This is a genomic window from Micromonospora sp. GCM10011541 (genome assembly GCF_042650725.1).
Classification (GTDB): domain Bacteria; phylum Actinomycetota; class Actinomycetes; order Mycobacteriales; family Micromonosporaceae; genus Micromonospora; species Micromonospora sicca.
In genome coordinates this window covers 348,383-404,356 of record NZ_JBHSBP010000010.1, presented here as the reverse complement: position 1 = coordinate 404,356, position 55,974 = coordinate 348,383, and the positions used below count along the sequence as shown (strand labels likewise).

Here is a 55,974-nt window from a genome sequence, read left to right as displayed (position 1 = left end):
GACGAGCCACGCCGGCTCGGGCCGGCCGTTCGGGTGTTTCAGCACGATCTCGAAGCCGACGGCGGCGGCGACGATGCCCATCACCATGACGACGTGGGCAGTGCCGGTGGCGCGGCCGGCGGCTTCCCTGTCCCCCGCCGCAGCGACGGCTTCGGCGAGGACGTGGCCGGAGCGGTAGAAGTAGATGCGCCACAGCAGCACCGTCGACAGGAACGCCACCACGAGCCCCGCGGCGGTCGCCGCGGTTGCCGGCTGGTAGGTCAGCGTGGCGCCGACGGCGAGCACGGTTTCCCCGAGGGCGATCATCAGGAACTGCTGGTAGCGCTCGGGCAGGTGGTGACCGCTGTCCATGGCCCACGCACTGACCGGCCGCCGGGCCATCCCCGGTACCGGCCAGCGCAGCTGCGCGGCGACGATGTCAACGGTCACGGCGGCCCCCCACAGGGCGGCCCGGGCGCCGCCACTGACGGCCGCGCCGACGGACCAGATCACCGCCGAGGCCGCGCACCACAGCACCGACCGGCGGTAAAGCTGCCGCAGGGGGTGTCCGCGCAGCGCAGGCATCAGGATGAGCGGCCGGCCGCACAGCAGGATCACGTACGGCAGCACGAACGCCCACCCGCGGCCGACGAACGCGTACGGCAGCGACGTCGACATGACCAGCAGCCCGAAGGCACTGGCCAGTACGATCCACTGGATCTTGCGGCGGCGGGGGTCGAACCAGCTGGTGATGTGCGCGGTCGTGATCCACAACCAGATCAGCGGCAGCGCCAGCACCAGCAGGTAGGTCATCGCCCGCCACCGGACGACAAGGTCTTCGCTGACGATGTCCCGCGCGACCCGGCTGACCACCCCGGCCAGGGCGAACACCAACGCCAGGTCGATGAACAGTTCCAGGAAGTTGGCCTGCCGCACGTCCTCGCGACGTTGCAACAGGTCCTGAACCTGTCCACCGCCTTCCCGATGCCCCATACCGCTCATCCTCGCCCGCACAACCCCGGCTGACCGTGGGTTGGACGTCGTATACCCGGAGGGAAGGCACCCCACCGGTGACCGCCAACGGCAGCAGGCTGGGTTATCGCGTCGGGGTGTGCGGTAGAACTGCGGAGTGAGCCGAACTCGGCTGGAGGAATTCAGCGATGCGGTCTTCGCGGTCGCGATGACGCTACTCGCGCTGAACCTGGCGGTGGCCGGCCCGGGTCATGGCCCGCTCCTGCACCAAGTCGCGGACCACTGGCCTTCATTTGTCGCCTACCTGATCAGCTTCTTCACGATCGGGCTCATCTGGGTCAACCATCACGCCCTCATCGGGAACGTCGCCGTCGACCGGACCCTGGCCCTGCTCAACCTCGTCCTGCTGCTGTTCGTCGTCCTCATCCCGGTAGACTCGTCGTCCTCATCCCGGTAGACACGGCGACGGTGGCCAAGTACCTCGCGCTGGGCGGGCAGGCCGCCCGGGTGGCGGTGGTTCTGTATGCGGCTGCCTTCCTGGGGATGGACGTCAGCTTCGCCGGGATCTTCGAGTGGACCTTGCGTCCGGGGCGGCTCCCGCAGCCGGTGCCGAAGCGGGCCCGTTGGCAGGCGCGGCTGCGGTTCGGGGCAGCCTCGGTTCTGTATCTGGCCGCGGTCAGACGCTGCACGTCACCGAGGGCGTCGGCCTGATCCAGTCGCGTGGCGGCGAGGTCGTCGAGATCCGGCCCGGTACACCATCCACACCCCGCCCGGCGAGTGGCACTGGCACGGCGCCGGCCCCGACGACTTCATGACCCACCTGGCGATGTGGGTGTCCCCGGCGCCCGGCTCCGGGCCGGAGACGGAGTGGGGAGACCACGTCGCGGGTTAGCCTCACCCGCCCGAGGACGGTGCGGTGCCCGGGTCGGAAAGTCGGCGCCGGTACCGCACACCGGGACGTCCGTCGAGGACGATGTCCCCGACCGGGGTGAACCCGGTGCGTCCCAGCACCGCCATGGACGCCGGGTTGTCCCGGGTGGTGACCGCGGTGAGCGCGGAGAGCCCGTACGCCGTGGCGGCCAGCCGGCACACCTCCTCGACCGCCGCCGTCGCCACGCCGCGACCGGTGGCGCGCTCGCCGATCCGGTAGCCCAGCTCCGCCGTGCCGTCCTCGACGTCCACGAGGTTGACCCGGCCGATCAGGGCTCCCCGGTCGTCCAGGACGACGTGGAAGTGGATCGAGCCGGCGTCCTGCTCGGCCAGCAGGGCGCGGTGCCGGGCGGCGAACTCGGCGAAGTAGTCGTCCCCCCCGATCCGGCACCGACCGGGCGAACCACTCCCGGTTCGCCCGCTCGAAGGCCAGGAGAACCGGCGCGTGGTCGGCCCGCAGCCGCTCCAACCTGATCACGCGGACAGCGTACGTACCGACGACCACCGGGCCGGCGACGGAGCCGCCGGACACACTACCGTCGCCGGGATGACGCGACTGTTCGGCCAGCCCGGGTACGCGCGCTTCTGGGCGGCCGACACGGTCTCCACGTTCGGGACGTACCTGACCACGGTGGCCCTGCCGATCATCGCCATCGTCGCGCTCGACGCGACCGACGCCGAGGTGGGGCTCGTCAACGGCGCCCGCTGGACGCCGTACCTGCTGTTCGGGCTGCTGGCCGGGGTGGTGGCCGACCGGTACCGGCGCCGGCCGATCCTGGTGGCCGCCGACGTCGCCCGCGCGGTGCTGCTGACCCTGATCGCGACGCTCGCGCTGCTCGGGGCGTTGAGCGTGCCCGCGCTGATGGTCCTCGTCGCCGCGTTCGGCGCGCTGTCGCTGCTCTACGAGGCCGCCCACCAGTCCTACCTGCCCCGACTCGTGCCCACCGCGGCGCTCACCAGGGCGAACGCCCGGATGGAACAGAGCGCGTCGCTGGCGCAGACCACCGGCCCGTTGTTCGGCGGGTCGCTGGTGGCGGCGGTGGGCGCGCCCGTGGCCATACTGGTCGACGCGGTGTCGTACCTGCTCTCCGGCCTGCTGCTGGCGACGATCCGGGGGGATGAGCCGGCCCCGCACCCGGGTCGCCGCCACCTCGGCCACGAACTGCGCGAAGGGCTCGCCTGGGTGTACCGGCACCCGGTGCTGGCGCCGTACGCCCTCACCCTGCACGCGCGCTTCCTCTTCGCCAGCCTGGCGTCGACCGTCCTCACGCTCTTCGTCGTACGCGGCCTGGAGCCCGGACTGCCCGCGGACCGGGCGGCGTTCGGCCTCGGCGTGGTGCTGGCCGTCGGCGGCGTCGGGGCGGTGGCCGGCAACTCGCTGTCCGACCTCGCGGGCCGGTGGGGCGCCGGCCGCGCCATCATGCTGGAGCGGGTGGTCGAGCCGCTGGGCTGGAGTCTGGTGGCCCTCGCCGCGGCGGGGACCGCAGGCTGGGTGATGGTGGGCGCTGCCCAGTTCGTCATCTGGTTCGCCCTGGGGATCAGCGGGCCCAACGAGATGGGCTACCGGCAGGCGGTCACGCCCGACCGGTTGCAGGGCCGGATGAACGCCACCATCCGCTCGCTCAACTGGGGCATGCTGACCGTCGGCGCGCCGGTCGGCGGGCTGCTCGCCCAGCACCTCGGCTACCGGCCGGCGATCTGGGTCGGCGTGGCCGGCATGGCGGTCGCGGCCGCCGTCGCCGCGTTCTCCCCGCTGCGTACGGCCCGGCACCCCGGGCCGGCGCCGGAGCCGGCGCCGAGCCCGGTGGCCGTGGACTGACCACCCGCGTGCCCCACGGTCGGGCCCGCTTCCCGGGCGGTCCGGCGGGTCAGGGCGTGGTGGGTTCGCACTCCGCCGTGTACGTGTCGAAGGCGACGGTGATCGTGCCGTCGGCGTTGACGGTGGTGTGGTTCGTGATCCGGATCGACGCGTCGTTGCCCGGCCCGGGCCCCACGATCCGGAACACCAGTTGCTGGGTGGAGGTGATCGGCAGCGACCCAAATCCCTGGTCGTAGACGAAGAGGTTGACCCGGGTGCTGGCGTACCGGTCCCCGGTCGTCGCACCGATGCCGTGCACGTTCGACTGGGTCTCGACGATGTGCACGTGGAACCCGCCGGTCTCGTCGACGGTCACGTGGTACACCTCGGAGATCGTGCCGTCGAAGTCGACGACCTCGCCGAGGCCGCCGTTGGCGCAGGGCAGGACGACGGAGAGGTCCAGCGGGGCCCGGAGGATCCGGGTCGTCGTCTCCGCGGCGTACGCCGGCGCCGGCCCGGCCACGAGGACCAGCGACGGCGCGAGCAGCGCCACCGCCGAGGCGAGCCGGGCCCTACCGGTGGACCTGATCTTGTGCATGGCGATCGTCCTTCCCCGCGGACGCCCCGGTCACGACCGACCGGAATCACTCCGGAATCTGCTCGCGGTGGGTGAGGGTGTCAATGCCGTGCGCCTGTCGCGGCGGGCCGACGGGGGCCGGCGGGCCCACCCGCGGGCCGCTCCGGTCGACGGTGACCTTGCCCACCCCCGCCGCGAAGCACGCGTAGGGGCAGGTCATCCGGCGTTTACCCGGCGGTTAAGGTGGTGGGGCGAAGTCGCTCCCCCGACCGGGTGCGGCTTCGTAGTGCTTCACGGGATCCGTGGAGCCCAGCCGTTCCGACGTTCTCCGGGCCAACCGCTCCGGGACGGCTGCACCCCCACGCCTGACCGGCACGTCCGGCGGGCCAACCCGGAACGGAGTAAGCCACGCCATGAGCGTGACTACGCAGGATCTTGCTGTCCCGGCCGAGCCGGCGGAACCCGCCGAGCGCGGCCGTCTCGACCGCTTCTTCGAGATCACCCGGCGGGGCTCGACCGTCAAGCGCGAGGTGCTCGCCGGGCTGACCACCTTCGCGACGATGGCCTACATCGTCGTGCTCAACCCCCTCATCATCGGCACCGCGCCGGACGCCGACGGCAAGCTGCTCGGCATCGCGCCGGTCGCCGGGGTCACCGCCCTCGTCGCGGCGGTGATGACCATCCTGATGGGCGTCGTCGGCCGGGTGCCGTTCGCGGTGGCGACCGGCCTGGGCCTCAACGCCTTCGTCGCGTACGCCGTCGCCTCGCAGATGACCTGGGCCGAGGCGATGGGCCTGGTCGTCATCGAGGGTCTGATCATCACGGTGCTGGTGCTGACCGGCTTCCGGAAGGCCGTGTTCCGGGCCATCCCCGGCGAGCTGAAGGCGGCCATCGCCGCCGGCATCGGCCTGTTCATCGCGCTGATCGGCTTCGTCGACGGCGGTCTCGTCCGCCGGATGCCGGACGCCGCCGGCACGACGGTGCCGGTGCAGCTCGGCGGCGACGGCACGCTGCGCGGCTGGACCACCGTGGTCTTCCTGGTCGGCCTGCTGGTCACCGGCATCCTGGTCGCCCGCAAGGTGAAGGCCGGCATCCTGATCGGCATCGTGGCGACCACGGTCGTCGCCGTGATCGTCAACGCGCTCACCAAGCCGGGCCCGGCGTTCGTCGACGGCAAGCCGAACCCGACCGGATGGCAGCTCAACGTGCCGACCCTGCCCGACCCGCTGATCAAGGCGCCCGACCTGCACCTGCTCGGCAACGTGTCGTTCACGGCGTTCGCGCACGTCGGCGTGATGACCGCCGTGCTGCTGGTCTTCACCCTCGTCCTCGCCGACTTCTTCGACGTGATGGGCACGACGGTGGGCCTGGCGAAGCAGGCCGGCCTGGCCACCGCCGACGGCACCGACATGCCGCGGCTGGGCAAGGTGCTCTTCGTCGACGGTGTCGCCGCGGTCGCCGGCGGCGCGGGCAGCGCCTCCTCGGCCACCACGTACGTGGAGTCGTCCTCGGGCATCGCGGACGGCGGCCGTACCGGTCTGACCAGCGTGGTCACCGGTCTGCTGTTCCTCGGCGCGCTGCTGCTCACCCCGCTGGTGTCGCTGGTGCCCAGCGAGGCCGCCGGTCCGGCGCTGGTCGTCGTCGGCGCGCTGATGATCCGTCAGGTCAAGGACATCGACTTCACGGACGTCGGGGTGGCGGTCCCGGCATTCCTGACCATGACGCTGATGCCGTTCACCTACTCGATCACCAACGGCATCGGCGCCGGCTTCGTCAGCTGGGTGGCGATCCGGGTGGCGCAGGGCAAGGCCCGGCAGATCCACCCGCTGATGTGGGCGGTCGCGGTCGCGTTCGTGTTCTATTTCGGCATCAACCTGGTCAAGGCCGTCACCGGCGTCAGCTGACCGGCACCGACGCGCCCCCGCCGCCTCCGGCCCGAGGCAGCGGGGGCGCGCCGTGTCCGGCCCCCGGCGGAATGGTCCCAGGACGCGGCACACCGTTACGGCATCGTCCCCTCGCGCCGCTGCCGCGGCTACACCACCGAGGGCCCTGGTGGTCTTCGCCCTCGCCGCCCCGGACCTCGTCGTCGGAGAGGATGACATTCTGACCCTCCAGCGCCGATGAGTTCGCCGCGTCGTCGGCGTTACATCGGGTGCGCCCCGTCGACGGCGGTGGTCGCGCGACGGGTCGACGAACGACGGAGGAGTCAGGGTGAGTTACGCGGACGTCAACGGGGTGCGTCTCTGGTACGAGGTCCACGGCACCGGCCGCCCGCTGGTGCTGCTGCACGGCGGGTACGGCGCGGTGGAGATGTTCGCCCCGATCCTCCCCGCCCTCGCCGAGCGCCGGCAGGTCATCCTGGTCGACCTTCAGGGCCACGGGCGGACCGCCGACGTGGACCGGCCGCTGCGCTTCGAGTCGATGGCCGACGACATCGCGGCGCTGATCCGGCACCTCGACCTGCCCGAGACGGACCTGCTCGGCTACTCCCTCGGCGGCGGGGTGGCGCTGCGGACCGCGATCCAGCACCCCGGCCTCGTCCGCCGGCTGGCCCTGGTCTCGGTGCCCTGCAGGCGGCAGGGCTGGTATCCGGAGGTGCTGGCCGCGATGGCGGCGCAGGACGAGCGGGTCGCCGAGCAGATGCGCGGCACCCCGCCGCACGAGCTGTACTCCCGTGTCGCCCCGCGTCCGGAGGACTGGCCGAACCTCTGGGTCAAGACCGGTGACCTGCTCCGCCAGGACTACGACTGGTCGGCCGAGGTGGCGGCGCTCGCCATGCCGGTGCTGCTGGTCTTCGCCGACGCCGACTCGATCCCGGTCACCCACATGGCGGAGTTCTTCGGGCTGCTCGGCGGTGGTCACCGGGACGCCGGCTGGGATGGCTCGGACCGGCCCGCCGCCCGGCTGGCCGTGCTGCCCGGCCTGACCCACTACGACATCGTCACCGCACCGGCGCTGCCCGCCGCCGTGCTGCCCTTCCTCACCCACGAGGTCCGGGCGACGAGCTGACCCCCCGCCTGCCCGCGCCCGATGCCGCCACCCCCCGCCGGGGATCTCAGCCGAGGCGCGCCGCGAGCCAGGGCAGCAGCGCGTCGCCCTGCGCCCGCTGGAACGCCCGGACCGTCGGGATGCCGGGCGGCGGCGGCTGCCGGGCGCTGTCGAGGAAGAAGCCGGCGAGGCCGGCCAGCACCCCGGTCAGCGCGGCCGGATCCACCCCGACGGTGAGCGGCAGGTCGCGCAGCAGCGCCTCGGTGTCGTGGCCGCCGTACAGCCGGACGTTGACCAGCAGGAGCAGGGTGTCCAACCAGGACGGCCCCCGGCAGGCCCACGGCCAGTCCACCACGCTGACCGCGCCGTCCGGCCCGACCAGCAGGTTGTCGGCGCGGACGTCCAGATGGCACAGCGTGTCGCCGGCCAGCGCGGCGAGCCCCCGGTCCGCCGCCGCGCACAGCTCGGACAGGTGCGCGTGGGCCCACGGCGGCAGGTCGGCCGGCGGGTCCGCCGCGATCCGCCGCCAGCCGGCGAAGTCGTACCCGAGCTGCTCGGCCGCGGTGGGCACCGCCGTGACCGGCGTCGGGGTCAGCGCGGCGGCCATGGTCGCCAGCGTGGTGAGCACGGTCGCCAGTTCGGTGGCGAGCCAGGGCGTCGCCGGGTGCCGGCCCTCGACGTCGGTGAAGACCAGGGCCACCCACTCGCCGTCGTCGTGGCCGCCGAGCAGCCGGGGCGTCGGCGCGTACGGCGGGAGCGCGGCGGCGATCCGCGCCTCCGCGCGGTGCAGGTGCGGGCTGCGGTCGTTCTGCGCGGGGCTGACCGCCTTGACGAAGGCCCGCCGGCCGCCGGTGGTGCGGACCCGGTCGGCGGTGCCGGGGGAGTACCCGCCCGGCTGGGACACCGCCTCGACGACCCGGTCGCCGAGGATCTCCTCGACCGTGGCCCGGACGTCGGCCGGCAGGTCGGCCCAGCCGATCCGGGTCTTCGTCGCGCTCGTCATCCCTCCACGGTCGGTCCGACCGGGCCGCCGGGGCAAGCCCATTACCGGCTCGGCGCCCTCGGCGAGCGGATCTTCGACCGGCGAGGTCGCCCTGCTCCACTACGCCGTGGACGGGCTGCTGCTGGACCTGCTCACCACCTCGGTCGACGCCGGCTTCGACCCCGACCAGGTGGTTTCCGCCCTGGTGTCCCGCCTGGTCGGCGCGGCGGCGGGCTGACAACTCGCCCAGGTATGTCCACCGGCGCAACGGGAAACCGGCCCGAGACGCACCTGGGGAGGAGCGACGGATGACGGATGCCGCCGGACTGACGATCGGCTTGCTCGGCTCGTACGGTGGCCGCAACCTCGGCGACGAGGCGATCCTCAGCGGACTCCTGGCCGACCTGCGGCAGCAGGAGCCGGACGCCCGGATCATCGTCTTCTCCCGCGACCCGGCGCACACCGCCCTGGCCCACCCGCACGTGGAGGCGGTGCCCTGGGAGGGCGTCAGCCGCGCCGACTCGTCGGTGACCCTGTCCGAGCTGGACCTGCTCATCCTGGGCGGCGGCGGCATCCTCTACGACCGGGAGGCCCGGCGCTACCTGCGGGTGGTCCGGGTCGCCCAGGAGCGCGGCCTGCCCCTGCTCACGTACGCGGTGGGGGTGGGGCCGCTCAGCGACGGGGTCGACACCACCATGGTCCGGGAGACCCTGGCCGGGGCGACCGAGGTGACCGTGCGGGACCAGGAGTCCCGGATGGTGCTCGAGGAGGCCGGCCTGGTGAACCCGATCACCGTCACCGCCGACCCGGCGTTCCTGCTCGAACCGGAGGACTTCCCGGCGAGCTGGCTCCGCGACGAGGGGGTCCCGGCGGGCAAGCGGCTCGTCGGGTTGAGCGTCCGCGAGCCGGGCCGGGCCGCGGAACGCCTCGACGTGGACGGCTACCACCGGCTGCTCGCCCAGATCAGCGACTTCCTGGTGCACCGGATCGACGCGTACGTGCTGTTCGTGCCGATGGAACGCGACGACATCCGGCACTCGCACGGCGTGATGTCGCACATGGTGGCCGCCGAGCGGGGCCGAGTCCTGCACGGCGACTACTCGCCCCGGCAGGTGCTCGGGCTGATGCGGCACTTCGACCTCGCGGTCGGCATGCGGCTGCACTTCCTGATCTTCGCGGCCATGGTGGGTACGCCGTTCCTGCCGCTGCCGTACGCCGGAAAGGTCTTCGACCTGGCCCAGCGGCTCGGGGTGCCGGCGCTGCGCGGCGTCGAACGGGAGGTGGAGGGCCCGCTGCTGGCCGAGGTGGACCGGCTGTGGGACGAGCGGGAGATCCGGGCGGAGGAGACGGCGCGGCGGGTGGCCGAGGTGTGCGAGCAGGCCCGCGGCACCTCCCAGGTCACCCGTGGGGTGCTGGAGAGCATCCGCTCCCGGCGCCTGACCCGGGTCAAGGCGGCCTGAACCGGCCCGGTGCCCCACCGGCCGGTCAGACCGCCGGCCCCCGCCAGGTGTAGATCCACGGCCGGCCCGCCCGGTCGTCCGACTCCAGCTCGTAGATCTGCGCCTCGGCCAGCCCTTCCGGGCCGAGGTGGTGGTGGGTCAGCGGCGGGCGGCCGTTGTCGTCCAGCTCGACGGTGATGGTCTCGCCGTCGGCCGTGCCGCCCACCAGGGGGATCTGCACCGTGGATGCCATGGGCCCATCCTGCCCGGACCCCGGTGACCCGCAGCGGATAGCGGGGCAGCGGGCCGGCCGCCGCCGGGACTCGCCCGGCACGCCGGGCACGCCGACATCCTCCGCGAGCTGACCGACGGCGAGACCGGGGCGCTCTGAGCGGCTGCCGGCCTACTGGCAGGGCAGCAGGCCGGGCGGGTACTCCATCCCGTCGTGGGTGCAGGCGGCGGCGGCGACCCGGGCGGCATACCCGGCCGCGTCGGGCAGGGCGGCGCCGCGCAGCCGGGCGGCGATCAGGCCCGCGGCGAAGGCGTCGCCCGCGCCGTTGCTGTCGACCACCGGGCCGGGCGGAACCGTCGCGGGCACCGGTACCGGCGGACCGTCCGCCGGGTGCAGGGTCGCGCCGGCCTCCCCGCCGGTCACCAGCACGGCCCGGGGCGCCAGCTCGACCGCGAGCTTCCCGGCGCGGTCACCGAGGCGGACGCCGCTGACGAAGACCAGGTCCGCCGCGTCGGCGAAGGGGCGGTGGTACGGGTTGTCCCCGTCCCAGTCGTGCAGGTCGGTGGAGAGCCGTACGCCGTCGGCGAGCCCGGCGCGCAGGACCGGCAGCGCGTCGCGTGCCCAATCCATGATCGACACATGCACGTGGGCCGCGTCCCGGACCAGCGGGGTGAGCGCGTCCGGCGGGAACGGCGGCGGCCCCTGCCAGGGCCGCGGATCGTAGAGGGACATCCGCCGGCCGCCCGCGTCGACCAGGTTGACCGAGCGGCGGGTGCCGGCCGGGGCGTCGGCGAGCACGGCGTGCACCGAGGTGCGGGCCAGCGCCGCCCGGACCACGTCCCCGGCCGGGTCGGCACCCAGCACGTCCACCAGGGCCACCCGCAGGCCAAGCGCGTGCGCGGCGAGCGCCACCCCGGCGCCGGTGTTGCCGATCCGCAGCTCGATGGGGGGCACGGTCAGCGAGTCGGCGGCCGGCAGCGGGAGCGCGGGCACCCGGGCCCGCACATCGACCCCCAGACCGCCGATCACGAGCAGATCGAACATGGCGCCGACAGTAGCCGCCCGGGGCCGCCTATCCTTGCCCCGGGCGTCGACGAGGGGGAGTGCGTGCTGGTCATCCACGGGGTGTGGCTGTCCGGCGTCGGGCTCGCCGTCTGGGCCGAGGACACCACGCTGCCGGCGCGGGCGCCGCGCCGGCCCGGCCGGGCACCGCGCGAGCGGCCGCACCCGTTCGCCGCCGGCCACGCCACGCTGGCCGGGGTGCTCGGCGACCTCCCGGCCCGGGCCACCACCGTCCTGCTCACCCTGCCCACCCGGGCCGGCTCGCCGCTCGACTCGCCGGAGCTGGTCCGGACCGCCGTCGGGGAACCGGTCCGCGGGGCCGTCACCCTCGCCGGCTGGCGGGTCCCCACCCTGACGTACGCCCCGGACGCCGCGTTCGCCCTGCTGCGGGAACTGGACCTCGGCGCCGCCGTGCCGGGGGCGGACCTGCGCCACCTGGCCGAGCTGGCCGACTTCGCCGCCGACCTGGTCACCCGCGGCCGGGTGCTGCCCGACGTCGCGGCCTCGGCCACCGCGGACCCGCCGGCCCGGTCCGGTCCGGGAAACGACGCCGACGCGGTGACCGCCCGGGCCGTCTGGCGACCCCTGCTGACCGGCACGGATGCCGGCTGGGCCCGGTCGCTGGCCCTCGCGCTGCCCCCGGCCGCCCGCGCCGCCGCCGCGCCGCCCATCCCGGCCGAGCCGGGCGCACCGGTCGATCCGGGTCCACGTGCCGCGTCGCCCGCTCCGGCCGAGCCTTCTGTGCCGGTCGGGCCCGGTGGGCCGGTCGGGCCCGGTGGGCCGGCGGAGCCCGGGGCGCTCGTCGCCGACGCGCTGGACGCGCTGGCCGACGCCGCGGCCCGGGCCGCCCTCGCGGGAACCGTGCTCACCCGGGGCCTCCGGCCGGGCGGGCCGGTGCCGGCCTGGCTGGCGGCGCTCACCGGCGAGCGCCGCGAGTTCACCGTCGACCCGGCCGGGCTGGACACCCTCCGCGCCGAGCTGGACGCCTGGCAGCGCGACGCCGCCGGCGGCCCGGTCCGGGCCAGCTTCCGCCTGGTCGAGCCGGACCCCGACGAGGTCACCGAGCCGCTGCTGGTGGTGCCGGCCGACCCCGCTGCCGTGGTGGCCGAGGAGGGCCGGTGGCGGGTGCAGTTCGGTCTGCAACCGGCCGACGAGCCGGGGCTGCTGGTCGAGGCGGGCCACGTGTGGCGCTCGCCGGGCAACCTGCCGGCGCTCGGCGCCGTGGACGACCCGCAGGAGACCCTGCTCGCCGAGCTGGGTCGGGCCAGCCGGCTCTGGCCGGAGCTGGACGACGCGCTGCGGACCGCCACGCCGGAGGGGATGGAGCTGGACGCGGAGGGGGCGCACCGCTTCCTGCGGGAGGGTGCCCCGGTGCTGCACGCGGCCGGCTTCGGGGTGCTGCTGCCGTCCTGGTGGCGGCGGCCGTCGACGCGGCTGGGCGCCCGCCTGCGGGCCCGGAGCCGGACCGCCCCGGGCACGGTCGCCGCCGCCTCCGCCGGGCTGGGGCTGGACGCGCTGGTCGACTACCGGTGGGAGGTCGCCCTCGGCGACCAGCCGCTGACGGCCGAGGAGCTGGCCGCCCTGGCCGAGCTGAAGTCCCCACTGGTCCGGCTGCGCGGGCGCTGGGTGGAGCTGGACCCGAAGCGACTCGCCGCCGGCCTCAAGCTGCTCCGCTCGGCCGGCGAGCTGACCGTCGCCGACCTGCTCCGGCTGGGCCTCGCCGAGACCGACCGGCCGGACGAGCTGCCGGTGCTGGAGGTCAGCGCCGACGGCGCGCTCGGCGAGCTGCTCGCCGGGGCGGCGGAGCGGCGGCTCACCCCGGCCGACCCCCCGCCCGGCTTCCACGGCACGCTGCGGCCGTACCAGCGGCGGGGACTGGCCTGGCTGGCCTTCCTCCAGTCGCTCGGGCTGGGCGGGATCCTCGCCGACGACATGGGGCTGGGCAAGACGGTGCAGCTGCTCGCCCTGCTGGCCGGGGACCCGCCGGAGGCCGGGCCGACCCTGCTCGTCTGTCCGATGTCGCTGGTCGGCAACTGGCAGCGGGAGGCGGCCCGGTTCACTCCCGGGTTGCGCGTACACGTGCATCACGGGGCCGAGCGGGCGCGCGGGGCGGAGTTCCGGACGGCCGTGCACGACGCGGACCTGGTGCTCACCACCTACTCCGTGGCCGCGCGGGACGCGTTCGCGCTGGCCGGCATCGACTGGCACCGGGTGGTGGTGGACGAGGCGCAGGCGATCAAGAACGCCTCGACCCGGCAGGCCGAGGCCGTCCGGTCGCTGCCCGCGCGGCACCGGGTCGCGGTCACCGGTACGCCGGTGGAGAACCGGCTGGCCGACCTCTGGTCGATCATGCAGTTCGCGAACCCCGGACTGCTCGGCCCGGCCGCCACCTTCCGGAAGAAGTTCGCCGAGCCGATCGAGCGGCACGGCGACGACGAGGTGGCCGGGCGGCTGCGCCGGATCACCGGCCCGTTCGTGCTGCGCCGGCTCAAGACCGACTCGTCGATCATCTCCGACCTGCCGGAGAAGCTGGAGATGGAGGTGCTCTGCAACCTCACCGCCGAGCAGGCCGCGCTCTACCGCGCGGTGGTCGACGACATGATGGCGAAGATCGAGTCCAGCGACGGGATGGAGCGCCGGGGGCTGGTGTTGGCCACCATGACCCGGCTCAAGCAGGTCTGTAACCACCCGGCGCAGCTGCTGCGCGACGGCTCGCCGCTGCCCGGCCGCTCCGGCAAGCTGGAGCGGCTGGAGGAGATCGTCGACGAGGTCCTCGCGGCGGGGGAGAAGGCCCTGCTCTTCACCCAGTACGCCGAGTTCGGCGGCATGCTGCGCGGGCACCTGTCGGCCCGGGCCGGCCGGGAGGTGCTCTTCCTGCACGGCGGCGTCGGCAAGGCCGACCGGGACGCGATGGTCACCCGGTTCCAGTCGTCCGACGGACCGCCGCTGTTCGTCCTGTCGCTCAAGGCCGGCGGCACCGGGCTCACCCTCACCGCGGCGAACCACGTGGTGCACGTCGACCGCTGGTGGAACCCGGCCGTCGAGGACCAGGCCACCGACCGGGCGTTCCGGATCGGCCAGCGCCGCCGCGTACAGGTCCGCAAGTTCGTCTCGGCGGGCACCGTGGAGGAGAAGGTGGCCGCCATGATCGCCGACAAGCGGAGCCTGGCGGGACGGGTGGTGGGCAGCGGCGAGCAGTGGGTCACCGAGCTCTCCACCGGGGCGCTGCGCGAGCTTTTCGCCCTCGAGTCCGGGGCGGTGGTGGAGTGACCACTCCGGAGGGGAACGCGGGCGGGCGGTTCGCCGAGTTCGGGCCGCCGCGCCGGGTGGAGGGTGGGCTGCGGGCGCGCAGCACCCGGGGCGCGATCGGACAGTCCTGGTGGTCCCGGCGGTTCCTGGAGGTGCTGGAGTCGTTCGCCCTCGGCACCCGGCTCACCCGTGGGCGGGCGTACGCGCGCCGCGGTCAGGTGCTCCGGCTGGACATCGCCCCGGGGCTGGTCACCGCCGCCGTGCAGGGCTCCCGGCCCGACCCGTACCCGGTGCGGATCGAGCTGGCGGCCCACCCGGCCGAGGTGTGGGCCCGCATCGAGGCGGAACTGGCCGGGCAGGCGTTCTTCAGCGCCCGGCTGCTCGCCGGCGACCTCCCGGCCGAGCTGGAGGAGCTGTTCGCCGCGGCGGGCGCGCCACTCTTCCCGTCCACCGTGGACGAGCTGACCCAACGCTGCGGCTGCCCCGACTTCGCGGTGCCGTGCAAGCATCTCGCGGCCACCTTCTATCTGCTCGCCGAGGCGTTCGACGCCGACCCGTTCCAACTGCTGCACTGGCGGGGCCGCAGCCGCGAAGAGCTGCTCGACCGGCTGCGTACGCTGCGCGCCGCCGCCGGCGCGACCGCCACCTCGGAGCCGGTGGCCGGTGGGGCCGACGTGGCCATGGCGCGGTCCGGTCCGGCTCGCGGCGACGGGCCGGCGACGGGCGGGTCCACCCCGACGGCCGGCTCCGCGCCGACCCGGCGGCCGACGGCGGCCGGAGCGGCCCGGGTGCTCGGCGCCCTGCCCACGGCGTCGCCGGCCGATCCGGTCGACCGGTTCTGGGTGGCGCCGGTGCCGGTGCCCGACCGGCCACCGACCCTCGTGACCGCCCCCGACCTGCTGCTGCGCCAGCTCGGCCCGCCCGGGCCGGCCATCGGCGGCCCGGGGCTGGTCGAACGGCTGCGCCGGGCCTACCGGGATCTCGGCCGGCCCCGGTCGGACCGGGCCACCACCGCCGCCCCGGCGGCGGCGACGCCCGAGCGGTCGCGGTCGGCGCGGTCAAAGCCAACGCCGTCGGAACCGCCACATGAGGCCGGCGTTCGCCAACAGCACCACGGCGCAGATCGCGCCGGCCAGCCGCCCGGCCAGCACGGTCATCGCCGGCAGTGAGGCCCACAGCACGATCGTCAACAGCATGAGGTACCGGCCCCGGCGGGCGCGCGCCCGGTGGTCGAGCCGGGCGAAGAACTGCGGATCGCTCTCCCGCAGCTGGCGGGTGATCTGCTCGAACCTGCGCTGATCCTCTTTGCTGAGCATGGCGGTGCCTTCCCCTCACGGCTTCAGCGGTTCGGCGGCATACCCGCAACGGAGGCGGGTCACGCGCCGCTCCAGCTGCTACTTTCGGCCGCGGCGGGGAGGCGTCGACGGTGGCTCGGCGCGGGTGGGCAGCTTCCGCTCGGACCGCCTCAGCGTGGGCTTATCCGCGCCTTAAGTTTGTCTGTGCGGTTGAACGACGCGGACAGCGTCACCGCGGGCCAAAACGTTACGTCCCGCCGTTCCGGGGCGATGTCGGCCCTGCTGGGAAGCGCCCCGCCCGGACGGTGCCGGACCGACCGCCCGCGCGGGGCCATGAGCACCGTCTTAAGTGCCCTCCCGAGTGCCGTCCGGCCGCCTTGAGCGCCGGGGGGCGCGTGGCTACTTTCCCGTAGCAACTCCTCCGGCAGCAGTCGCCGCCCCTGATGTCCTCCCCGGTCACAGGCGTGCCGGCGCTCGAAGAAAACGGGATTGGTACATGGCCGACCAGAATGTGCCACCACGTCGACCCCGGGACGACCGCGGGTGGGACGGGCGACAGCACCCCTTGGACGGGTACCGCGACCTGGACCACGCGGGCAGGTACGGCCCGGCCGCCGGCTACGGCGGTCCCGCCGGGTACCCGGGGGCCGTCACGACCCTGCCCGCCCACGGCTCGCAGTGGGTCGGCCCGGACGGCTTCGGCCGTCAGGGTCACGCCCCGGCGCCCGGCGGGGGACTGCCCAACCTGGACGATGACGACGAGCCGGGTCGCCGCACCGGCCGGCGGCGCGCCCTCGCCGCGCTCGGCGGTGCGGCGGTGGTCGCCGGCGGGGCCGCCCTCGCCATGAACCCCCAGGTGCGCGGGCTCTTCCGCGACGACCCGGTGGCCGGCGACGCTACCGGCACCGTGGTCACCGACGGCACCGCCGCCCGGCCCAGCGGGCAGCAGCCGAGCACGGTGCGCACCTACACCGAGCAGAACGAGAGCTACATGGGTTCCCGGGCCGGGGCGGCGCTCAAGCGCAACTCCCCGACCGGCGGCCGGCTCTTCGACGGCCCGGCGGCCGCCGCCGCGGCGACCCCGGTGACCGTGAAGACGGTGCTCGCCACGGACCCGGTCCGGCACCTGGCCAGCCGGGCCACCTTCGGCGCCACCGGGAAGGTGCTGGCCGACATCAAACGGCTCGGCATCGACGGCTGGCTGCGCCGGCAGCTCGACCCGGAGAAGATCGCCCCGACGAAGGCCGAGCTGAAGCTCGCCGAGCTGCCCACCCTGAAGCTGACCCCGCAGCAGCTGCGCGACCAGCGGGACCAGCTCAACGAGCGGGGCGCCCAGCCCGAGCGGGAGATGATCGACGCCACCATCGCCCGGCAGATCTGGTCCGACCGGCAGCTCTACGAGGTGATGGTCGACTTCTGGAACGACTTCCTGCACGTCGCCGCCGAGTTCGACGGCGGGGAGGTCTACCGCAACTCGTTCGACCGGGACGTCGTCCGGGCGCACGCCCTGGGCAGCTACCCGGAGATGCTGATCGCCGCGAACCGGCACCCGGCGCTGCTGCTCTACCTGAACCAGGTCGACTCCCGCAAGGACGCGGTCAACGAGAACCTGGCCCGGGAGAACCTGGAGCTGTACTCGGTCGGGGTCGACGGCGGGTACACCGAGAAGGACGTCCGGCAGGCCGCGATGCTGCAGACCGGCCGGGGCGTCGCCGACGGGAAGTACGTCTTCCACCCGGAGCGGCACTACGTCGGCAAGGTGAAGATCCTCGGCTTCAGCCACCCGAACAGCTCCAACGACCCGAAGGTCGCCGACCGGGTGATCGACCAGTACCTCACCTACCTCGCGCTGCACCCGTCGACCGCCCGGTACGTGGCCCGCAGCCTGGCCACCCGGTTCGTCTCGGACACCCCGTCGAAGTCCCTGGTGGACCGCCTGGCCAAGACGTACGCGGCGAACAAGGGCCTGATCAAGCCGGTGCTGATGACGCTGTTCAGCTCGTCGGAGTTCTGGGCCGCGGTGGGTCAGAAGGTGCGCCGGCCGATGGAGTACCTGGTCGCCACCTACCGCACCCTCGGCGTCCGGCCGGAGGCGTCGCCGGGCTTCCAGGGCGACAACCGGCGCACCCCGTACGCGCAGGGCCTGCGGCAGATCCAGGACAAGATGCGCGAGCTGGGCCAGTACCCGATGGGCAAGCCCACCCCGGACGGCTACGCGGACGTCTACGTCGCCTGGACCTCGGCGGGCACCATGGTCGACGGCTGGAACGAGGCCGGCGAGCTGCTCGGCGGCCGGCGCAAGCAGTTCACGTACCCGGCGCCGGAGAAGCTGGTGGCCCGCCCGCCGGCCACCGCCGGGGCGTACGTGGACGAGCTGGCCGGGCGGCTGGTGCACCAGAAGCTGAGCGCCAAGGAGAAGGCGCTGGTCCTCGGCGTCGCCGGGGTCCCGGCGACGGCGAAGGTCGACGCCACGTTCAACCGGGCCGTCGCCGCCGTCGCGCGGACGATCCTCGCTTCCCCCCAGCACCACCTCCGGTGAGGCATTCGATGGAGAAGACTGTGTACTCGTACCCCCTGCACCCCGAATGCCCGGACCTGCGGCGGCTGGCCGACAATCCGGCCGAGGCGCTGCTGCGCGCGGAGGCCGACATCGTCGCGGCGGAGAACGCCGCCGAGGTGGACCGCTACCGGCGGCTGGAGGAGTTGGAGGAGGCCCAGCAGGACGGGCGCGGCGTCACCCGGCGCACCTTCGTCGCCGGCGCCGCCGCCACCGCCACCGCGCTGGCCACCGCCCAGTTCGTCACCACCTCGGCGTCCTTCGCGGCGACCCGGACCGGCACCCTGATCCACGTCTTCCTCTACGGCGGGCTGGACGGGCTGAGCCTGGCCGCCCCGGCCGACGACCCGATCCTCGGCAAGGCCCGGCCGGACCTGCTGCTCGGCAACGACTCGCTCGCCCTCGGCCGCGGGTTCAAGCTCACCAGCGCTTTCGCGCCGCTGGAGAAGTGGCTCAAGGCCGGCCAGCTCGGCTTCATCCCGGCGGTCTCCGACCCCCGGCTGTCCCGCAGCCACTTCCAGGCCGCCGACGCCTGCAACCTGGGCGGCCTGCCCGGCGAGACCGGCGGCCGGGGCTGGCTGGACAGCCTGGTCGACGCGCTCGGCAAGGGCACCGCGTTCCGCAGCGTGGGCATCGGCAGCACGCTGCCCCGGTCGCTGGTCGGCGTCAACGGCGCGCTCTCCCTGAACAGCGTCGGTGAGCTGCGGCTCAACGGCGACGAGAAGTACCGGGCGGCCACCGAGAAGGCGATCCGCGGGCTGTTCACCGGGATCAACCACCCCGTGGAGGAGGCGGTCATCGAGGGGATGGGCGCGCTGGCCACCGCTCAGAAGCTGGCCGCGAAGCCGTACCAGGCCGCGGCCGGGGTGAAGTACCAGGGCATCGGGTACGCGTTCCAGCAGCTCGCCCAGCTGATCAAGGGCGGGGCGAACGTGCGGGTCGCCACCGTCGGCATGGGCGGCTACGACACCCACGAGAACCAGGGCACCCGGGACGGCGGGAACCTGTGGCGGCGGCTCAACGAGCTGGCGAACGCCATGGCCGCGTTCTTCACCGACCTCGGCGACCGGGCCGCCGACGTGACGATCATGGTGTCCAGCGAGTTCGGCCGCCGGGTCGCCTCCAACGGCGGCGGCACCGACCACGGGCACGGTGGGGTGGTGACCATCCTGTCCGGGCGTAGGCTCGCCGGGTCGCTGCTCGGCACGTGGAACGGGTTGAACGATCTCGACTCGGGCGACGTACCCGAGTACAACAACATGTTCAACGTCTACGGGTCCGTGGCGCAGGGTCGGTTCGGACTGACCACGGCGGAAGTGGACAAGGTCTTCCCCCGGCAGAAATACGTACCCATGAAGTTGTACGCGTGACATATCAGGACACCTACGCCGCCGGCCGCCGTACCGGGACCTCGCTCCCGTACGGCGGCCGTTCGGCTGCCCCCGTACCCCCGCCACCGCCGCCGGCGCTGCCCCGCCGCGGCCCCGGCGGCCGGCGGGCCCTGACGGCCGTGTTCTGGCTCGGCCTGGTGGCCGCGGTGCTGCCCTGGTGGCTGGACACCCCGGCCGGCTCGCTCGCCGGCACCACCGCCCTCCTCACCGCCGCCGGGCGGATCACCGGCCTGGTCGCCGGCTATCTGCTACTCGTCCAGGTAGCGATGATGAGCCGGCTCGGCGTGCTGGAACGCTGGGTCGGCGGGGAGCGGTTGTCCCGCCTGCACCGGGACCTCGGCGCCACCCTGCTCGTCGCGGTGCTCGCCCACCTGTCGCTGATCGTGGTCGCCTACGCCGGCTTGGAGGAGAAGTCGATCCTCGGCGAGGTGGGCTCGCTGCTGAGCGACTACGAAGACCTGGTCGCCGCGTTCGTGGCCGCCGGCATCATGGTGCTGGTCGGCCTCACCGGCATCCGGGCGATCCGCACCGTCCTGCCGTACGAGCTCTGGTACCACCTGCACCTGACCAGCTACGCGGCCCTGCTGCTCGGCTTCGGCCACCAGTTCAGCAACGGCGCCCAGCTCTTCCACCCCGGCCCGGTCCGCACCGGCTGGATCGGCGCGTACCTGCTCGTCCTCGCCGCGCTGGTCTGGGGTCGGGTGGTCGCCCCGCTGCACTTCAACCTGCGGCACCGGCTGCGGGTGGCGGACGTGGTGGCGGAGAGCACCGACACCATCTCGATCTACCTGACCGGTCGCCGGCTCAACCAGATCGACATGCTCGGCGGGCAGTACTTCCGCTGGCGTTTCCTGAACGCCGGCGGCTGGTGGCAGTCCCACCCGTTCTCGCTCTCCGCCGCGGCCAACGGCCGCTGGCTCCGGCTGACCGTGAAGGTGGTCGGCGGGCACACCGCGGACCTGCGCGACCTGCGGCCCGGCACCCTGGTCTGGGCGGAGGGCCCGTCGGGCACCTCCACCGCCGCCCACCGCACCCGGGAACGCGCCCTGCTCATCGCCGGCGGCAGCGGCATCGCCCCGCTCCGGGCGATGCTGGAGGAGTTGCCGCCGGGCGCCGCGCTGATCTACCGCGCCCGCACCCCGGCCGACGTGCTGCTCCACCCGGAGCTGGACTGGCTGGCCCAGGTCCGGCGGACCTCCGTCTGGTACGTCATCGGCTCGCGCGACGATCCCGGCCCCCGCCAGGTGATGAGCCCCGACGGCCTGCGCCGGCTGGTGCCCGACGTGGCCCGCCGCGACGTCTACCTCTGCGGTCCCGCCGGGCTGGTCGACGAGGCGGTCCGGGTGCTGCGCCGGACCGGCGTTCCCCGCCGGCAGATCCACCTGGCCACCTTCGAGCTGTAGCACGGCACCCCTGGCATGCGTCGCGCCGTCCTCGCGATCACCGGCCTGGCCGCCGGCACCACCGCGCTGGTGGTGCTCAAGGGTTCCCCGGGGGCCGGCCAGGCCGCCCAGAACATCCCCGCCGACCAGGCGTCCGTCGCGCCGGGCGGGTCCGGGCCCGCGCCCGGGGTCACCCCGACGCCCGGCCCCGCCGGCTCCGCGTCCGCGCCGTCCCGGTCGACCCGCCCGAGCAGCACCCCGGGCACGAAGAAGAGCACCGCCACCGCCAGGCCGACGACGGCCGCGCCGCGGACCACCACCACCGCGCCGAAACCGAGCACCCGCACCGTGACCGGGCCGACGGTCGACTACGAATACGGCTCCCTCCAGGTGCGGATCACCTTGAACGGCAGCCGGATCGTCGACGCCACCGCCCTCGGCCTGCCGCTCGGCGGCCAGTCGGGGCTGCGCAGCGACGACGTGCAGGCCCGCTACAGCGGCACCTCCGGCGAGGTGGTGGCGAAGCAGAGCGCCAACCTGGACACCGTCTCGGGGGCGACCGCCACCAGCGCCGCGTACCAGCGGTCCCTCCAGGCCGCGATCGACCAGGCCTGAGCCCGGTGGTCGAGGTGGCGGCGTCACGCGCCCGTCCGGGCCTGCGCCGGGTCGAGCAGATCATGGGTACGGCGATCAGCCTGGACCTGGCCGACGACCTGCCCGCCGCGACCCTGCACGAGCTGGCCGAGGAGACGTTCCGCTGGCTCCGCGAGGTCGACGCCCGGTTCAGCACCTATCGCGAGGACAGCGAGGTGTGCCGGTTCGACCGGGGTGACCTGCCGCTCGCCGAGGCGTCGGCGGACCTGCGGGCGGTGCTGGAGCGCTGCGCCGACCTCTGGGGCGCCACCGACGGCTTCTTCGACGCGTACGTCACCGGGCGGCTCGACCCCTCCGGCTACGTCAAGGGCTGGTCGGCGCAGGTCGCCTCGGACCGGCTGCTCGCCGCCGGGGCGCCCAACCACTGCCTCAACGCCGGCGGCGACGTGCGGGTACGCGGCCACTCCGCCACCGGCCGGCCGTGGCGGATCGGCATCCGGCACCCGTGGGAGCCGTCGGCCACCTGTCTGGTGCTCAGCGGCACCGACCTGGCGGTGGCCACCTCCGGGCTGTACGAGCGCGGCCAGCACGTGCTGGACCCTCGCCGGGGCGCCCCGGCGCCGGGCCTGCGTTCGGTCACCGTGGTCGGCGCGGACCTCGGCGTCGCCGACGCGTACGCCACCGCCGCGGTGGCGATGGGCCGGTCCGGCATCGGCTGGCTGGACCGCCTCCCCGACCACCGGCACGCGGTGGTCACCGACGACGCCCGCCTCCTCCACTCCAGCCGGCTTCCCCTGGCGGAGTGAGCCGGCGCCGCCCCGGCGGTGCGGGTCAGCGGAGGGGCCGGTGGGTGGTGGCCGGGCGGGAGCCGGGCGGGCGGGGAAGGCCGGGGCGGGTGCCCCACGGGCGGGTGCCGGCCCAGCCGTACGGGCGGCGCCGGTGCCGCGAAGGTTCGATGCCGCCGGTGTGGCGTGCCGCGTCGTCCCTGGACATGGTCTACCCCCGCTCAGTGGCGTCGGTGCGCCGTCACCGGTTCAACGAGGTCGACGCCGCCGGGGTCGCTGCCGCCGGGCGGTCGTTCACCCGCTCGGGCGGCGGTCGGGTCACCAGCCGCGGCGGGGCAGCGGGAGTTGGCCGGGGAGCAGGTCGGAGGTGAGCGTCACCCCGGCCGCCCGTAACGCGTCGATCAGCGCGTTCTGCACCAGGTACGAGTCGGGCAGTTGCCAGCGGGCCTGTTCGGGGGCGACGGCCCACCGGACGATCCCCTCCGGCAGCCGGGTCGGCGGCGCCGCGATCCACGAGCCCGGGCCGTGCCGGACCACGTGGAAGCAGTGCTCCAGCTCGGGCCGGAGCGGGTCGCCGGGGCGGACCAGGAACATCCACCGGCCGGTGGGAGTGACCAGGACCGGGCCGCGTACCCCGAAGCCGGCGGGGTGGGTCGCGAGGGCGTCCAGCACGTGCCGGCCGAGGTGGGCGGAGACCTCCAGCACGTCGAAGGCGCGGCCGGTGGGGAGCAGCACCCCGTGCGGGCGGCTGCGCCACCAGGTGGCCACCCGGGCCGGGTCGGCGCTCGCCGCCTGCTCCCAGTTCTCCAGGGCCGGGTGGCAGCCGACCGTGGGGCAGCCCGCCCGGCCGCAGACGAAGCGGCTGTTGGCGAGGCACGCGCCAGGGGTCACCTCCCAGCCGTGCCCGGCGTAGCGGACCGCGACCCGGCGCAGCCGGACCCGCTCCAGGGGCGACAGGTGAGCGACGCGCGGTCCGACATTCCCCCACATGTGCCATCTCCTCTCGCCCTGCCCGGACTGTCCACACGCCACATGTCGAGCGCCGTCACTGCCGTAACCCACGATCGTTGAGCTGACGAAACGGCCGGTGCAACTTGCACGAAAACTACGAGGACTGGCTGTACGGCTGACGTACAGAGTGTGCGACCAGCGAAAACCTGAAACCGAAAGGCCCCGAGGGGCAGCCGGTCGGGGGCGGCGGCGGACGCGGCAGGGGGAGGGATGGGGACATGGACGAGTTGCCCATAGGCCGTCGGGTGGCGTACTGGCGGGGCCGGCGCAAGATGTCCCAGCAGGTCTTCGCCGACCGGCTGGGCAAGTCCAAGAGCTGGGTGGACAAGGTCGAGCGCGGCGTCCGGCGGCTGGACAAGTTCTCCGTCCTCTACGAGATCGCCGACATCCTCCAGGTCGACGTCCAACTGCTGCTCGGCAAGGACCCGGAGCGACGTACCGACGCGTTGAACTGCATCGACCAGGTCGAGGTCGAGGAGATCCGCGCCGCGCTGGAACGGTACGACTCGATGAGCGCGTACTTCGACGCCGCGCCGTGCCCGCCGCCGCTGGCCGACATGCGCAAGGCGGTCAACCACGCCTGGCTCACCTACCAGTACGGCCGGTACGGGATGCTCACCCGCGCCCTGCCGAAGCTGCTGCGCGACGCCCAAGCGGCCGACGCCGGCCACGGCGGCGACCAGGCCCGGGAGTCGGCCCACCTGCTCGGGCAGGTCTACCAGATCGCCTCCTCGGTGCTGCGCAAGCTCGGCGAGTGCGACCTGGCCTGGCTGGCCGCGGACCGCTCGATGGCGGTCGCCCAGCGGGCCGACGACCAACTCCTGGCCGGCATCGCCACCACCCGGGTCTGCAACGCGCTGGTCGCCATGGGCCGGGCCCGGCCGGCGCTCGAACTCAACGTCAACATCGCCAACCGGCTCGCCCCGGGCGGCGGCAACGACGCCTCCCCGGGTCGCCTCTCCGTCTACGGCATGCTGCTGCTCCAGGGCGCGATGGCCGCCGCCCGGATCGGCGACTCCGCCACCGTGGACGACCTGCTCACCGGCGCCCAGGAGGCGGCGACGCTGCTCGGTGGCGACCAGAACCACTACTGGACCTCGTTCGGCCCGACCAATCTGGAGCTGCACCGGGCCGCCGCCGCGGTGGAACTGGGCGACGGCGGGCGGGCGGTGGAGATCCACCACGGCATCGCAGAGCCGGCCTTCAACGCGTTGCTGCCCGAGCGGCGGGCGCACCACCTGCTCGACATCGCGCGGGGCTACGCGCAGATCGGCGACGTGGCGAACGCGGGTGAGATGCTGCTGCGCGGCGACCGGCTCGCGCCGTCCGAGATCCGCTGCCGGCCGATCGCCCACGAGGTGATGTCGGACGTGCTCCGTCGCACACGGGGTGCGCCGCCTCCGCCGATTGCGGAGTTGGCTGTGCACATGGGAGTCGGAGTATGAGCGTGGTGCCGGTCGGATGAACGGTCCACGCAGCGACGGGCACCGCGAGGTGCTGTACGTCATCGCCTGCGGTTCGCCGCTGGCTCGGCAGGTGGGTCGGCTGGTCGAGCTGGCCCAGCAGGACGGGTGGGACGTCTGCGTGGTCACCACGCCGGACGGCGCGAAGTTCGTCGACCGGACCGCGCTGGCCCGGCAGACCGGTCACCCCGTCCGCACCCACTACAAGAACCCGGGCGATCCCGACGTGCTGCCGGCGGCGGACGCGATGCTGGTCTGCCCGGCGACGGTCAACACGGTCAACAAGTGGGCGGTCGGGATCACCGACACCCTCGCGCTCGGGCTGTTGATCGAGGGGCAGGGGCTCGGGTTGCCCGTCGCCGCCGTGCCGTACACGAACACGGCGATGGCCGCCCACCCGGCGTTCCGGGCCAGCCTCGGCCGGCTGCGGGAGTGGGGGGTGGCGGTGGTCTTCGGCGACCACGTCGTCCCGCTGCACCCGCCCGGCGGCGGCGAGCGCCACCAGGACGCCTTCCCGTGGGGGGCCGGCCTGGCGGCCCTGCGTAGCCTGCGCCGACCGGTCGCCCCGGTCGCCTGAGCCGGGGACGGATGACCTCGGGGCGCGGCGCGGGGTCGTCCGCCGAGTTCCGCCGGCGCGCTGCCCGGTCCTGTTCGGGGCGCGTCCCGGCGGTCGAGGGCGTGTGTCACGGCCCGCGCCGGTAAGCTGGCCGGCCGTGAGCACAACCGGATCCCCACCCACGGTGGCCGACGTGGTGGCCGTGCTGGACGGCCGCTACCCGCCCGCCTGGGCGGAGGAGTGGGACCGGGTCGGCCTGGTCCTCGGCGAGCCCACCGCCGGGGTGCGCCGGGTCGCCTGCGTGGTGGACGTGGTGCCCGAGACCGTGGACGAGGCGCTCGCCGCCGGGGCCGACATGATCGTCGCCCACCACCCGCTGCTGCTGCGCGGGGTGTCCTCGGTCGCCGCGACCACGTACAAGGGGCGGATCGTCCACCGGCTGATCAAGGCGGACGTGGCGCTGTACGTGGCGCACACCAACGCCGACGTGGCCGACCCCGGCGTCTCCGACGCCCTCGCGGCCCGCTTCGGGCTGGCCGGGCTGCGCCCGCTGCACCGGCCGCGCCCCGGCTCCCCGGCCGACGGCCCGGGGCGGGGCATCGGCCGGATCGGCGAGCTGCTCGCCCCGATGACCCTCGCCGAGCTGACCCGGCACGCCGCCGCCGTGCTGCCCGTCACCGCCTGGGGAGTTCGCGCCGCCGGGGATCCCGGGCGTATGGTTCGTACCCTCGCCGTCAGCGGCGGCTCCGGGGACAGCTTCCTGGCCGAGGCGACCGCCGCCGGGGTGGACGCGTTCCTCACCGCCGACCTGCGCCACCATCCCGCCGGCGAGCACCTCGCCGCCGGCGGCCCCGCCCTGCTGGACGCCGCCCACTGGGCGACCGAACGCCCCTGGTTGGACGACCTGGCCGCCCACCTGCGGGCCGCGCTGGGCGTCGACACCGTGGTGTCCGACCTGGACACCGACCCGTGGACCGTGCACGCCGCCGCACCCCGTCCCGACGACAAGGAGCCCCGCCCGTGAAGGCTGACCCGAAGGTGCAGCGCCGGCTGCTCGACCTCCAGGCGATCGACACCGCCCTCGCCCAGCTCGCCCACCGCCGCCGGTCGCTGCCCGAGCGGGCCGAGCTGGAGGCCCTCGCGCGGGAACTCTCCGCGCTGGAGGACGAGCGGGTCCGCGCCCAGGTGGCCGTCGACGACCTCGACCGGGACATCGCCCGGCTGGAGAAGGACGTCGACCAGGTGCGGGCGCGCAAGAGCAAGGACGAGGCCCGGCTCGCCGCCGGCGGCGGCCCCGCCCGAGAGCTGGAGGCGCTCCAGCACGAGCTGGTCTCGCTGAACCGCCGGCAGAGCGACCTGGAGGACGCCGAGCTGGAGCTGATGGAGCAGCGGGAGACCGCGCAGGGCGTGCTCGACGGCATCGAGCGGCGGATGGCCGAGGCCCGGGACCGGCGCGCGGCGACCGAGCAGCGCCGCGACGCCAGCCTCGCCGAGATCGGCAAGGAGGAGGAGTTCAAGCGCTCCGCCCGTCAGCCGCTCGTCGGTGACCTCCCGGCCGACCTGGTCGGCCTCTACGACAAGATCCGCGAGGACACCGGGCTGGGTGCCGCGCTGCTCACCGCGGGCCGCTGCGGGGGCTGCCGGCTGGAGCTCTCCGGCGCCGACCTGGCCCGGATCCGCAAGGCCGACCCGGACGAGGTGGTCCGCTGCGAGGAGTGCCGGCGGATCATGGTGCGCACCAACGAGTCGGGCCTGTAGCCGTCGTGGCGGTCGGCGCGGTCGTCGTCGAGGCCGACGGCGGGTCCCGGGGCAATCCCGGTCCCGCCGGGTACGGCGCGGTGGTCCGTGACCCGGAGACCGGCGAGGTGCTCGCCGAACGCTCCGAGTCGATCGGCACCGCCACCAACAACGTCGCGGAGTACCGCGGCCTGATCGCCGGGCTGGAGGCCGCTGCCGAGCTGGGCGCGTCCGAGGTCGAGGCCCGGATGGACTCCAAGCTGGTGGTCGAGCAGATGTGCGGCCGCTGGCAGATCAAGCATCCCGGTCTGCGACCGCTCGCCGCGCAGGCCGCCGGCCTCGTCGGCCGGTTCGCCAGCGTGCGGTTCAGCTGGGTTCCCCGGGAACGCAACAAGCACGCCGACGCCCTCGCCAACGCCGCGATGGACGTGGCCGCCGGCAAGGCCCCGAGCCGGGCCACCGTCGCGCCGCCCCGGATCGTGGAGCCGCCGCGCGAGGTCGCCGGCCCCGACTCGGCGGCCCGCGCGGCCGCCCGCGAGGCGGCCGCCCGGGCGGCCACCGGCCGCGCCACCGGCACCGACCCGGCGACCACCCCCGCCTCCTGGGAGCCGCGCCCCACCGAGACCGCCACCCGGCTGATCCTGGTCCGGCACGGCGAGACCGAGCGGACCGTGCAGAAGCGCTACTCCGGCCGCGGCGACGTGCCGCTGACCGACCGGGGCCGCGCCCAGGCCCGGGCCACGGCCGCCCGGGTGGCCGCGCTGGCCCCGTCCGTCGCGGCCGTGGTCAGCTCGCCGCTGTCCCGGTGTACGGCCACCGCCGAGGCGATCGCCGCGGTCGTCGGCAACCCGCCGGTGCGCCCCGACGACGACCTGATCGAGTGCGACTTCGGGGCCTGGGAGGGGTGCACCTTCGCCGAGGTGCGCGAGGGCTGGCCGGGCGAGTTGGACGCCTGGCTCGCCTCGACCCGGGTCGCCCCGCCGGAGGGGGAGTCGTTCGCGGCGGTCGCCGAGCGGACCGGCCGGGCGGTCGACCGGCTGCGCGCGGCGTACCCGGGGGAGACCGTCGTGCTGGTCTCCCACGTCTCGCCGATCAAGCTGGTGCTGCGCGACGCCCTGGCGGCGGGCGACGCCTTCCTGCACCGGCTCTACCTGGACACCGCCGGCATCTCGCTGCTCGACCTCTACCCGGACGGCGGCGTCGCCGTGCGCGTGGTCAACGACACCGCCCACCTCGCCGCCCTCTGACGTCACCCCGCCGGGCCGGCTGCCCGCGCCGCTCGGCGCACGCGGCCGGCCGTTCGGCGCATCGCCGTCGCCCCGCTGAACGTGACCGCGTTCACAGGGTCGTAGCCTCCGGCCGTCACATGGCTAGTTACGACTTTCCCGGAGGTGTGTCACATGGCAGCACCCGAACCGGAGGCGCCGACCCCGGCGCGATCCAGGGCGAAGGACCACAGTCCCTGGAACTGGTTGCTCTTCATACCGATCGTGGTGCCGCTGATCCCGGCCCTCTTCAACGCCGACTCACCCCGGCTGTTCGGCTTCCCGCGGTTCTACTGGCTGCAACTGGCCTGGATCATCCTCGGCGTGGCCACCACCACGCTGGTCTACCAGATGACGAAGAAGCGGGGTGATCGGTGATGTGGCGTGACCATCTGACCGAGATCATCGTCTTCACGTTCCTCTTCCTGCTGGTCAGCGCGATGGGCTTCGTGGCGGCCCGGTGGCGGGCGCCGCGCGACATGGCGCACCTCGACGAGTGGGGACTGGGCGGCCGCAACTTCGGCGGCTGGATCACCTGGTTCCTGGTCGGCGGCGACCTCTACACCGCGTACACCTTCGTGGCGGTGCCGGCGCTGGTGTTCGGCGCGGGCGCGATGGGCTTCTTCGCCGTGCCGTACACGATCGTCATCTACCCGATGGTCTTCCTGGTGCTCTGCCGGCTCTGGTCGGTGTCGCACCGGCACGGCTACGTCACCCCGGCCGACTTCGTCCGCAACCGGTTCGACTCGCCGGTTCTGGCGCTGCTGGTCGCCATCACCGGCATCGTCGCCACCATGCCGTACATCGCCCTGCAACTGGTCGGCATCGAGTCGGTGCTCAAGACGATGGGCGTGACCGGCGACAACGCGCTGGCCCGGCACCTGCCGATCATCATCGCGTTCGCCATCCTGGCGGCCTACACCTACCAGTCGGGCCTGCGCGCCCCCGCGCTGATCGCCTTCGTCAAGGACTCGCTGATCTACATCGTGATCCTGGTGGCGATCATCTACCTGCCGTACAAGCTGGGCGGCTGGGGCGACATCTTCAACGCGGCGGACGCGAAGTTCAAGGCGTCACCCGCCCCCGGGGACGGCATCCTGCTCAACGCCAACAACCAGCTCCAGTACGTCACCCTGGCGTTCGGCTCGGCGCTGGCGCTCTTCCTCTACCCGCACAGCATCACCGGCGTGCTGGCCAGCCGGAACCGGGACGTGATCAAGCGGAACATGTCCGCGCTGCCGGCGTACAGCCTGCTGCTCGGGCTGATCGCGCTGCTCGGCTACATGGCGATCGCGGCGGGGGTGAAGCCGCTGCCGGGCGCCAAGGCGGGCAGCGTGGACAGCAACACGGTGGTGCCGCTGCTGTTCGACCAGCAGTTCCCGAGCTGGTTCGCCGGCGTCGCGTACGCGGCGATCGGCATCGGCGCGCTGGTGCCGGCGGCGATCATGTCGATCGCGGCGGCGAACCTGTTCACCCGCAACATCTACAAGGAGTACCTGAAGCGGGACGCCAGCCCGGCGCAGGAGGCGCAGGTCTCGAAGGTGACCTCGCTGCTGGTCAAGGTGGGCGCGCTGGCGTTCATCATCTTCCTCGACCCGCAGTTCTCCATCGACCTCCAGCTCATCGGCGGCGTGATCATCCTGCAGACGCTGCCGGCCGTGGCGCTGGGCCTCTACACCCGCTGGTTCCACCGGGGCGCGCTGATCGCCGGCTGGGTGGCCGGCATGGGCATGGGCATGTGGATGCTCTACCAGATCGCGAATCCGGCGACCGGGAAGAAGCACTTCGCCGGCTCGGCCTTCCCGCTGTCCGAATTCGGCTTCGACACCAAGAAGACGATCTACGTGGGCATCGTGGCGGTGCTGGTCAACCTGGTGGTCGCCGCGCTGGGGACGCTGGTCCTGCGGGCCGCGAAGGTCACCGGCGGGGTGGACCACACCACGTCGGACGACTACTTCGCCGACGAGGGTGACCCGCGCGTCACCCCCGGCACCGACCGCGACGCCGACTCCGCCCGCGAGCCCGTCGCCTGACGTGCAAGGAGGGGCCCCCTGTTAACGCCTGGCGTTGTACAGGGGGCCCCTCTTAACATCTGCGCCGCCCGGCGCGCGCCTCAACGGGGGCGGGGGCGGGATTGCAGGGCCTGGTTGAGGCGGTGCAGCAGCTGCGCGAGCGTGTCCCGGTCGTCGGGGGACCAGGTGGCCAGGATGTCGCCGTAGAGCCGGGTGCGGGCCGCCTGGACGGCGGCCATCCGCTGCAGCCCGGCGGCGGTGGGGGAGACCACCGTGCCCCGACCGTCGGTCGGATCGGGGGCACGGGCGATCAGGCCGTCCCGCTGCATGGCGGAGAGCTGGCGGGTGACCGTCGAGCCGTCCAGGTTGAGCGTGGCGGCGAGCGCGGAGACGTTCTGCGGGCCGGCGTCGGCCAGGTGCCGCAGGATCACGTACGCGGCCCGGTCGAGCAGCCGGTGCTCCATGGTGCCCGTGCCGCGCCGGGTGGCCTCGCCGAAGCGCATCAGCAGCGCCACCTCGGTCTCGATCCGGCCGAGGGTGACCTCGCCCGGGTCCGTGCCGGTCGTGCGGTCGTCCGTCATAGCTGTATGATACAACAGAGTTACCTGTACGATACAGCTATCTGTCTGGAGGCGCGGAGTGGATCGGCGATCCGAACCCAACCGCAGTGCCATCTACGCCACCACCCTGGTGGCCTTCCTCGCCATCGCCGGCATCGCCGTGGTGGACCCGATCCTGCCGGCCATCGGCGAGGCGATCGGCGTCACCGCCTGGCAGGTCGAGCTGCTCTTCACCGCGTACATCGCGGTGATGGCGCTCGGCATGATCCCGGCGACCCTGGCCAGCGGTCGCTTCGGCTTCAAGCCCGTGCTGATCACCGGGGTCTCGGTGGTCGGCGCCGCCGCGATCCTCGCCTCGTTCAGCGACAACATCGTGCAGCTCTCCGTGCTGCGCGGAGTCTGGGGGCTGGGCAACGCGATGTTCTTCGCCACCGCGATGGTGGTGCTGGTCAACCTCGCGATCGACCGGGAATGGGTGGTGGGGCTCTTCGAGACCGCGCTCGGCCTCGGCTTCGCCGTCGGCCCGCTGATCGGCGGCCTGCTGGGCCACGTGAGCTGGCGGCTGCCGTTCTTCGTCTGCGGCGTCTTCATGGTCCTCGCGCTGGCCGTCGCCTCCCGCAAGCTGCGCGAGCCGGCCAACCGCCAGGCCCCCGTACGCGTCCGTCAGATCTTCGCCACCTACCGCAAGCCGGCGTTCGTCACGCTCTGCGTGGTCACCGCCGCCTACAACTTCGTCTTCTTCGTGGTGCTCGGCTACACCCCGCTCTTCCTGCACCTCGACGTGGTGCCGCTGGGGCTGGCGTTCACCGCGTGGGGCCTCGGCCTGGCCGCCGGCATCCTGGTGATCGGGCACCGGCTCGCCCACCGGATCGGCGCGGTGCAGACCGTCGGCGTGGCCATCGCCGGCCTGCTGGTCTGCATGGTTCTCTTCGCCACGTCCCACTCCACCGCCCGGTCGCTGGTGGTGCTGGTGCTCGCCGGCCTCTGCATGGGCCTGGCCAACGCCAACCTCACCGACCTGGCGCTCGGCCTCGGCTCCAGCGACCGCCGGGTGGCCACCGGCGCGTTCAACCTGGTCCGCTGGGGCGCCGCCGCGCCCGCCCCGATCATCTCCGGCAAGCTCGCCGAGCACGGGCTGGCGCTGCCGTTCTGGGTCGGCTTCGGGGTGCTCGCCGTGGGCGTGCTGGTCTACCTGGCCTTCGCGCACGTGATGGCCGCCGGCTACGGCGAGCGGGTGCTCTGGTCCCGCTGGAACTCCGCGGCCCGCGACGCCGAGCACGCCCCGGAGGAGCCGGTCGGCGAGGCGTACTGAGCTTTCCCCTCCGCACCTGGTCGAACCGCCCCGGCGCCGCGTCGCGCCGGGGCGGTTCGGCGTCCTGGGCCCACCCGACGGCGGGTTTCAGCGCAGCGCGCGCCAGAGCAGGTAGAGGCCGATCGCCGTGCCGAAGACCACGATCAGGGTCTTCAGCACCACCGGCGGCAGCCGGCGGACCAGCCGGGCGCCCATGTACCCGCCGACCAGCGTGGCCGGCGCGACCACCGCGACCGCCGCCCAGTTGACCGGGCCGAAGAGCGCGAAGACGACCAGCGTGGTCACCCCCACCACCGCGGAGAGCAGGTTCTTGATCGCCGACACCCGGGCCAGCGTGGTGTCCAGCACCAGGGCCAGGCCGGCGACCAGCATCACCCCGAGCGCCGCGCCGAAGTAGCCGCCGTAGACCGCGCCGAGCCCGACCATGGCCTGGACGGTGACCGTACGGCGGCGCGGGCTCAGCCCGGCCGGGTGGCCGACCAGCCGGCGCAGCGGATCCTGGAAGGCCAGTACGGCGGTCGCGCCCAGCACCAGGAACGGCACCACCAGTTCGAAGGCGCGCGCCGGGGTGGCCAGCAGCAGCAGGCAGCCGACGATGGTGCCGGCGATCGTGGTGGGCACCAGCGTGGCCAACCGCCGGGCCGGTGGCAGGTCGGCGCGGCTGCCCGCGACGCTGGCGACGTACCCGGGGAAGACCGACACCGAGTTGCTGACGTTCGCCGGCACCGGCGGCAGCCCGACCGCGATCAACGCCGGGAAGGTGATGAGGGAACCGCCCCCGGCCACCGCGTTCACCGTGCCCGCGGCGAGACCGGCGGCGAGCAGGAGCGCGGCGTCGGAGAGGTCCATGATCCCCAGAGGCTAGTACGCCCCCGTCCGCGCCGCCCAGGTGCCGGTGGCCCCGGCATCGCCGCCAGGCCGCTGTGAAGCTGATGACGCGGATGACGCGGATGAATCACGATCCCGGTCGCGCCGGGCCCGCGGGCATGATCCTCCGGGGTGGAAATGGGTGAGCGAGCCGCGTCGTTAGGATGGAGGCGCGACGGACGAGTCGACCGGGCGGTCGCGTCGACGGGCTCCGGCCCGTCGCCGAGGAACGTCCGGACTCCACAGGGCAGGGTGGTTGCTAACGGCAACCCGGGGTGACCCGCGGGACAGTGCCACAGAAAACAGACCGCCGGCCCGATACGGGACGGTAAGGGTGAAACGGTGGGGTAAGAGCCCACCAGCATCCCGGGTGACCGGGATGGCTAGGTAAACCCCACCCGGAGCAAGGCCAAGAATGGGTCGTCACCGCAAAGATGACGGTCCGCGCAGACGCTTGAGGGCTGCCCGTCCGATGTCTGCGGGTAGGCCGCTGGAGCCTGCCGGCGACGGCAGGCCGAGATGGATGGCCGCCGCCGACGGCGCCCCTCGGGGCGTCATCGGTCACAGAATCCGGCGTACAGGTCGACTCGTCCGTCGCCCACCAGGTCGCGGCCTTGATCAAGGCTGCGACCTGGTCGTATTTCAGCTGTCTACGGGCGTTGGCGGCAATCATCGGTTGGCGTTCGACGCCTTACTGAGATCCCGCTGCCATGAAAAGGGCGGACGCGGCGCGTAGAAATTGGCATCATCGAGACGTAGCTATTGTGCGGCTCCCCGAACTCGCCGGTAAATAGACGCGCGATCGCCCTCAATCATCCTTTTCCGGTGTGAGGTCTTCTGGTCGATTCTCCGATGGCACCACACGCTCGCCGGGGGATTCCGGAGATGGCAATGGGGAACTCCGACGGTTAATGGGCGAACAGGGCTCGTGCGGGAGGGGGGTCTTGTGACTGGGAAGGCGCAGGCGGCCGGCGTGGCGGCCAGGCCCCTACGAACCGCGGGTTGGTCGTGGTGGGCCGATGTGATCGCCTCGGTCGGCGCGGTCAGCGTGCTGATCGTAGCCGCGCTCTGGGTGCGGGGCGGCGGGGTGCAGGATCTTCGTGGCTGGATGGCGGGCGTGACGTCCATCGGTCGGCTGACCGGGCTTGTCGCGGCCGACCTGCTGCTCATCCAGGTGCTGCTGATGGCGCGCGTGCCGTGGATCGAGGGCACATACGGACAGGACCGGCTCGCCCGTTGGCACCGCGTCGTCGGGTTTGTCTCCTTCGATCTGCTGCTCGCGCACATCGTGCTGATCACGGTCGGTTACGCCGCGACGGATGGGGCCTCCGTGACAGGCGAGGCGTGGAGCCTGGTCACCACGTATCCGGGAGTGCTGCTGGCGGTCGCCGGGGCGGCCGCCCTGACGATGGTCGTGCTCACCTCCCTGCGGGCCGTGCGGCGGCGGCTGCGCTACGAGTCGTGGCACCTGCTGCATCTTTACGCCTACCTCGGCGTCGGCCTGGCGCTGCCGCATCAGATCTGGACCGGGGCCGACTTCACCAGCTCCCGGGCCGCGACGCTGTACTGGTGGACCGCATACGCCGCGTGCGCCGGCACGGTGGTCGCCTTCCGACTGGGGCTGCCGACCTGGCGGACGCTGCGGCACCGACTCACGGTCGCCGCAGTCGTCCCAGAGGCTCCCGGCGTCCACTCGATTTACATGCGCGGACACCACCTGGACGAGTTGCCGGTACGCGCCGGGCAATTCTTCCAGTGGCGCTTCCTCAGCGGCCCGGGCTGGAGTCGGGGCCATCCGTACTCGCTGTCCGCGGTGCCGCGTGAGGACATGCTGCGGATCACGGTGCGATCCCGCGGCGAGGGCAGCGAGAAGGTGTCAGAGTTACGGCCGGGAACCCGTGTGCTGATTGAGGGGCCGTACGGCCGGCTGACCGCCGCCCGGCGCACGGCTCCGCGGCTAACCATGATCGCGTCCGGGATCGGAATTACCCCGCTGCGGACCTTATTGGAAGAGTTACCGTACGCGCCGGGCAACGCCACGCTGCTGTACCGGGCTCGCTCGGCAGAAGACCTGGTGTTTCGCCAGGAACTTGAGCGCCTCGCGGCCGTCCGCGGCCTGCGCGTGGAGTACCTGTTGGGGTCGCGCGGGCGGGAGGACTCGTGGTTGCCGGCCGGATTCGGCGACGACGCGAAAACCTTGGGCGACCTTGTCCCGGACGTCGCGCAGCACGACGTGTTCGTCTGCGGACCGGACGAGTGGATGCAATCGGTCGTACGGGCGGCGCGGCAGGCAGGCGTGCCGGCGGAGCGCATTCATCTTGAGCGCTTCACCTGGTAACTCGGCCACCCAATCCTCATGGCGCTCACAATCCGACCTGAGGAGGAAGACATGCGTAAGATCACGATCTGGTTCCTCGCCACGATCGCCGTGGTGGTACTTCTCTTCAACTACCGGACGTCGACCAGACCCGACAGCTCGCCTTCGACCGGGACCGTCGGCGACGCAGGCGTGCCGGGCGTTGCGCCGGTGGACCCCGGGACGTCACGGCGCACCGTCAAACGGTCCGGTTCCACCACCGTCGCCAACGGCCCGATCGTGCAGACGAAGCGGGGGCGCGTCCAGGTGCAGGCCCAGATCAGCGGTAGCCGGATCACCGAAATCACGCCGATGACGGTGCCGAACTCGAACAACCGCTCCCGCGAGATCAACAAGCGCGCGGTGCCGCAGCTGCGCACGGAGGCGCTTGCCGCGCAGAGCGCGCAGATCGATGCGGTGTCCGGGGCGACGCTGACCAGCGATGGCTACAAGGAGTCGCTCCAGGCCGCGCTGGACGACGTTCACTTCAAGGCCAACCCGTGACCAGGCAGGCGTTCGTCGAGCAGATCATGGGTCTGCCCGTCAGCGTGCACGTGCGCGGTCCCGGTGCCGACTCCCCGGCGGCGGCGACCGCCGTCGCCGGGGCCTTCGCCGAACTGCGCGCGATGGACGCCGTCTTCAGCCCGTACCGCCCGGACAGCCGGCTCAGTGCGCTGAACCGGGGAGAGCCGGTAGATGACCCGTTGGTCGACGCGGTACTCGACCTGTGCGAGCAGGCGCGGCAGCGTACGGGCGGCTACTTCAACGCGTACCTTCCCGAAACCGGCGGTGGCACCCGCTTCGACCCGTCCGGCCTCGTCAAGGGCTGGGCCGTCGAGCGCGCCGCGGAGCATCTGGAGGGGTACGCGTTCTACCTGAATGCCGGTGGGGACATGACGGTACGCGGATCCTGGCGCGTGGGCGTGGAGGATCCGGCCCAGCCCGATCAGCTCCTCACCACCATCGAGGTCGTCGACGGGGCCGTCGCGACCTCGGGCAGTGCACACCGCGGAGCGCACATCGTGGACCCGCACACCGGCGCCCCCGCCCGGGGCGTGCGCTCGGTCACCGTCATCGGCCCGTCCCTGACCTGGGCGGACGTGTACGCCACCGCAGCGGTTGCGCAGGGGCCTCAGTCGGTGACATGGCTCGCCACGCTACCCGGGTACGAGGCCCTGCTCGTCGGCGACGACGGCGCCCTACTGGCCACGCCCGGCTGGTCACTACCCGCCTAGGTCGACTCGTCCGTCGCCCACCAGGTCACCGCCTCGATCAACGCGGTGACCTGCTGTGAAGTAGCCAGGCGCTCAGTCGTGCTCGGGTGCGCCGGTCACCCGGTGGGATGCCGCGTGCATCACCTCGGTCACCAGTCGGCGCGCATGCCCGCCTCCGGCGCGGTAGAGGGCGCGGCGGCCGTCCCGTCGCACGCTCACCAGCCCCGCCAGCCGAAGCTTGCCGAGGTGCTGCGACACCGCCGGCCGCGCCATCCCGACCGCCGCCACGAGCGCCGTCACGTCGTACTCGCCCTCGCTGAGCAGGCACATCAGCCGTAGCCGCGTTCCGTCGGCCAGCATCCGCAGCATTTCGGTCGCCGCCTCCACCTCCTGCCCGGGGGGAAGGCGTTGTTGCAAGTCGCTGGCATCTGCAACGTTGTCGCGTGCGTACATGAGCACATATTATCGCCGCCGTCGAGGGGTACGGATCGTCCGTGCGACCGCACGACCTGGGGGAGCGGTGAACGACCACGACCACTTGCACGAACACGACGACCACGAACACGACGACCACGAACACGACGACCACGAACACGACGACCACGAACACGACGACCACGAACACGACGACCACGAACACCGCCACCGTCATGGCGGCCGGCTCGCTGCGTGGTGGCATCGGCTGGCCCACGCCGTCGTCCCGCACTCCCACGACTCGCGGGCAAAGATCGACCCCGCGTTGGAGTCCTCCCGCGACGGTCTCCGCGCCCTGTGGATCTCCCTGGTCGGCCTCGGGGTCACGGCCGTCGCCCAGGCGGTCATCGTGGTGCTCTCCGGTTCGGTCGCCCTGCTCGGCGACACCCTCCACAACGTCGCCGACGCCCTGACCGCCGTACCGCTGGGAATCGCCTTTCTCCTCGGTCGCCGTGCGGCCACCCGCGCCTACACCTACGGCTACGGCCGTGCCGAGGACCTCGCGGGCATCATCATCGTCGCGGTCATCGCCGCGTCCGCCGTCGCCGCTGCCTGGACCGCCGTCACCCGGCTGCTGCACCCCACCGACGTGGCACACCTGCCCTGGGTGGCTGCCGCCGGTCTCGTCGGCTTCGTCGGCAACGAGCTCGTGGCCCAGTACCGCATCCGCGTCGGCCGACGCATCGGCTCCGCCGCCCTGGTCGCCGACGGCCTGCACGCCCGCACCGACGGGTACACGTCCCTCGCCGTCCTCGCCGCCGCCGGCGGCGCCGCACTCGGCTGGCGCTGGGCAGACCCCGTCGTGGGCCTGGTCATCGCCGTCGCCATCACCTTCGTGCTCAAGGACGCCGCTCGCGAGGTCTACCGACGCCTCATGGACGCCGTCGACCCCGCCCTGGTCGACCAGGCCGAAACCGCGCTGCGGGCCGTCGACGGTGTCCGCGACGTGGCCGCGGTGCGACTCCGCTGGATCGGGCACCGGCTGCACGCCGAAGCGGAACTTGTCGTGGACGCCGACCTCAGCCTCGTCGCCGCACACGAGATCGCCGCCGACGCCGAGCATCAGCTCACCCACGCCGTGCCCCGGCTGGCCGGCGCCACCGTGCACACCGATCCGCACAGCCATCCCGGCCGACACCACCACCCTGATCTGTCCCACCGGCGCCGGCAGCCCTTCCGCTGATCGGCGCGAGCGGCATCTGCGAAGCTGCTTCTACCCCCCTATGTAGAGTTCCGATACAGTACTAGCCGTGCGGATGACCATCCCGGTGGCGAAGGTGCTCTCGGCGCTGCTCGCCGACCCGGCGGCCGAGCGGTACGGCCTCGACCTGATGAAGCTCACCGGTCTGCCCAGCGGCACCCTCTACCCGGTGCTGCACCGCCTCCAGGTGGCCGGCTGGCTCCTCGCCGATTGGGAGGAGGTCGACCCGGCCGCCGCCGGCCGGCCCGCCCGCCGGTACTACCGGCTGACCGCCGAGGGAGTTGGCGCCGCCCGGCAGGCGCTCGCCGAGCTGCGGGCGTTGAGCCCCGACCCCCGACCGCGCCGGGGTGGCGCCGAGCCGACCGGAGCTCCCGCGTGGTGACCCGGCGGCTGGCCGAGCGTCTGCTCCGGACGGCCGCCCGGCGCTGGCCGGCCGAGGTGCGCGACGAGCTGTCCCGCGAGTGGCACGCCGAGCTGCATGTGCTCGCCGAGCGGGGGGAGCGGCTGCGGATGCTCCGGTTCGCCGGCAGCCTGGCCGTTGGCCGGGCGCGCGTTCCACTGGTCGCGCGATCTGGACTGGACGGACCGTTCCGCCGGACGGTGGCCACGCTGCTCCTCGCCCCGCACCGAGAAGCTGACCCGCGTCGCGCCGGGCCTGGTGCTCTGGCTCGCCGGCCTGACCCTCTCGCTGTACGGCGCGGGGCTGCTGGCCGGCCGGGGCGGGTCCGCGCCGCCTGGCTGGTGGGCGTGCTCGGCGCGCTCGTCGCCGCGGACCTCGCCGTGGTGCTCACCGTGGTCAACCTCATCTCCGGCGGCCCGGAGACGGTCATCGACGGTGTGGCCCAGGGCGACACCGTCGACCGGGTCTCCGCCCCACTGTGGCTCTTCACCAGCTGGACGGACTGGTCGTTCGGGCTGCCCCGGCCGACGAAGCGGGAGATCTTCCTCATCACCGATCTCGTGGAACTGCAGCCTTTCCTCTATCTCGCCTGCACCCCGTACGCGCTGGCCTACGCGATCCGGGCGGCGCGGCCGGCGGCGCCGGAGCCGATCGCACCGCCCGCGCCGGTGCCCTCCGGCGCCTGAGCCTCGGCCCGACCAGCTCACCTCGCGGCGCACCCGCTCGTACTCGCGGGCCAGCTCGGCGTCGATCCGCGCCATCCGCTCGTCGGTCAGCTCCACCGCGGGTTGGTACGACGGCCGGCCGGCGAGCATCCGCCGCCGCAGCCCGGTCGGCGGATGGATGGCGAACAGCGACGCCTCCTCCCGTACCGACGACTGCCGCAGCAGCGGCAGCCGGCCCGCCGCGGCGGACCGGGACTCGGCGACCGCCGCCCGCCACCGGTCGGGCCCGTGTCCGGCCCGCGACTCCCGGCGGACGGCGTGCGCGATCGTCTCCCCGGCGAGGAAGGCGTCGAGCATGCGGTGTCCGGCCCGGCGGCCGGGTCAGTCCGGGCAGGGCGGTCGCTCCATCGGCGCCGGTGTGGCGGCGGCCTGCACCACCTGGGCGAAACACGCCCCGACGTTCGCCCGCTGCCAGCCGAAGACCGAGGCGGCGGTCTTCGCCACCCGGACCCGGAAGACCAGCCGGACGCCCGGACCGACGTCCTCCACCGCCAGCACCTCCACCCCGGCGACGGCGTCGGCGGCGTCCCGCAGCGCCGGCCCGGACGCCGACGGCACGGCCAGCAGCGCGGTCCGGGTCCGCTGCGCCGTCGCCGTCACCTCCCGGTCGGCGCGCCGGTCCAGCCGGTGCTGGGACCGGTCCCGCAGCAGCGGCACCGCCACCAGCACCCCGGTCGCGGCGAGCGCCGCGAGCACGGCGGCGGCCAGCAGCCGGCGTCGCAGCCGCGCCGATGTTCCTCCCCCGTACCGCACCCGGGGATTGTGCGTCACCAACCCGGTGGACGGCTGCCCCGTTCTTCGCCGTTCCGGCGTCCGACGGCCGGGAGCACGTCTAATGTGGAGGACATCGGGGACTATTTGTGGCGATCCGGTGGCGGCCGGACGCCTAGCGGTGCACAGTGATCTCATGAGCGACAGCGGAAGTGGTGCGCACTACTACTGGTGCACGCGACACCACCGGGTCGAGACCGATGACAACGTGTGCCCTGCGAAGCACGTTCTCGGACCGTACCCCTCAGCCGCCGACGCGGAGAACGCCCTGCAGAAGGTGCAGGAGCGCAACGAAGCGTGGGAGGCCGAGGACGCCCGTTGGGCCGGGGAGGACAGGTAGACGGCGCGGGACGGCCCGCGTCGAGGTACTCCGTGCTCCGCGAGGAGCCACGTGAGAGCACGTCCCCAAGGAGGGAACCAAGATGGCCGAAGCACAAAAGGCCACCACCCGCCCGGCCGCCAAACGTACGACCGCGAAGAAGACCACCGCGACGCGACGGTCCACGGGGGCTGCCACGGCCCGGACGGCGACGGTCACCAAGGCGGCGCCGAACGCCTCGGGCGCCGGCGCCGGTCGGGTGCCGGCGAAGCAGGCCGTCGCGAAGAAGGCGGACGCCAAGAAGGTCGTGGCGGCGGCACGCAAGGCGCCCGCGAAGACGGCTCCGGCCACCAAGACCACCGCGAAGCAGGCGCCCGCTAAGAAGACCACCGCGAAGAAGACCACCGCGAAGAAGGCGCCCGCGAAGAAGGCGCCCGCGAAGAAGGCGCCCGCGAACAAGACCACCGCCAAGAAGGCGCCCGCCAAGAAGGCCACCGCCAGGAAGACCACCACGGCGGCGAAGAAGGCTGCCGTGCGGAAGCCGGCGGCGAAGAAGACCACGGCGGCGGCGAAGAAGACCACGGCGGCGGCGAAGAAGACCACGGCGGCGGCGAAGAAGACCACGGCGGCGGCCAAGAAGACGACCGCGGCGAAGAAGACCACGGCGGCCAAGAAGACGACGCCTGCCAAGAAGACCACCGCGGCCAAGAAGACCACGGCGGCGAAGAAGGCCCCGGCGAAGAAGACCACCGCCGCGAAGGCCACCACGACCCGTCCGACCGGAGGCGCCCGCAAGGCGGCGGCGAAGAAGGCCCCGGCGAGGAAGGCCACCGCCGTCTCCTCGACCACCATGCGCAAGGCGGCGGCCAGGAAGGCGACCTCCGCGGCGTCGTCCGTGGGCCCCGTCGAGGCCAGGACGAGCTCCTCGACCGGCACCCACAAACGGGTCACCGCCGCCCGGAAACCCGCCGGCACGAGGGTCGTCGCCGGTCGTTCCACGATCAAGCCGGCGAGCGCCCGCAAGGCGGCCGGCTGACGCCTGGGGCCCGCCGCTGACCGGCCCTCCGCCGCGCCGGTGAGCGGATCACCCGCCGCGCTGTCAGGATTGACCCGTGGTGATCCGACGCGTACTGGCGCCCCGCATCGACTTCGGTGCGCTGCGCTGCGAGCTGGGACTGCCCGAGGGCTTCCCGGCTGCGGCGCAGCGCGAGGCGGACGAGGCGGCCGCCGCGCCGCTGCCGGCCGCCGCCGACCGCACCGACATCCCGTTCGTCACGGTCGACCCGGCGACCTCGCGCGACCTCGACCAGGCGATGCACCTCAGCCGCCGTCCCGGTGGCGGCTTCCGGGTCCGGTACGCGATCGCCGACGTCGCCACGCACGTACGCCCCGGCGGCTCGCTGGAGGAGGAGACCTGGCGCCGCGGCCAGACCGTCTACCTGCCCGACGGCAACGTGCCGCTGCACCCGCACACGCTCAGCGAGGGCGCGGCCAGCCTGCTGCCCGACGCCGACCGGGCGGCGGTGCTCTGGACCATCGACCTCGACGCCGACGGCGACACGGTGGCCGTCGTGCTGGAACGCGCCCGGGTGCGCAGCCGGGCCAAGCTGGACTACGTCGGCGTGCAACTCGACGCCGACGCCGGCCGGCTGCCCGAGCCGATCGCCCTGCTGCCCGAGATCGGTGCGCTGCTCACCGCCCGGGGGCTGCGCCGGGGCGCGATCAACCTGCCGCTGCCCGAACAGGACGTCGAACCGGACGGCGACGGCTGGCGGCTGGTGCTGCGCGGGCCGGGCCCGATGGAGGACCACAACGCCCAGATCTCGCTGCTGACCGGGATGGCCGCCGCCGACATCATGCTCGCCGGCCGGATCGGCCTGCTCCGGACGATGCCGCCGGCGAAGCCGGAGGCGGTCGCCCGGCTGCGCCTCGCCGCCGCCCCGCTGCGGGTGGACTGGCCGGTGGACCGCAGCGTCGGCGAGGTGCTCGCCGGGCTGGACGCCTCCCGGCCCCGGGCGGCGGCCTTCATCGACCAGGCGGCCGAGCTGATGCGCGGCGCGGCGTACACGGCCTTCGACGGGGAGCTGCCGGAGCAGCCGGAGCACGGCGGGGTGGCCGCCGCGTACGCGCACGTCACCGCACCGTTGCGCCGACTGGCCGACCGGTACGCGACCGAGGCCTGCCTGGCTTTGCACGAGGGCCGGGAGGTACCCGACTGGGCGCGCGCCGCGCTGCCGAAGCTGCCGGAGGTGATGGCGACGACCGACCGGACGGCGTCGGCGGCCACCCGGGGCGCGATCGAGCTGGCCGAGGCGGTGCTGCTGGAGCACCGGGTGGGGGAGACCTTCTCCGCGGCTGTGCTGGACGTGGACGGGCCGCCGAACGGCAACTCGAAGCCCGGCCGGGAGCCCGGCGGGACGGTGGCCCTGGACGAGCCGCCGGTCCGCGCCCGCTGCACCGGCGACCTCCCGCTCGGCGAGCGGGTCCAGGTCCGCCTGACCACCGCCGACCCGACCCAGCGCAAGGTCCTCTTCGAGCGCGCCTGACCGCCCGCCGCGTCGGGTCAGCGGGAATTGTCACATCGGCTCGCACTGCTGCCCGGTGGGGCGGTTTGCGAGGATGACCGCATGGCTTACGACGCGACCACGCTGCCCGACGTCTCCGGGCTGACCGTCGGCATCATCGGTGGCACGGGCGACCAGGGGCGGGGGCTCGCCTACCGGTTCGCCCGGGCCGGACAGCGGGTGCTGATCGGTTCCCGTTCCGCCGAGCGCGCGGCGCAGTCCGCCGCCGAGATCGCCGCCCTGCCCGGCGTCCCGGCGGGCACGGAGGTGTCGGGCGCCGACAACGACGAGGTCGCCCGCCGCAGCGACGTGGTGATCATCGCGGTCCCGTGGGACGGGCACGCCGCCACCGTGGCCGCGCTGGCCGAGCCGCTCGCCGGCAAGATCGTGGTGGACTGCGTCAACCCGCTCGGCTTCGACAAGCAGGGCCCGTACGCCCTCCGGGTCGACGAGGGCAGCGCCGTCCAGCAGGCCGCCCGGCTGCTGCCGGACTCCCGGGTCTGCGCGGCGTTCAACCACGTCAGCGCGCCGCTGCTGGCCGACCCGCAGATCGACCGGATCGACCTCGACGTGCTGATCTGCACCGAGGACCGGGAGCTGGTCGGCGTGCTGGCCGCGCTCGCCGCCCGGATCCCCGGCATGCGCGGCATCTACGCCGGACGGCTGCGCAACGCCCACCAGATCGAGGCGTTCACGGCGAACCTGATCGCCATCAACAAGCGCTACAAGGCGCACGCCGGCCTCCGGGTCACCGACCTCTGACCGACCTCGCGCGCACGGAAGCGCACTGTCACACCACCGGTGCACCATCGGCGGATGGAATGGCAACTGGTGATCGACTGTCGGGAGCCGTCGCGGCTCGTCGGGTTCTGGGCGGAGGCGCTGCGATACCGTCCGCAGCCGTCGCCGGAGGGGTACGCGACGTGGCGTGACTGGTACCTGTCGGTGGGCGTCCCGGCCGACGAACTCGGCGAGGGTGACTGTGTGGACCGGTTGGAGGATCCGGTCGGGGCCGGGCCCCGGATCTGGTTCCAGCCGGTCCCGGAGCCGAAGTCGGTCAAGAACCGGCTGCACATCGACCTGAAGGTCGGTGGCGGGCGGGCCGTGCCGCTGCCGGAGCGGCGGGCGCGGATCGACGCCGAGGTGGCCCGGCTGGTGAAGCTCGGGGCGCGGGTGCTGGGGGCGATGGACGACCCGGAGAACAACTACTACTCGGTCCAGCTCGCCGACCCCGAGGACAACGAGTTCTGCGTGGGCTGACCGGAGACGGCCGGCGTGGTTGCGGGGCGGTGCGGCCGGTCGACCGCACCGCCCGTCGTGCTCAGAACGTGTGCTCGGCGGCCGGGAACTCGCCGCCGCGCACCTCCTCGGCGAAGCGGCGGGTCGCGTCGGTCAGCGCGCCGGCCAGGTCGGCGTAGCGCTTGACGAAGCGCGGCGCCTTGCCGGTACGCAGGCCGGCCATGTCCTGCCAGACCAGCACCTGCGCGTCGGTGTCCGGCCCGGCGCCGATGCCGACGGTGGGGATCCGGAGCTCGGCGGTGATCCGCTTGGCCACCTCACCGGGCACCATCTCCAGCACCACCGCGAACGCGCCGGCCTCGGCCACCGCCCGGGCGTCGGCGATAACCTCGTCGGCCGTGTCGCCACGTCCCTGCACCCGGTAGCCGCCCAGGGTGTGCTCGCTCTGCGGGGTGAAGCCGATGTGCGCCATCACCGGGATGCCGGCGCCGACGATCGCCGCGATCTGGTCGGCGCAGCGTCGCCCGCCCTCCAGCTTCACGGCGTGGCAGCCGCCCTCCTTCATGAACCGCACCGCCGTGCGCAGCGCCTGCGCCGGCCCCTCCTCGTACGAGCCGAAGGGCAGGTCGCCGACGACCAGCGAGTGCCGGGTCGCCCGGACCACCGCGCGGACCAGCGGCAGCAGCTCCTCGGCGGTCACCGGCAGGGTCGTCTCGTAGCCGAAGACGTTGTTCGCCGCCGAGTCGCCGACCAGCAGCACCGGGATGCCCGCCTGGTCGAAGATCGAGGCGGTGTACTGGTCGTACGAGGTGAGCATCGCCCAGCGCTCACCGCGCTCCTTGGCGGCGATCAGGTCACGGGTACGGACCCGTCGGGTGGCCGGCCCGCCGTACAGGGCGGTCACCTCGGTCGGGGTGGACTCCAGCATGACTCTCTCCTTCCTCGAGGCCGCCTCCGCGGTCCCCGGGTTCCGCCGCGATCGTCGCACCGGACGACCGGCCCACGGCAGGGCGGAGTGGAGGATTTCACTCCCTGGCCGACGGGCCCGGGGTCGGGTCAGCCGTGCTCGCGCCAGCGGTTGGTGATGGGCAGCCGGCGGTCCCGCCCGAACGCCTTGTGCGAGATCTTCGTGCCCGGCGCGGACTGCCGACGCTTGTACTCGGCGGTATCCACCATCCGCAGCACCTTGTCCACTATCTCCGGGTCGTGGCCCGACGCGATCAGCCCGTCCCGGCCCAGGTCGCCGTCGACGTATCCGATCAGGATCGGGTCGAGGACGTCGTAGTCCGGCAGGGTGTCGCTGTCGAGCTGGCCCGGACTCAGCTCGGCCGACGGCGCCTTGCCGATCGAGCTCTCCGGGATCGGCGACGTCTCGCCCCGGTGCTCCGCGTCCGCGTTGCGCCACTTCGCCAGCCGCCAGATCAGCGTCTTCCAGACGTCCTTCACGGGGTTGTAGCCGCCGACGGAGTCGCCGTAGAGGGTGGAGTAGCCCACTGCCAGCTCGCTCTTGTTGCCGGTGGTGAGGACCAGGGGGCCCTCCTGGTTCGACAGCGCCATCAGGACCACACCGCGGACCCGGGCCTGGAGGTTCTCCACGGCCACCCCGGCGAGCGACATGTTGGCCAGGTAGGCGTCCACCATGGGCTGGATCGGTTGGATCCGGTAGTCCAGGCCGGTCCGCTTGGCCAGGTCCTCGGCGTCGGCCCGGGAGTGCTCCGAGGAGTGCTGGCTGGGCAGCGATACCCCGACCACCCGGTCGGGGCCGAGCGCGTCCACCGCGATGGCCGCCGACACCGCGGAGTCGATGCCGCCGGAGAGGCCGAGCACCACCGACGGGAACCGGTTCTTGTTGACGTAGTCGCGCAGGCCCAGCACCAGCGCCTGCCACACCTCGGCCTCGTCGGCGACCGGCTCGATGATCCCGCCCACCGCGACGTCGCCGGTGGGAGCCGGCAGGATGTCGCTGACCTTGGTCCGGACCACCCGCATCCCGTCGGCCAGCTCCTCGTCGCCGTCGACCGGCTCCTTCGCCGGGGGCAGGTCGACATCGTGCACCAGCAGGTGCTCGACGAACTGCGGCGCCCGGGCCAGCAGCGTGCCCTCCGCGTTGACGATCATGGAGTCGCCGTCGAAGACCAGCTCGTCCTGGCCGCCGACCATGTTCACGTACGCGACGGTGGCGCCGGCCTCGCCGGCCCGGCGGCGGACCAACGGCAGCCGGATGTCGTCCTTGTTCAGCTCGTACGGCGAGCCGTTGATGTTGAGCACCAGCCCCACGCCGGCCTGCCGGGCCACCGCGAACGGGCCACCGGCCTGCCAGAGGTCCTCGCAGATGGTCAGGGCGACGTCCACCCCGCCGATGCGCACCACGGTCAGGGTGTTGCCGGAGACGAAGTACCGGTCCTCGTCGAAGACGCCGTAGTTGGGCAGGTGGTGCTTGAAGTAGGTGGCCACGATCGCGCCCCGGTGCAGCAGCGCGGCGGCGTTGCGGGCGCCCTTGCCTGGCTGGGCGTCGCCGCTGACCTGCGGCGGGCCGTCCGCGTCCAGGTAGCCGACCAGGACCGGCAGCTCGCCGAGCCCGTCGGCGGCCAGATCCGCGGCGAGCCGGTGGAGCGCGGCCTTCGAGGCGGCGACGAAGGAGCGGCGGAAGACCAGGTCCTCGACCGGGTAGCCGGTCAACATCATCTCGGGGAAGAGCACGAGCTGGGCGCCGGCGTCGGCGGCCTTGCGGGTCCAGCTGCGGACCACGTCGGCGTTTCCGGCGATGTCCCCGACGGTCGGGTTGACCTGGCACAGGGCGAGACGCAGGGTGGGCATGTCCCCATCTTGCCCCAGCAGCGCGGACCCTTCACGGCAGGACGCGGGAGACGCCGGCCACCTCCGGCCGGCCCGGGCGGACGCCCCGGGCCTGGGCGGCGGGACAGGGCGGGACGTGCGCCGGATGGTCGCGTAACGTCTGCGTAACGAGGCCGGTGGAGACTGGGCGGTCAGGCCGGACCGGCCCGAACCGATTGCCGGAGATCAGTGTCGCGAGGGGTGGAAGTGGACCGTCAGCAGGAGTTCGTCCTCCGTACGCTGGAAGAGCGGGACATCCGGTTCGTCCGGCTGTGGTTCACCGACGTGCTCGGGACGCTGAAGAGCGTGTCGGTGGCCCCCGCGGAGCTGGAGGCGGCCTTCGAGGAGGGCATCGGCTTCGACGGTTCGGCGATCGAGGGCTTCGCCCGGGTCTTCGAATCCGACATGGTGGCCATGCCCGACCCGACCACCTTTCAGGTCTTTCCCTTCGAGGGCGGGGTCAGCGGCGAGAGCGCCCGGATGTTCTGCGACATCCTGCTGCCCGACGGCGGGCCCTCCTGGGCCGACCCGCGGCACGTGCTGCGCCGGATGCTCTCCCGGGCGGCCGAGAAGGGCTTCACCTTCTACACCCACCCCGAGATCGAGTTCTTTCTGCTCGAGAACGGCGCGCAGGACGGCTCCGTGCCCACCCCGGTGGACACCGGGGGCTACTTCGAGCACACCACCCACGCCGTCGCCCGGGACTTCCGCCGGCAGGCCGTGCTGGCGCTGGAGCGGATCGGCATCTCGGTGGAGTTCAGCCACCACGAGGTGGCCCCCGGCCAGCAGGAGATCGACCTGCGGTACGCCGACGCGCTGACCACCGCCGACAACATCATGACCTTCCGGCACGTGGTCAAGGAGGTGGCGCTCTCCACCGGGGTGCAGGCCAGCTTCATGCCGAAGCCCTTCACCGACCAGCCCGGCAGCGGCATGCACACCCACCTGTCGCTGTTCGAGGGGGAGCGCAACGCGTTCCACGACGCGGGCGACCCGATGAAGCTGTCCAAGGTGGCGAAGTCGTTCATCGCCGGGCTGCTCATGCACGCGCGGGAGTACACGGCGGTCACCAACCAGTGGGTCAACTCCTACAAGCGGCTCTTCCCGCTGGCGCTGCCGGACCGGATCACCGAGAGCCCGGCGTACGTCTGCTGGGGTCACCTGAACCGCTCCGCGCTGGTCCGCGTGCCCGCGTACGGCAAGCCGAACTCGGCCCGGGTGGAGGTCCGCTCGCTGGACTCGGCGACCAACCCCTACCTGGCCTTCGCGGTACTGCTCGGCGCCGGGCTCAAGGGCATCGAGGAGGGCTACGAGCTGCCCCCGGGCGCCGAGGACGACGTCTGGTCGCTGAGCAGCGCCGAGCGGCGCGCGATGGGCTACGAGGCGCTGCCGGAGAACCTGGCCGAGGCGATCGACGTGATGGCCGGCTCGGAGCTGATCGCCGAGGTGCTCGGCGAGCACGTCTTCGACTTCTTCCTGCGCAACAAGCGGGCCGAGTGGGAGCAGTACCGGCGCGAGGTCACCCCGTACGAGCGGCAGCGCTACCTGTCGCTGTAGCCCAGGGCCTTGTCGTACCCCGGGCTTAGCTTGGGGGGATGAACCGGACGGACCGTCTCTACGCCCTCGTGGAGGAGCTGCGGGCGGTGTCGCCGCGCCCGCGCAGCGCCCGCTGGCTGGCCCGGCGCTTCGAGGTCAGCGCCCGGACCATCGAGCGCGACATCGGCGCGTTGCAGGCCTCCGGGGTGCCGATCTGGGCCGAGCCCGGCCGCACCGGCGGCTACGTGGTGGACCGCGCGCACACGCTGCCGCCGGTCAACCTGACCGCCGGCGAGGCGGTGGCGATGGCCGTGGCCCTGCACCGGCTCGGCGGCACGCCGTTCGCGTCGGCCGCCGGCGCCGCGCTGCGCAAGCTGGTCGCGGTCATGCCGGCCGCCGACGTGGCCGAGGCGCACCGGCTGGCCGGCCGGGTGCACCTCATCGGCGACGGGCCGGCCACGCCCGTCCCGGCCGTCGTCGCCGACGCGGTCACCGCGCGGCGGGTGCTCCGCCTGACCTACGCCGATCGCTCCGGCGTGGCCTCGACCCGCGACGTGGAGCCGCTCGGCTATCTCGGCAACCCCCGGCACTGGTACCTGCTGGCCTGGTGCCGGCTCCGCGACGAGCTGCGCTGCTTCCGCACCGACCGCATCGTGTCGGTCCACCCCCTGTCCGAGCGGGTGGACCGGGAGCTGCGCCCCGGTGACCTGGACATCCCCCACGAGCGGGTCCGCCCGCTCAGCCTGGTCTGAAGACCGGAAACACCGACAGGACGCTGTCGCGGACGGGGGCGAGGCTGCCTCCTGACGACGCCGGCCGAGCGGCCGGCACGACGACAGGAGGCAGCATGTCCAGCACGCCCATCACCTGGTTCGAGATCGGCTCCGACCGGCCCGACGAGGCCGAGAAGTTCTACGCCGAGCTCTTCGGTTGGACGTTCGAGGAGCAGGGCGGGCCGGGTGCGTCCTACCGGCAGACGACGGCCGGCGGGGAGCAGGGGATCGGGGGTGCGATCCGGGCCACCGGCGGCCAGTCGCCGAACTACGCGATCTTCTACGCCGAGGTGGCCGACGTGGCGGAGACCTGCCGGCGGGCCGAGGCGTCCGGCGGCAAGGTGCTGGTGCCGGTGCGGACGACGCCGACCGGGCTCACCTTCGCCCACCTGCTCGACCCCTCCGGCAACCACCTCGGCGTCTTCACACCGCCCGCCACGGCATGACCCGCGCTCGGGGCGGCCGGGTCCGCCCCCGGCAGTGCCTCCGGGTCCGCCCCCGGCAGTGCCTCCGGGTCCGCCCCGGCAGTGCTGCCGGGGCGGACCCGGAGCCGGCCCCGCACGGACACCGGGGCCGAGCGCCGGCCGAGGGGGGTGGCCCCGCCGCGGAGACGGTCCGGCCGGGAGGGAGGAAGCGGCCGGTGCGGAGACGGCGGGGCCACGGGTCAGTTGCCGGTCGTACCCGCCGGGCCGTGGTGGCCCCGGCCGCCCGGGCCGGGGAAGACGCCGGCCTCGGCGGCCTTGGTGATCGCGTCGGCCTGCTCCTGAGTGAGCTTGCCGTCCTTCACCGCCTGGTCCAGCCGCTCCTTCAGCATCGCCTGCCGGTCCCCGGCGGACGGGCGCTCCGGCCGGTCGGCCTTGCGCTGCTCGCGCAGCTTCTCCAGTGCGGCGGTGACCTTGTCGGTGGGGACGCCCAGCTCCTTGGCGAGCGCCGCGGCGAAGTCGGCCTGCCGGTCGGCCCGCTGCTGCTGCCGGTCGGTGCCCTGACCGGCTTCGGTGCTGGCGCTGGGGGCCGGGGTGGCGTTGTCGTCCTCGGCGAACGCCACCGTGGGGGCGGCGATCCCCACGCCGAGGACCCCGGCGGCGGCCAGGCCGGCCAGCAGGTGCTTCTTCGACATCGTGCGGGACATCAGTCCTCCAGTTGATCGGTGGTGGTGCGACCTCACCGACAGTGACCAACGGAGCTGGAGGCAACCCGTGGTGACCCTGTGGACAGGCTGAAAATCAGCGGACGGCGGGGGAGACGGTCAGGGTGCCCGCGTCCGCGTCCAGGACGGCGCGGGTGCCGACGGGGACGGTGAGCTGGCCGACGCCGTGGCCGATCGGGAGACCGCCGAGGACCGGTACGCCGAGATCGCCGAGGCGTTCGGTGAGCACGTCGGCCACCGTCGTGTCCCAGCCGTCGGCGCAGTCGGTGAACTGGCCCACCGCCACCCCGGCCACCCCGTCCAGCGCTCCGCAGCGGCGCAGGTGGGTGAGCATCCGGTCGATCTTGTACGGCGGCTCCTGCACCTCCTCGACCAGCAGCACCGCCCCGGTCAGGTCCGGCATGTCCGGGGTGCCGATCGACGCGGTGATCAGGCACAGGTTGCCGCCGAGCAGCGGGCCGACGGCCCGGCCGGGCACGCGTACGCCGAAGGTGTCCTCCTCGGCCACGGCGGCCACCGTCACCGGCTCGGTGGTCATCAGCGCGGCGTGCAGCGACTCCGCCGAGGGGGGCGGCGTGCGGTCGTCCAGCCACGCCGCGCCGGGGCCGTGCACGCTGGCCAGCCGGGCGCCCCGCCAGAGCGCGAACTGCAGGGCCGTGATGTCGGAGAAGCCGGCCACCACCTTCGGGTCCCGGCGGACCGCCGCCATGTCGATCAGGTCCACCACCCGCTGCGCGCCGTAGCCGCCCCGGGTGCACAGCACCCCGCGCACCGCCGGGTCGGCGAAGGCGGTGTTCAGGTCCGCCGCCCGCAGTTCGTCGCCGCCGGCCAGGTAGCCCTGCCGGGCGTACGCGTTCGGCGCCAGCACCGGGCGCAGCCCCCAGCCGGTCAGCAGCTCCATGCCCCGGGCCACCCGCTCCGGCCGGGTCGGCCCGGACGGGGACACCAGCATCACCCTGTCGCCGGGACGCAGAACCGGTGGGCGCAGGCAGTCGTCGGTGAGCACAGCGGGAGCCTAGTGCGCGCCGGGCTGAGCCGTTCCGGGCGTTCGCCGCCGCACCCGCTAGCCTCGACACCGTGGCGACCGCGCTGGTGATCGAGAACGACCCGACCGACGACCTCCGCCGACTGGGGGAGTGGCTGACCGAGGGGGGCCTCCAACTGCGGGTGCTCCGCCCGCACGCGGGCGAGGAACTCCCCGCCGACCTCGAGGGGTATGCCGCCCTGGTGGTGCTCGGCGGCGAGCAGCAGGCGTACCCGCTGCCCGACGGCACCCCCGGCGCGCCCTGGTTCCCGGCGCTCGAGGGGCTGCTGCGCAAGGCGGTGCGGTACCGGGTTCCGACCCTCGGCGTCTGCCTCGGCGGCCAACTGCTGGCCACCGCGCACGCCGGCCTGGTCGAGCGGAGCCCGTCGGGCCCGGAGGTCGGCCCGGGCGTGGTCGGCAAGCGGGACGCCGCGGACGCCGACCCCCTCTTCCGGTACGTGCCGCTGATCCCGGACGTGCTCCAGTGGCACTCCGACGAGATCATCGAGCTGCCTCGGGGCGCGACGCTGCTCGCCGCCTCCACCCGCTACCCGCACCAGGCGTTCCGCCTCGGCGACCGGGCCTGGGGGCTGCAGTTCCACATCGAGTGCGACACCGCGATGATCGCCGACTGGGCCCGCGACTCGGAGCTGCTGGCCGAGCTGGGGTACGACGAGGAACTGGTGGTGGCCGCCTGCGACCGGGTGATGGCCGACGTCGAGGAGGTCTGGCAGCCGTTCGCCATCCGGTTCGCGGCCCTCGCCCTCGGCGAGCTGGACGACGACGCCCCCCGCCGCAGTCTGCCGCTGCTCGGGCACTGAGATGATCCGACCGGCCAGGGGGCGCCTCGCCCGGTACGGCTTCGCAGAGGGCGACGGCAGGGCGCGTGCGGCTGACCTGCTCGGCCCGGACGGGCTCGGGCTGTGGCGGCCGGACACCCAGGAGCCCGCGGGCGAGCGGGCCGTCGAGCTGCTGGCCGCCCTCTCCCGGGCCGCCGACCCGGACCTGGCGCTGCGCCAGCTGCACCGGCTCGTCGAGGCGGAACGCCGCGCCGCGGGGGCCGGGCGGTCGGTCGCGGCCAACGGCGCCGGACCGACCGGGGAGACGACGAGGTCGCCGCTGCTCGACGCGCTGCACGACGACCCGGGGCTGCGCCGCCGGCTGATCGCGGTGCTCGGGGCGTCGTCGGCGCTCGGCGACCACCTGGTGGCCAATCCCCATCAGTGGTCGGTGCTGGCCACCGCCCCGGACGGGCTCGCCCCGACCGCCGAGGGCCGGCTCGACCTGGCCGCCGCGGCCCGGTTCACCCCGTCCACCCAGCCGGTGGCGGTGCTGCGGCAGGCGTACCGGCTGGCGTTGCTGCGGATCGCGGCGGCCGACCTGACCGGCGGGCGCGGCCTGGAGCAGACCATGGCGGCGCTCTCCGCGCTGGCCGACGCCACCCTCGCGGCCGCGTACGAGATCGCCGTCGGCGAGCTGCCGGAGGGGACGCCGCGCCCCCGGCTGGCCGTGGTGGCGATGGGCAAGTGCGGCGGGGACGAGCTGAACTACGTCTCCGACGTGGACGTCATCTTCGTCGCCGCGGAGGACGACGATCTCGCCGCGGCGACCCTGGTCGCCACCCGGCTGATCCACGTCTGCGGGCTGGTGGCCTGGCCGGTGGACGCCGCGTTGCGGCCGGAGGGCAGCCGGGGGCCGCTGGTGCGTACCCTCGCCAGCCACCTGGCCTACTACCGCCGCTGGGCCCGCACCTGGGAGTTCCAGGCGCTGCTCAAGGCCCGGCCGGCGGCCGGCGACCTGGGTCTGGCGCGGGAGTGGATCGACCAGCTGGCGCCGCTGGTCTGGTCGGCCGCCGAGCGCCCGGAGGCGGTCGAGGACGTCCGGTCGATGCGCCGGAGGATCATCGAGAACGTCCCGCCGAAGGAGCTGGAGCGGGAGATCAAGCGAGGTCCGGGCGGGCTGCGCGACATCGAGTTCGCCGTCCAGTTGCTCCAGCTGGTGCACGGCCGGGGCGACGAGTCGCTGCGGGTGCCGGGGACGATCCCGGCGCTGCGCGCCCTGGTCGCCGGTGGCTACGTCGGCCGGGCCGACGGCGAGGCGCTGCTGCGCGGCTACCGCTTCCTGCGCGGCGTGGAGCACCGCCTCCAGCTCCAGGGCCTGCGCCGTACCCACACCGTGCCGACCGAGCCGGCCGCCCTGCGCTGGCTGGCCGCCGCGCTGGGCTACACGGCCACCCCGGGCCGCAGCGCCGTCGAGGAGTTCCGCGCCGAGTGGGTCACCCATGCCACCGAGGTACGCCGGCTGCACGCCAAGCTGCTCTACCGGCCGCTGCTGGAGTCGGTGGCCCGGGTTCCCGCCGACGGGCTCCGGCTGACCCCGGAGGCGGCCCGGCACCGGCTGGAGATCCTCGGCTTCGCCGACCCGGTCGGGGCGCTGCGGCACATCCAGGCCCTCACCGGCGGGGTGAGTCGGACCGCCGCGATCCAGCGCACCCTGCTCCCGGTGCTGCTCAGCGAGTTCGCCGACGCGCCGGAGCCGGACCGGGGGTTGCTCAACTACCGGCAGGTCTCCGACAAGCTCGGCAGCTCCCCCTGGTATCTGCGGCTGCTGCGCGACGAGGGCCCGGTGGCCGGCCGGCTGGCCCGGGTGCTGTCCTCCTCCCGGTACGCGGCCGACCTGCTGGGCCGGGAACCGGAGGCACTGCGGATGCTCGCCGAGGACACCGAGCTGACCCCCCGCCCCCGCGAGGTGTTGTGCGAGGGCTTCACCGCCGCGGCGGCCCGGCACGCCGACCCGGAGCAGGCCACCCGGGCGGTCCGCGCGCTGCGCCGCCGGGAACTGGTCCGGCTGGCCTGCGCCGACGTGCTCAGCCGGGCCGGCGCGCTCACCCCGCTCGCCCCGCTCACACCCCGCCCCACCGACCCCGGCGCTCGCGCCGCGCGGGTGCCCACGCTCGGCGACATCAACGTGGTCGGCAGCGCCCTGTCCGACGTCACCGACGCCACCCTGGCCGCCGCGCTGCGGACCGCCCGGGCCACCCAGCCGGAGCTGCCCGGGCTGCGGTTCGCGGTGATCGGCATGGGCCGGCTCGGCGGGTACGAGTCGAACTACCTCTCCGACGCCGACGTGCTCTTCGTCTACGACCCGCCTGCGGGGGCGAACGAGAGCGCGGCCAGCGGGGCCGCGCAGGCGATCGCCGAGGAGCTGCGTCGGCTGCTCGGCGTACCCGCCCCGGACCCGCCCCTCGGGGTGGACGCCGACCTGCGTCCGGAGGGACGGCAGGGCCCGCTGGTCCGCAGCCTCGCCGCGTACGCCCAGTACTACGCGCGCTGGTCGAAGGTGTGGGAGGCGCAGGCGCTGCTGCGCGCCCGGTTCGTCTGCGGCGACGCCGACCTCAGCGCCGAGTTCGAGGCGATGGTCGACCCGGTGCGCTACCCGCCCGACGGGCTGACCCGTGAGCAGGTGGTGGAGATCCGCCGGATCAAGGCGCGGGTGGAGAACGAGCGGCTGCCCCGCGGCGCCGACCCGGCCACCCACACCAAGCTGGGCCGGGGCGGTCTGGCCGACGTGGAGTGGGCGGTGCAGGTGCTCCAGCTCCGGCACGCGGGCCGGGTGCCGGCGCTGCGCGGCACGCGTACCCTCGACGCGCTCGCCGCCGCCCGGGACGCCGGCCTGGTCGACGCGGACGACGCCGCGGCGATGGCCGCCGGCTGGACTCTCGCGGCGCAGGTCCGCAACGCGCTCATGCTGGTCCGGGGCCGGGCCGGCGACCAGCTGCCCCGGCACGGGGTGGAGCTGGCCGGCGTCGTCCGGCTGCTCGGCCGGGACGACCCCGGCGAGTTCCTGGACGAGTACCTGCGCACCGGCCGTCGCTCCCGAGCGGCGATGGAGCGGGTCCTCGACACCCCCGCCTGACCGGCCCGCCACGGCTGGCCCGGTCTTCGGCCCGGCTCGGTCTTCGGCCCGGCCCGGTTCTTGGCCCGGCCCGGTTTTCGGCCTGGCTCGGTTTTCGGCCCGGCTCGGTCTTGGGCCCGGCTCGGTTTTTGGCCCGGCCCGCATTTCGGCCCGGCTCGGCCCGGCTCGGCCCGGCTCGGCTCGGCTCGGCTCGGCTCGGCTCGGCTCGGCTCGGCTCGGCCCGGCTCGGCTCGGCCAGGCTCGGCTCGGCTCGGCTCGGCCCGGCTCGGCCAGGCTCGGCCGGCTCTCCTGCCTGGCCTTTCGCCCGGGCGGCCGGGTGCCAGTCGCGGCACGGTCGGCCGCCGCCCGCCTGGGCGGGTACCCGCTGCTCGGTCACTATGAAGCTGATGACGTAAACGATTCACCGCCCGGTGCCGCCCGCGCCGCCCGTGGGCCCGCGTCCCCTGGGTCCGCGCCTCGCCTTCGGTCCCCCCCCCCCCCCCCCCC

General features: G+C 73.8%; 53 protein-coding genes and 1 other RNA gene (1 of these 54 running past the window's edge). 37 read left to right on the top strand and 17 right to left on the bottom strand.

What is annotated here, in order from left to right; translation table 11 throughout:
* A protein-coding gene (locus ACFOYX_RS06265; RefSeq protein WP_322442228.1) for a low temperature requirement protein A crosses the window boundary here: on the bottom strand, positions 1–972 show its 5' portion. Its footprint begins 246 nt before the window's first position; 972 of the gene's 1,218 nt are visible here — the first part of the coding sequence; it begins with the start codon at positions 970–972; the stop codon falls past the left edge of the window.
* 136 nt (positions 973–1,108) lie between these two features.
* Between ACFOYX_RS06265 and ACFOYX_RS06260 the strand changes: the two genes are divergently transcribed.
* Both ACFOYX_RS06260 and ACFOYX_RS06255 read left to right on the top strand, forming a co-directional pair.
* Positions 1,109–1,408, top strand: a complete 300-nt coding sequence (locus ACFOYX_RS06260; RefSeq protein ID WP_322442229.1) for a TMEM175 family protein — start codon at positions 1,109–1,111, stop codon at positions 1,406–1,408.
* Positions 1,409–1,419: 11 nt separating this feature from the next.
* Positions 1,420–1,662 carry a hypothetical protein gene (locus ACFOYX_RS06255; protein WP_322442230.1) on the top strand — a complete coding sequence of 81 codons (243 nt, stop codon included), beginning with the start codon at positions 1,420–1,422 and terminating at the stop codon, positions 1,660–1,662.
* Positions 1,663–1,845: 183 nt separating this feature from the next.
* Here ACFOYX_RS06255 and ACFOYX_RS06250 read toward each other — a convergent pair whose 3' ends face one another.
* Complete coding sequence (locus tag ACFOYX_RS06250) at positions 1,846–2,190, bottom strand: GNAT family N-acetyltransferase (protein ID WP_377533842.1); 345 nt, start codon at positions 2,188–2,190, stop codon at positions 1,846–1,848.
* A gap of 238 nt (positions 2,191–2,428) precedes the next feature.
* Between ACFOYX_RS06250 and ACFOYX_RS06245 the strand changes: the two genes are divergently transcribed.
* A complete protein-coding gene (locus tag ACFOYX_RS06245) occupies positions 2,429–3,700 on the top strand; it encodes an MFS transporter (protein WP_322442231.1) in 1,272 nt (423 codons plus the stop codon).
* 49 nt (positions 3,701–3,749) lie between these two features.
* Here ACFOYX_RS06245 and ACFOYX_RS06240 read toward each other — a convergent pair whose 3' ends face one another.
* Complete coding sequence (locus ACFOYX_RS06240) at positions 3,750–4,277, bottom strand: hypothetical protein (protein ID WP_322442232.1); 528 nt, start codon at positions 4,275–4,277, stop codon at positions 3,750–3,752.
* 46 nt (positions 4,278–4,323) lie between these two features.
* A complete protein-coding gene (locus tag ACFOYX_RS06235) occupies positions 4,324–4,476 on the bottom strand; it encodes a hypothetical protein (protein WP_322442233.1) in 153 nt (50 codons plus the stop codon).
* A gap of 193 nt (positions 4,477–4,669) precedes the next feature.
* On the opposite strand from ACFOYX_RS06235, the gene ACFOYX_RS06230 reads away from it, so the two are divergent.
* Both ACFOYX_RS06230 and ACFOYX_RS06225 read left to right on the top strand, forming a co-directional pair.
* Positions 4,670–6,160 carry an NCS2 family permease gene (locus ACFOYX_RS06230; protein ID WP_322442234.1) on the top strand — a complete coding sequence of 497 codons (1,491 nt, stop codon included), beginning with the start codon at positions 4,670–4,672 and terminating at the stop codon, positions 6,158–6,160.
* Between the two features lie 307 nt (positions 6,161–6,467).
* Positions 6,468–7,265: an alpha/beta hydrolase gene (locus ACFOYX_RS06225; RefSeq protein WP_322442235.1), complete on the top strand. Its 798-nt coding sequence runs from the start codon at positions 6,468–6,470 to the stop codon at positions 7,263–7,265.
* A gap of 46 nt (positions 7,266–7,311) precedes the next feature.
* Here ACFOYX_RS06225 and ACFOYX_RS06220 read toward each other — a convergent pair whose 3' ends face one another.
* Positions 7,312–8,247 carry an aminoglycoside phosphotransferase family protein gene (locus tag ACFOYX_RS06220; RefSeq protein WP_322442236.1) on the bottom strand — a complete coding sequence of 312 codons (936 nt, stop codon included), beginning with the start codon at positions 8,245–8,247 and terminating at the stop codon, positions 7,312–7,314.
* A 287-nt stretch (positions 8,248–8,534) separates the two neighbouring features.
* Here ACFOYX_RS06220 and ACFOYX_RS06215 point away from each other — a divergent pair, with 287 nt between their 5' ends.
* On the top strand, positions 8,535–9,686 hold the full coding sequence (locus ACFOYX_RS06215; RefSeq protein WP_322442238.1) for a polysaccharide pyruvyl transferase family protein: 1,152 nt from the start codon (positions 8,535–8,537) through the stop codon (positions 9,684–9,686).
* A 25-nt stretch (positions 9,687–9,711) separates the two neighbouring features.
* On the opposite strand, the gene ACFOYX_RS06210 is transcribed toward ACFOYX_RS06215, so the two are convergent.
* Positions 9,712–9,918 (bottom strand): hypothetical protein, encoded by a 207-nt coding sequence (locus tag ACFOYX_RS06210; RefSeq protein WP_322442240.1) that lies wholly within the window; start codon positions 9,916–9,918, stop codon positions 9,712–9,714.
* A 150-nt stretch (positions 9,919–10,068) separates the two neighbouring features.
* Positions 10,069–10,941: a carbohydrate kinase family protein gene (locus ACFOYX_RS06205; protein ID WP_322442241.1), complete on the bottom strand. Its 873-nt coding sequence runs from the start codon at positions 10,939–10,941 to the stop codon at positions 10,069–10,071.
* A gap of 63 nt (positions 10,942–11,004) precedes the next feature.
* Between ACFOYX_RS06205 and ACFOYX_RS06200 the strand changes: the two genes are divergently transcribed.
* Both ACFOYX_RS06200 and ACFOYX_RS06195 read left to right on the top strand, forming a co-directional pair.
* Positions 11,005–14,229: a DEAD/DEAH box helicase gene (locus tag ACFOYX_RS06200; RefSeq protein WP_322442242.1), complete on the top strand. Its 3,225-nt coding sequence runs from the start codon at positions 11,005–11,007 to the stop codon at positions 14,227–14,229.
* Positions 14,226–15,377 (top strand): SWIM zinc finger family protein, encoded by a 1,152-nt coding sequence (locus ACFOYX_RS06195; protein ID WP_377533832.1) that lies wholly within the window; start codon positions 14,226–14,228, stop codon positions 15,375–15,377. The genes ACFOYX_RS06200 and ACFOYX_RS06195 overlap by 4 nt, the downstream gene beginning before the upstream one ends.
* Here ACFOYX_RS06195 and ACFOYX_RS06190 read toward each other — a convergent pair.
* Positions 15,267–15,524, bottom strand: coding sequence for a DUF3040 domain-containing protein (locus tag ACFOYX_RS06190; RefSeq protein ID WP_089013185.1), 258 nt, complete (start codon positions 15,522–15,524; stop codon positions 15,267–15,269). The genes ACFOYX_RS06195 and ACFOYX_RS06190 overlap by 111 nt on opposite strands.
* Positions 15,525–15,999: 475 nt before the next feature.
* Between ACFOYX_RS06190 and ACFOYX_RS06185 the strand changes: the two genes are divergently transcribed.
* From ACFOYX_RS06185 to ACFOYX_RS06165, 5 genes are all read left to right on the top strand, one after another.
* A complete protein-coding gene (locus ACFOYX_RS06185) occupies positions 16,000–18,042 on the top strand; it encodes a DUF1800 domain-containing protein (RefSeq protein WP_322442243.1) in 2,043 nt (680 codons plus the stop codon).
* A gap of 8 nt (positions 18,043–18,050) precedes the next feature.
* On the top strand, positions 18,051–19,430 hold the full coding sequence (locus ACFOYX_RS06180) for a DUF1501 domain-containing protein (RefSeq protein WP_322442244.1): 1,380 nt from the start codon (positions 18,051–18,053) through the stop codon (positions 19,428–19,430).
* On the top strand, positions 19,427–20,854 hold the full coding sequence (locus tag ACFOYX_RS06175; RefSeq protein ID WP_322442245.1) for a ferric reductase-like transmembrane domain-containing protein: 1,428 nt from the start codon (positions 19,427–19,429) through the stop codon (positions 20,852–20,854). The genes ACFOYX_RS06180 and ACFOYX_RS06175 overlap by 4 nt, the downstream gene beginning before the upstream one ends.
* A gap of 15 nt (positions 20,855–20,869) precedes the next feature.
* Positions 20,870–21,448: an FMN-binding protein gene (locus ACFOYX_RS06170; RefSeq protein WP_322442246.1), complete on the top strand. Its 579-nt coding sequence runs from the start codon at positions 20,870–20,872 to the stop codon at positions 21,446–21,448.
* 62 nt (positions 21,449–21,510) lie between these two features.
* Entirely contained in the window at positions 21,511–22,233 is a 723-nt protein-coding gene (locus ACFOYX_RS06165; RefSeq protein ID WP_322442271.1) for an FAD:protein FMN transferase, read from the top strand.
* Positions 22,234–22,530: 297 nt separating this feature from the next.
* Here the strand turns inward: ACFOYX_RS06165 and ACFOYX_RS06160 are convergent, their stop codons facing one another.
* Positions 22,531–23,202 carry a bifunctional DNA primase/polymerase gene (locus tag ACFOYX_RS06160; RefSeq protein WP_109805326.1) on the bottom strand — a complete coding sequence of 224 codons (672 nt, stop codon included), beginning with the start codon at positions 23,200–23,202 and terminating at the stop codon, positions 22,531–22,533.
* Positions 23,203–23,441: 239 nt separating this feature from the next.
* Here ACFOYX_RS06160 and ACFOYX_RS06155 point away from each other — a divergent pair, with 239 nt between their 5' ends.
* From ACFOYX_RS06155 to mctP, 7 genes are all read left to right on the top strand, one after another.
* Positions 23,442–24,668: a helix-turn-helix domain-containing protein gene (locus tag ACFOYX_RS06155; protein WP_322442247.1), complete on the top strand. Its 1,227-nt coding sequence runs from the start codon at positions 23,442–23,444 to the stop codon at positions 24,666–24,668.
* A gap of 16 nt (positions 24,669–24,684) precedes the next feature.
* Positions 24,685–25,263, top strand: a complete 579-nt coding sequence (locus ACFOYX_RS06150) for a flavoprotein (protein WP_109799963.1) — start codon at positions 24,685–24,687, stop codon at positions 25,261–25,263.
* Positions 25,264–25,399: 136 nt separating this feature from the next.
* Positions 25,400–26,266 (top strand): Nif3-like dinuclear metal center hexameric protein, encoded by an 867-nt coding sequence (locus ACFOYX_RS06145; protein ID WP_322442248.1) that lies wholly within the window; start codon positions 25,400–25,402, stop codon positions 26,264–26,266.
* Positions 26,263–27,000 (top strand): zinc ribbon domain-containing protein, encoded by a 738-nt coding sequence (locus ACFOYX_RS06140; protein ID WP_109799965.1) that lies wholly within the window; start codon positions 26,263–26,265, stop codon positions 26,998–27,000. The genes ACFOYX_RS06145 and ACFOYX_RS06140 overlap by 4 nt, the downstream gene beginning before the upstream one ends.
* A 5-nt stretch (positions 27,001–27,005) precedes the next feature.
* Positions 27,006–28,226, top strand: coding sequence for a bifunctional RNase H/acid phosphatase (locus ACFOYX_RS06135; protein WP_322442249.1), 1,221 nt, complete (start codon positions 27,006–27,008; stop codon positions 28,224–28,226).
* Positions 28,227–28,379: 153 nt separating this feature from the next.
* Positions 28,380–28,622 (top strand): DUF3311 domain-containing protein, encoded by a 243-nt coding sequence (locus ACFOYX_RS06130; RefSeq protein WP_109799967.1) that lies wholly within the window; start codon positions 28,380–28,382, stop codon positions 28,620–28,622.
* Positions 28,622–30,277 (top strand): monocarboxylate uptake permease MctP, encoded by a 1,656-nt coding sequence (mctP, locus tag ACFOYX_RS06125; RefSeq protein WP_109799968.1) that lies wholly within the window; start codon positions 28,622–28,624, stop codon positions 30,275–30,277. Before ACFOYX_RS06130 ends, mctP begins: the two co-directional genes overlap by 1 nt.
* Before the next feature lie 80 nt (positions 30,278–30,357).
* On the opposite strand, the gene ACFOYX_RS06120 is transcribed toward mctP, so the two are convergent.
* Positions 30,358–30,837, bottom strand: a complete 480-nt coding sequence (locus tag ACFOYX_RS06120) for a MarR family winged helix-turn-helix transcriptional regulator (RefSeq protein WP_238454414.1) — start codon at positions 30,835–30,837, stop codon at positions 30,358–30,360.
* A 58-nt stretch (positions 30,838–30,895) separates the two neighbouring features.
* Between ACFOYX_RS06120 and ACFOYX_RS06115 the strand changes: the two genes are divergently transcribed.
* Entirely contained in the window at positions 30,896–32,128 is a 1,233-nt protein-coding gene (locus ACFOYX_RS06115) for an MFS transporter (RefSeq protein WP_322442250.1), read from the top strand.
* Between the two features lie 87 nt (positions 32,129–32,215).
* Here the strand turns inward: ACFOYX_RS06115 and ACFOYX_RS06110 are convergent, their stop codons facing one another.
* A complete protein-coding gene (locus tag ACFOYX_RS06110) occupies positions 32,216–32,977 on the bottom strand; it encodes a sulfite exporter TauE/SafE family protein (RefSeq protein ID WP_322442251.1) in 762 nt (253 codons plus the stop codon).
* A 198-nt stretch (positions 32,978–33,175) separates the two neighbouring features.
* Between ACFOYX_RS06110 and rnpB the strand changes: the two genes are divergently transcribed.
* From rnpB to ACFOYX_RS06090, 4 genes are all read left to right on the top strand, one after another.
* Positions 33,176–33,589, top strand: an RNA gene (gene rnpB, locus ACFOYX_RS06105) — RNase P RNA component class A.
* 427 nt (positions 33,590–34,016) lie between these two features.
* Entirely contained in the window at positions 34,017–35,333 is a 1,317-nt protein-coding gene (locus ACFOYX_RS06100) for a ferredoxin reductase family protein (RefSeq protein ID WP_322442252.1), read from the top strand.
* Positions 35,334–35,384: 51 nt separating this feature from the next.
* A complete protein-coding gene (locus ACFOYX_RS06095) occupies positions 35,385–35,855 on the top strand; it encodes an FMN-binding protein (RefSeq protein ID WP_322442253.1) in 471 nt (156 codons plus the stop codon).
* Positions 35,852–36,586: an FAD:protein FMN transferase gene (locus tag ACFOYX_RS06090; RefSeq protein WP_322442254.1), complete on the top strand. Its 735-nt coding sequence runs from the start codon at positions 35,852–35,854 to the stop codon at positions 36,584–36,586. The genes ACFOYX_RS06095 and ACFOYX_RS06090 overlap by 4 nt, the downstream gene beginning before the upstream one ends.
* A 72-nt stretch (positions 36,587–36,658) precedes the next feature.
* On the opposite strand, the gene ACFOYX_RS06085 is transcribed toward ACFOYX_RS06090, so the two are convergent.
* Complete coding sequence (locus ACFOYX_RS06085) at positions 36,659–37,018, bottom strand: metalloregulator ArsR/SmtB family transcription factor (protein WP_322442255.1); 360 nt, start codon at positions 37,016–37,018, stop codon at positions 36,659–36,661.
* Between the two features lie 67 nt (positions 37,019–37,085).
* Between ACFOYX_RS06085 and ACFOYX_RS06080 the strand changes: the two genes are divergently transcribed.
* The 3 genes from ACFOYX_RS06080 (at position 37,086) to ACFOYX_RS06070 (ending at position 39,326) form a co-directional block, all read left to right on the top strand.
* On the top strand, positions 37,086–38,222 hold the full coding sequence (locus tag ACFOYX_RS06080; RefSeq protein WP_322475112.1) for a cation diffusion facilitator family transporter: 1,137 nt from the start codon (positions 37,086–37,088) through the stop codon (positions 38,220–38,222).
* Positions 38,223–38,289: 67 nt separating this feature from the next.
* Positions 38,290–38,622 carry a PadR family transcriptional regulator gene (locus ACFOYX_RS06075; protein ID WP_322442257.1) on the top strand — a complete coding sequence of 111 codons (333 nt, stop codon included), beginning with the start codon at positions 38,290–38,292 and terminating at the stop codon, positions 38,620–38,622.
* Positions 38,616–39,326 carry a hypothetical protein gene (locus tag ACFOYX_RS06070; RefSeq protein WP_322442258.1) on the top strand — a complete coding sequence of 237 codons (711 nt, stop codon included), beginning with the start codon at positions 38,616–38,618 and terminating at the stop codon, positions 39,324–39,326. The genes ACFOYX_RS06075 and ACFOYX_RS06070 overlap by 7 nt, the downstream gene beginning before the upstream one ends.
* A 360-nt stretch (positions 39,327–39,686) precedes the next feature.
* On the opposite strand, the gene ACFOYX_RS06065 is transcribed toward ACFOYX_RS06070, so the two are convergent.
* Positions 39,687–40,118 (bottom strand): hypothetical protein, encoded by a 432-nt coding sequence (locus tag ACFOYX_RS06065; RefSeq protein ID WP_322442259.1) that lies wholly within the window; start codon positions 40,116–40,118, stop codon positions 39,687–39,689.
* A gap of 440 nt (positions 40,119–40,558) precedes the next feature.
* Here ACFOYX_RS06065 and ACFOYX_RS06060 point away from each other — a divergent pair, with 440 nt between their 5' ends.
* From ACFOYX_RS06060 to ACFOYX_RS06045, 4 genes are all read left to right on the top strand, one after another.
* Positions 40,559–41,491 carry a histone gene (locus tag ACFOYX_RS06060; RefSeq protein ID WP_322442260.1) on the top strand — a complete coding sequence of 311 codons (933 nt, stop codon included), beginning with the start codon at positions 40,559–40,561 and terminating at the stop codon, positions 41,489–41,491.
* 76 nt (positions 41,492–41,567) lie between these two features.
* Positions 41,568–43,001, top strand: a complete 1,434-nt coding sequence (locus tag ACFOYX_RS06055) for an RNB domain-containing ribonuclease (protein ID WP_322442261.1) — start codon at positions 41,568–41,570, stop codon at positions 42,999–43,001.
* 81 nt (positions 43,002–43,082) lie between these two features.
* Positions 43,083–43,781, top strand: a complete 699-nt coding sequence (gene npdG, locus ACFOYX_RS06050; protein WP_322442262.1) for an NADPH-dependent F420 reductase — start codon at positions 43,083–43,085, stop codon at positions 43,779–43,781.
* 54 nt (positions 43,782–43,835) lie between these two features.
* A complete protein-coding gene (locus tag ACFOYX_RS06045; protein ID WP_322442263.1) occupies positions 43,836–44,279 on the top strand; it encodes a VOC family protein in 444 nt (147 codons plus the stop codon).
* A gap of 61 nt (positions 44,280–44,340) precedes the next feature.
* Here ACFOYX_RS06045 and panB read toward each other — a convergent pair whose 3' ends face one another.
* Complete coding sequence (panB, locus tag ACFOYX_RS06040) at positions 44,341–45,186, bottom strand: 3-methyl-2-oxobutanoate hydroxymethyltransferase (protein WP_109799980.1); 846 nt, start codon at positions 45,184–45,186, stop codon at positions 44,341–44,343.
* Between the two features lie 128 nt (positions 45,187–45,314).
* Positions 45,315–47,075, bottom strand: coding sequence for an NAD+ synthase (locus tag ACFOYX_RS06035; RefSeq protein ID WP_322442264.1), 1,761 nt, complete (start codon positions 47,073–47,075; stop codon positions 45,315–45,317).
* 225 nt (positions 47,076–47,300) lie between these two features.
* On the opposite strand from ACFOYX_RS06035, the gene glnA reads away from it, so the two are divergent.
* The 3 genes from glnA to ACFOYX_RS06020 all read left to right on the top strand — a co-directional run bounded on the left by glnA (position 47,301) and on the right by ACFOYX_RS06020 (position 49,848).
* Complete coding sequence (gene glnA, locus ACFOYX_RS06030) at positions 47,301–48,650, top strand: type I glutamate--ammonia ligase (RefSeq protein ID WP_109799982.1); 1,350 nt, start codon at positions 47,301–47,303, stop codon at positions 48,648–48,650.
* Positions 48,651–48,688: 38 nt separating this feature from the next.
* A complete protein-coding gene (locus ACFOYX_RS06025) occupies positions 48,689–49,381 on the top strand; it encodes a YafY family protein (protein WP_322442265.1) in 693 nt (230 codons plus the stop codon).
* A gap of 95 nt (positions 49,382–49,476) precedes the next feature.
* Positions 49,477–49,848, top strand: a complete 372-nt coding sequence (locus ACFOYX_RS06020; RefSeq protein WP_109799984.1) for a VOC family protein — start codon at positions 49,477–49,479, stop codon at positions 49,846–49,848.
* Between the two features lie 218 nt (positions 49,849–50,066).
* Here the strand turns inward: ACFOYX_RS06020 and ACFOYX_RS06015 are convergent, their stop codons facing one another.
* Positions 50,067–50,531, bottom strand: coding sequence for a hypothetical protein (locus tag ACFOYX_RS06015; RefSeq protein WP_109799985.1), 465 nt, complete (start codon positions 50,529–50,531; stop codon positions 50,067–50,069).
* A gap of 94 nt (positions 50,532–50,625) precedes the next feature.
* Positions 50,626–51,555, bottom strand: a complete 930-nt coding sequence (locus ACFOYX_RS06010; RefSeq protein WP_109799986.1) for an LD-carboxypeptidase — start codon at positions 51,553–51,555, stop codon at positions 50,626–50,628.
* A 71-nt stretch (positions 51,556–51,626) separates the two neighbouring features.
* Between ACFOYX_RS06010 and ACFOYX_RS06005 the strand changes: the two genes are divergently transcribed.
* Entirely contained in the window at positions 51,627–52,394 is a 768-nt protein-coding gene (locus ACFOYX_RS06005; protein WP_322442266.1) for a type 1 glutamine amidotransferase, read from the top strand.
* A gap of 1 nt (position 52,395) precedes the next feature.
* Positions 52,396–55,488 (top strand): bifunctional [glutamine synthetase] adenylyltransferase/[glutamine synthetase]-adenylyl-L-tyrosine phosphorylase, encoded by a 3,093-nt coding sequence (locus ACFOYX_RS06000; RefSeq protein ID WP_322442267.1) that lies wholly within the window; start codon positions 52,396–52,398, stop codon positions 55,486–55,488.
* Positions 55,489–55,974 lie beyond the last annotated feature (486 nt).

Coding starts and splice junctions, on each gene's coding strand:
- ACFOYX_RS06215 (WP_322442238.1), top strand. CDS start 8,535: ATGACGGATGCCGCCGGACTGACGATCGGCTTGCTCGGCTCGTACGGT.
- ACFOYX_RS06240 (WP_322442232.1), bottom strand. CDS start 4,277: ATGCACAAGATCAGGTCCACCGGTAGGGCCCGGCTCGCCTCGGCGGTG.
- ACFOYX_RS06165 (WP_322442271.1), top strand. CDS start 21,511: ATGGGTACGGCGATCAGCCTGGACCTGGCCGACGACCTGCCCGCCGCG.
- ACFOYX_RS06230 (WP_322442234.1), top strand. CDS start 4,670: ATGAGCGTGACTACGCAGGATCTTGCTGTCCCGGCCGAGCCGGCGGAA.
- ACFOYX_RS06085 (WP_322442255.1), bottom strand. CDS start 37,018: ATGTACGCACGCGACAACGTTGCAGATGCCAGCGACTTGCAACAACGC.
- ACFOYX_RS06235 (WP_322442233.1), bottom strand. CDS start 4,476: ATGACCTGCCCCTACGCGTGCTTCGCGGCGGGGGTGGGCAAGGTCACC.
- ACFOYX_RS06220 (WP_322442236.1), bottom strand. CDS start 8,247: ATGACGAGCGCGACGAAGACCCGGATCGGCTGGGCCGACCTGCCGGCC.
- ACFOYX_RS06185 (WP_322442243.1), top strand. CDS start 16,000: ATGGCCGACCAGAATGTGCCACCACGTCGACCCCGGGACGACCGCGGG.
- ACFOYX_RS06120 (WP_238454414.1), bottom strand. CDS start 30,837: ATGACGGACGACCGCACGACCGGCACGGACCCGGGCGAGGTCACCCTC.
- panB (WP_109799980.1), bottom strand. CDS start 45,186: ATGCTGGAGTCCACCCCGACCGAGGTGACCGCCCTGTACGGCGGGCCG.
- npdG (WP_322442262.1), top strand. CDS start 43,083: ATGGCTTACGACGCGACCACGCTGCCCGACGTCTCCGGGCTGACCGTC.
- ACFOYX_RS06205 (WP_322442241.1), bottom strand. CDS start 10,941: ATGTTCGATCTGCTCGTGATCGGCGGTCTGGGGGTCGATGTGCGGGCC.
- ACFOYX_RS06025 (WP_322442265.1), top strand. CDS start 48,689: ATGAACCGGACGGACCGTCTCTACGCCCTCGTGGAGGAGCTGCGGGCG.
- ACFOYX_RS06160 (WP_109805326.1), bottom strand. CDS start 23,202: ATGTGGGGGAATGTCGGACCGCGCGTCGCTCACCTGTCGCCCCTGGAG.
- ACFOYX_RS06015 (WP_109799985.1), bottom strand. CDS start 50,531: ATGTCCCGCACGATGTCGAAGAAGCACCTGCTGGCCGGCCTGGCCGCC.
- ACFOYX_RS06210 (WP_322442240.1), bottom strand. CDS start 9,918: ATGGCATCCACGGTGCAGATCCCCCTGGTGGGCGGCACGGCCGACGGC.
- ACFOYX_RS06155 (WP_322442247.1), top strand. CDS start 23,442: ATGGACGAGTTGCCCATAGGCCGTCGGGTGGCGTACTGGCGGGGCCGG.
- ACFOYX_RS06035 (WP_322442264.1), bottom strand. CDS start 47,075: ATGCCCACCCTGCGTCTCGCCCTGTGCCAGGTCAACCCGACCGTCGGG.
- ACFOYX_RS06150 (WP_109799963.1), top strand. CDS start 24,685: ATGAACGGTCCACGCAGCGACGGGCACCGCGAGGTGCTGTACGTCATC.
- ACFOYX_RS06000 (WP_322442267.1), top strand. CDS start 52,396: ATGATCCGACCGGCCAGGGGGCGCCTCGCCCGGTACGGCTTCGCAGAG.
- ACFOYX_RS06060 (WP_322442260.1), top strand. CDS start 40,559: ATGGCCGAAGCACAAAAGGCCACCACCCGCCCGGCCGCCAAACGTACG.
- ACFOYX_RS06170 (WP_322442246.1), top strand. CDS start 20,870: ATGCGTCGCGCCGTCCTCGCGATCACCGGCCTGGCCGCCGGCACCACC.
- ACFOYX_RS06130 (WP_109799967.1), top strand. CDS start 28,380: ATGGCAGCACCCGAACCGGAGGCGCCGACCCCGGCGCGATCCAGGGCG.
- ACFOYX_RS06095 (WP_322442253.1), top strand. CDS start 35,385: ATGCGTAAGATCACGATCTGGTTCCTCGCCACGATCGCCGTGGTGGTA.
- ACFOYX_RS06020 (WP_109799984.1), top strand. CDS start 49,477: ATGTCCAGCACGCCCATCACCTGGTTCGAGATCGGCTCCGACCGGCCC.
- ACFOYX_RS06110 (WP_322442251.1), bottom strand. CDS start 32,977: ATGGACCTCTCCGACGCCGCGCTCCTGCTCGCCGCCGGTCTCGCCGCG.
- ACFOYX_RS06180 (WP_322442244.1), top strand. CDS start 18,051: ATGGAGAAGACTGTGTACTCGTACCCCCTGCACCCCGAATGCCCGGAC.
- mctP (WP_109799968.1), top strand. CDS start 28,622: ATGTGGCGTGACCATCTGACCGAGATCATCGTCTTCACGTTCCTCTTC.
- ACFOYX_RS06045 (WP_322442263.1), top strand. CDS start 43,836: ATGGAATGGCAACTGGTGATCGACTGTCGGGAGCCGTCGCGGCTCGTC.
- ACFOYX_RS06245 (WP_322442231.1), top strand. CDS start 2,429: ATGACGCGACTGTTCGGCCAGCCCGGGTACGCGCGCTTCTGGGCGGCC.
- ACFOYX_RS06190 (WP_089013185.1), bottom strand. CDS start 15,524: ATGCTCAGCAAAGAGGATCAGCGCAGGTTCGAGCAGATCACCCGCCAG.